This is a genomic window from Parafrankia sp. FMc2 (assembly GCF_041008525.1).
Lineage (GTDB): Bacteria > Actinomycetota > Actinomycetes > Frankiales > Frankiaceae > Parafrankia.
The window spans coordinates 1-57671 of sequence record NZ_JBFLUG010000025.1 but is presented as its reverse complement, the minus strand read 5'-3'; the positions used below and the strand labels follow the sequence as shown (position 1 = coordinate 57671).

At 71.0% G+C, this 57671-nt stretch carries 48 protein-coding genes and 1 pseudogene; 40 read left to right on the top strand and 9 right to left on the bottom strand.

Features of this window, described 5'->3' with window-relative positions:
- Positions 1 to 365 precede the first annotated feature (365 nt).
- Together AB1460_RS11800 and AB1460_RS11795 are read left to right on the top strand one after the other, a co-directional pair.
- A complete protein-coding gene (locus AB1460_RS11800; RefSeq protein ID WP_368961070.1) occupies positions 366 to 1064 on the top strand; it encodes a hypothetical protein in 699 nt (232 codons plus the stop codon).
- Positions 1065 to 1201: 137 nt separating this feature from the next.
- Complete coding sequence (locus AB1460_RS11795) at positions 1202 to 2719, top strand: MFS transporter (RefSeq protein WP_368961069.1); 1518 nt, start codon at positions 1202 to 1204, stop codon at positions 2717 to 2719.
- Positions 2720 to 2798: 79 nt separating this feature from the next.
- On the opposite strand, the gene AB1460_RS11790 is transcribed toward AB1460_RS11795, so the two are convergent.
- On the bottom strand, positions 2799 to 3140 hold the full coding sequence (locus tag AB1460_RS11790; protein ID WP_368961067.1) for a hypothetical protein: 342 nt from the start codon (positions 3138 to 3140) through the stop codon (positions 2799 to 2801).
- 233 nt (positions 3141 to 3373) lie between these two features.
- Between AB1460_RS11790 and mdlC the strand changes: the two genes are divergently transcribed.
- The gene (gene mdlC / locus AB1460_RS11785; RefSeq protein ID WP_368961066.1) at positions 3374 to 4984 is read left to right on the top strand and encodes a benzoylformate decarboxylase; all 1611 of its coding nucleotides are present in this window, start codon (positions 3374 to 3376) and stop codon (positions 4982 to 4984) included.
- A gap of 19 nt (positions 4985 to 5003) precedes the next feature.
- On the opposite strand, the gene AB1460_RS11780 is transcribed toward mdlC, so the two are convergent.
- Positions 5004 to 6269, bottom strand: a complete 1266-nt coding sequence (locus AB1460_RS11780; protein WP_368961065.1) for an ABC transporter substrate-binding protein — start codon at positions 6267 to 6269, stop codon at positions 5004 to 5006.
- A gap of 861 nt (positions 6270 to 7130) precedes the next feature.
- Between AB1460_RS11780 and AB1460_RS11775 the strand changes: the two genes are divergently transcribed.
- From AB1460_RS11775 to AB1460_RS11675, 21 genes and pseudogenes are all read left to right on the top strand, one after another.
- Complete coding sequence (locus tag AB1460_RS11775; protein ID WP_368961063.1) at positions 7131 to 7787, top strand: response regulator transcription factor; 657 nt, start codon at positions 7131 to 7133, stop codon at positions 7785 to 7787.
- Positions 7788 to 7810: 23 nt separating this feature from the next.
- The gene (locus AB1460_RS11770; RefSeq protein ID WP_368961062.1) at positions 7811 to 9043 is read left to right on the top strand and encodes a histidine kinase dimerization/phospho-acceptor domain-containing protein; all 1233 of its coding nucleotides are present in this window, start codon (positions 7811 to 7813) and stop codon (positions 9041 to 9043) included.
- A gap of 165 nt (positions 9044 to 9208) precedes the next feature.
- Positions 9209 to 11116, top strand: a complete 1908-nt coding sequence (locus AB1460_RS11765) for a TolB family protein (protein WP_368961060.1) — start codon at positions 9209 to 9211, stop codon at positions 11114 to 11116.
- Between the two features lie 158 nt (positions 11117 to 11274).
- Positions 11275 to 12090, top strand: coding sequence for a mycofactocin-coupled SDR family oxidoreductase (locus AB1460_RS11760; RefSeq protein WP_071083354.1), 816 nt, complete (start codon positions 11275 to 11277; stop codon positions 12088 to 12090).
- Positions 12091 to 12228: 138 nt separating this feature from the next.
- Complete coding sequence (gene mftA / locus AB1460_RS11755) at positions 12229 to 12456, top strand: mycofactocin precursor MftA (protein ID WP_368961058.1); 228 nt, start codon at positions 12229 to 12231, stop codon at positions 12454 to 12456.
- A 7-nt stretch (positions 12457 to 12463) separates the two neighbouring features.
- Entirely contained in the window at positions 12464 to 12778 is a 315-nt protein-coding gene (gene mftB / locus AB1460_RS11750) for a mycofactocin biosynthesis chaperone MftB (RefSeq protein ID WP_368961057.1), read from the top strand.
- Entirely contained in the window at positions 12775 to 14058 is a 1284-nt protein-coding gene (gene mftC, locus AB1460_RS11745; protein WP_368961055.1) for a mycofactocin radical SAM maturase, read from the top strand. Before mftB ends, mftC begins: the two co-directional genes overlap by 4 nt.
- A 49-nt stretch (positions 14059 to 14107) precedes the next feature.
- Positions 14108 to 15304 (top strand): pre-mycofactocin synthase MftD, encoded by a 1197-nt coding sequence (mftD, locus tag AB1460_RS11740; protein ID WP_368961054.1) that lies wholly within the window; start codon positions 14108 to 14110, stop codon positions 15302 to 15304.
- Positions 15301 to 16083 carry a mycofactocin biosynthesis peptidyl-dipeptidase MftE gene (mftE, locus tag AB1460_RS11735; protein WP_368961053.1) on the top strand — a complete coding sequence of 261 codons (783 nt, stop codon included), beginning with the start codon at positions 15301 to 15303 and terminating at the stop codon, positions 16081 to 16083. Before mftD ends, mftE begins: the two co-directional genes overlap by 4 nt.
- Positions 16080 to 16898: a mycofactocin-coupled SDR family oxidoreductase gene (locus tag AB1460_RS11730; protein ID WP_368961051.1), complete on the top strand. Its 819-nt coding sequence runs from the start codon at positions 16080 to 16082 to the stop codon at positions 16896 to 16898. Before mftE ends, AB1460_RS11730 begins: the two co-directional genes overlap by 4 nt.
- Complete coding sequence (gene mftF, locus AB1460_RS11725; RefSeq protein ID WP_368961050.1) at positions 16895 to 18406, top strand: mycofactocin biosynthesis glycosyltransferase MftF; 1512 nt, start codon at positions 16895 to 16897, stop codon at positions 18404 to 18406. Before AB1460_RS11730 ends, mftF begins: the two co-directional genes overlap by 4 nt.
- Before the next feature lie 39 nt (positions 18407 to 18445).
- Positions 18446 to 19048, top strand: coding sequence for a mycofactocin system transcriptional regulator (gene mftR / locus AB1460_RS11720; protein WP_368961049.1), 603 nt, complete (start codon positions 18446 to 18448; stop codon positions 19046 to 19048).
- A 297-nt stretch (positions 19049 to 19345) separates the two neighbouring features.
- Positions 19346 to 20221 (top strand): FAD binding domain-containing protein, encoded by an 876-nt coding sequence (locus tag AB1460_RS11715; protein ID WP_368961048.1) that lies wholly within the window; start codon positions 19346 to 19348, stop codon positions 20219 to 20221.
- Positions 20214 to 20684: a (2Fe-2S)-binding protein gene (locus AB1460_RS11710; RefSeq protein WP_018636437.1), complete on the top strand. Its 471-nt coding sequence runs from the start codon at positions 20214 to 20216 to the stop codon at positions 20682 to 20684. Before AB1460_RS11715 ends, AB1460_RS11710 begins: the two co-directional genes overlap by 8 nt.
- 181 nt (positions 20685 to 20865) lie before the next feature.
- A complete protein-coding gene (locus AB1460_RS11705; RefSeq protein ID WP_368961047.1) occupies positions 20866 to 21666 on the top strand; it encodes an SRPBCC family protein in 801 nt (266 codons plus the stop codon).
- A 53-nt stretch (positions 21667 to 21719) separates the two neighbouring features.
- A complete protein-coding gene (locus tag AB1460_RS11700) occupies positions 21720 to 22616 on the top strand; it encodes an AAA family ATPase (protein ID WP_368961091.1) in 897 nt (298 codons plus the stop codon).
- Between the two features lie 3 nt (positions 22617 to 22619).
- On the top strand, positions 22620 to 23753 hold the full coding sequence (locus AB1460_RS11695) for a vWA domain-containing protein (protein WP_368961045.1): 1134 nt from the start codon (positions 22620 to 22622) through the stop codon (positions 23751 to 23753).
- Positions 23746 to 24930 carry an XdhC family protein gene (locus AB1460_RS11690; protein ID WP_368961044.1) on the top strand — a complete coding sequence of 395 codons (1185 nt, stop codon included), beginning with the start codon at positions 23746 to 23748 and terminating at the stop codon, positions 24928 to 24930. Before AB1460_RS11695 ends, AB1460_RS11690 begins: the two co-directional genes overlap by 8 nt.
- Positions 24930 to 27263: a xanthine dehydrogenase family protein molybdopterin-binding subunit gene (locus AB1460_RS11685; RefSeq protein WP_368961090.1), complete on the top strand. Its 2334-nt coding sequence runs from the start codon at positions 24930 to 24932 to the stop codon at positions 27261 to 27263. The genes AB1460_RS11690 and AB1460_RS11685 overlap by 1 nt, the downstream gene beginning before the upstream one ends.
- A 31-nt stretch (positions 27264 to 27294) precedes the next feature.
- Positions 27295 to 28098 (top strand): annotated as a pseudogene (locus AB1460_RS11680) (nitroreductase family protein).
- A gap of 109 nt (positions 28099 to 28207) precedes the next feature.
- Positions 28208 to 28972: an SDR family NAD(P)-dependent oxidoreductase gene (locus AB1460_RS11675; protein ID WP_368961043.1), complete on the top strand. Its 765-nt coding sequence runs from the start codon at positions 28208 to 28210 to the stop codon at positions 28970 to 28972.
- A gap of 96 nt (positions 28973 to 29068) precedes the next feature.
- Here AB1460_RS11675 and AB1460_RS11670 read toward each other — a convergent pair whose 3' ends face one another.
- The 3 genes from AB1460_RS11670 to AB1460_RS11660 form a co-directional block, all read right to left on the bottom strand.
- A complete protein-coding gene (locus AB1460_RS11670) occupies positions 29069 to 29689 on the bottom strand; it encodes a YdeI/OmpD-associated family protein (protein ID WP_368961041.1) in 621 nt (206 codons plus the stop codon).
- Between the two features lie 126 nt (positions 29690 to 29815).
- Positions 29816 to 30439 (bottom strand): permease, encoded by a 624-nt coding sequence (locus AB1460_RS11665; protein WP_368961039.1) that lies wholly within the window; start codon positions 30437 to 30439, stop codon positions 29816 to 29818.
- A gap of 78 nt (positions 30440 to 30517) precedes the next feature.
- Positions 30518 to 31180, bottom strand: coding sequence for a TetR/AcrR family transcriptional regulator (locus tag AB1460_RS11660; RefSeq protein ID WP_368961038.1), 663 nt, complete (start codon positions 31178 to 31180; stop codon positions 30518 to 30520).
- Between the two features lie 323 nt (positions 31181 to 31503).
- Between AB1460_RS11660 and AB1460_RS11655 the strand changes: the two genes are divergently transcribed.
- The 5 genes from AB1460_RS11655 (at position 31504) to AB1460_RS11635 (ending at position 38860) form a co-directional block, all read left to right on the top strand.
- Positions 31504 to 33732, top strand: coding sequence for a hypothetical protein (locus AB1460_RS11655; protein ID WP_368961037.1), 2229 nt, complete (start codon positions 31504 to 31506; stop codon positions 33730 to 33732).
- A 307-nt stretch (positions 33733 to 34039) separates the two neighbouring features.
- Positions 34040 to 35086, top strand: a complete 1047-nt coding sequence (locus tag AB1460_RS11650; RefSeq protein WP_368961036.1) for a hypothetical protein — start codon at positions 34040 to 34042, stop codon at positions 35084 to 35086.
- A 114-nt stretch (positions 35087 to 35200) separates the two neighbouring features.
- The gene (locus AB1460_RS11645) at positions 35201 to 35467 is read left to right on the top strand and encodes a DUF6059 family protein (protein WP_368961034.1); all 267 of its coding nucleotides are present in this window, start codon (positions 35201 to 35203) and stop codon (positions 35465 to 35467) included.
- 227 nt (positions 35468 to 35694) lie between these two features.
- Positions 35695 to 37932 (top strand): WD40 repeat domain-containing serine/threonine protein kinase, encoded by a 2238-nt coding sequence (locus AB1460_RS11640; RefSeq protein ID WP_368961033.1) that lies wholly within the window; start codon positions 35695 to 35697, stop codon positions 37930 to 37932.
- A gap of 88 nt (positions 37933 to 38020) precedes the next feature.
- Complete coding sequence (locus AB1460_RS11635) at positions 38021 to 38860, top strand: NAD(P)H-binding protein (RefSeq protein WP_368961031.1); 840 nt, start codon at positions 38021 to 38023, stop codon at positions 38858 to 38860.
- Positions 38861 to 38881: 21 nt separating this feature from the next.
- Here AB1460_RS11635 and AB1460_RS11630 read toward each other — a convergent pair whose 3' ends face one another.
- Together AB1460_RS11630 and AB1460_RS11625 are read right to left on the bottom strand one after the other, a co-directional pair.
- Entirely contained in the window at positions 38882 to 40906 is a 2025-nt protein-coding gene (locus AB1460_RS11630; RefSeq protein ID WP_368961029.1) for a prolyl oligopeptidase family serine peptidase, read from the bottom strand.
- Between the two features lie 87 nt (positions 40907 to 40993).
- The gene (locus AB1460_RS11625; protein ID WP_368961028.1) at positions 40994 to 41932 is read right to left on the bottom strand and encodes an oxidoreductase; all 939 of its coding nucleotides are present in this window, start codon (positions 41930 to 41932) and stop codon (positions 40994 to 40996) included.
- A 231-nt stretch (positions 41933 to 42163) separates the two neighbouring features.
- On the opposite strand from AB1460_RS11625, the gene AB1460_RS11620 reads away from it, so the two are divergent.
- The 10 genes from AB1460_RS11620 to AB1460_RS11575 all read left to right on the top strand — a co-directional run bounded on the left by AB1460_RS11620 (position 42164) and on the right by AB1460_RS11575 (position 54171).
- Positions 42164 to 43051, top strand: a complete 888-nt coding sequence (locus AB1460_RS11620) for an SDR family oxidoreductase (protein ID WP_368961026.1) — start codon at positions 42164 to 42166, stop codon at positions 43049 to 43051.
- A gap of 760 nt (positions 43052 to 43811) precedes the next feature.
- The gene (locus AB1460_RS11615) at positions 43812 to 45395 is read left to right on the top strand and encodes an ABC transporter substrate-binding protein (RefSeq protein ID WP_368961024.1); all 1584 of its coding nucleotides are present in this window, start codon (positions 43812 to 43814) and stop codon (positions 45393 to 45395) included.
- 102 nt (positions 45396 to 45497) lie between these two features.
- The gene (locus tag AB1460_RS11610; RefSeq protein ID WP_368961022.1) at positions 45498 to 46658 is read left to right on the top strand and encodes a winged helix DNA-binding domain-containing protein; all 1161 of its coding nucleotides are present in this window, start codon (positions 45498 to 45500) and stop codon (positions 46656 to 46658) included.
- Between the two features lie 117 nt (positions 46659 to 46775).
- A complete protein-coding gene (locus tag AB1460_RS11605; protein ID WP_368961020.1) occupies positions 46776 to 47360 on the top strand; it encodes a hypothetical protein in 585 nt (194 codons plus the stop codon).
- A gap of 260 nt (positions 47361 to 47620) precedes the next feature.
- Entirely contained in the window at positions 47621 to 49156 is a 1536-nt protein-coding gene (locus tag AB1460_RS11600) for a TIR domain-containing protein (RefSeq protein ID WP_368961019.1), read from the top strand.
- Positions 49157 to 49618: 462 nt separating this feature from the next.
- Positions 49619 to 50683, top strand: a complete 1065-nt coding sequence (locus AB1460_RS11595; protein WP_368961017.1) for an aliphatic sulfonate ABC transporter substrate-binding protein — start codon at positions 49619 to 49621, stop codon at positions 50681 to 50683.
- Positions 50680 to 51606 (top strand): TauD/TfdA dioxygenase family protein, encoded by a 927-nt coding sequence (locus AB1460_RS11590; protein WP_368961016.1) that lies wholly within the window; start codon positions 50680 to 50682, stop codon positions 51604 to 51606. Before AB1460_RS11595 ends, AB1460_RS11590 begins: the two co-directional genes overlap by 4 nt.
- Positions 51603 to 52556 carry an ABC transporter permease gene (locus tag AB1460_RS11585; protein WP_368961014.1) on the top strand — a complete coding sequence of 318 codons (954 nt, stop codon included), beginning with the start codon at positions 51603 to 51605 and terminating at the stop codon, positions 52554 to 52556. Before AB1460_RS11590 ends, AB1460_RS11585 begins: the two co-directional genes overlap by 4 nt.
- Entirely contained in the window at positions 52553 to 53365 is an 813-nt protein-coding gene (locus AB1460_RS11580; RefSeq protein ID WP_368961013.1) for an ABC transporter ATP-binding protein, read from the top strand. The genes AB1460_RS11585 and AB1460_RS11580 overlap by 4 nt, the downstream gene beginning before the upstream one ends.
- A gap of 2 nt (positions 53366 to 53367) precedes the next feature.
- Complete coding sequence (locus tag AB1460_RS11575) at positions 53368 to 54171, top strand: TetR/AcrR family transcriptional regulator (protein WP_368961012.1); 804 nt, start codon at positions 53368 to 53370, stop codon at positions 54169 to 54171.
- Positions 54172 to 54296: 125 nt separating this feature from the next.
- Here AB1460_RS11575 and AB1460_RS11570 read toward each other — a convergent pair whose 3' ends face one another.
- Together AB1460_RS11570 and AB1460_RS11565 are read right to left on the bottom strand one after the other, a co-directional pair.
- Entirely contained in the window at positions 54297 to 55487 is a 1191-nt protein-coding gene (locus tag AB1460_RS11570) for a cytochrome P450 (protein WP_368961010.1), read from the bottom strand.
- A 281-nt stretch (positions 55488 to 55768) separates the two neighbouring features.
- Entirely contained in the window at positions 55769 to 56974 is a 1206-nt protein-coding gene (locus AB1460_RS11565; protein ID WP_368961008.1) for an ABC transporter substrate-binding protein, read from the bottom strand.
- 316 nt (positions 56975 to 57290) lie between these two features.
- On the opposite strand from AB1460_RS11565, the gene AB1460_RS11560 reads away from it, so the two are divergent.
- Positions 57291 to 57662 (top strand): hypothetical protein, encoded by a 372-nt coding sequence (locus AB1460_RS11560; protein ID WP_368961007.1) that lies wholly within the window; start codon positions 57291 to 57293, stop codon positions 57660 to 57662.
- The last annotated feature ends 9 nt before the right edge of the window (positions 57663 to 57671 follow it).

The following is a 57671-nucleotide window of genomic DNA, read 5'->3' as shown; positions in this document are numbered from 1 at the left end:
CCACAGCAACACGGTCGGGCATACCAGGTGACTCATACCCCCGGGCCTTCATCACCTGGATCCCGCCTTCACGCACAGCCCCGAAGCGTCGTTTCGAGAGGCTCGTTCTGGAATCGGGCGCGAACGTGTTCTCGACGGCGCCGGGGCCGCTGGCGCAGCAGCGGCGGCCTGGCAGGGGCGGGACGGGGCGGCGGAGAGATGGCGGAGGGATGGGGCGGATCCGGGTGCGTTCCTGGCAGATCCCATGGCGGCGATCGGCACACTACGATCCGACAGGTGGGGCTCGGGTCACTCCTGCGCCGGCGCGGGGCCCGCTTCCCGGTCGGCGGCTGCTCCGGCTGCGCCGCGGACTCGGGGGGCTGACAGTGGACGCGCTCAACTTCGCCTTCGGTGTGATCGGCGTGTTGTCCTTCGGGTACGCGGTCTGGGTGAACCGGCAGGCGGAGAGCACCCGGCGGCTGACGAACCGGCTGACCACGAGCATCCGCGACCTGGCGAAGTCGATCTACGACACCAACCGCGACACCACCACCGAGGGCTACGCCCGCAGCATCATGCAGATCTGCGACAGCCTGCTCCCCGACACACCTGATACCCCGCCCCTGGTCGGCCGGGTCATCGTCCGGTACTTCGGCGGTCAGATGCCGCCACTGGAGACCGCCGTCGGCCAGGTCATCGACCTGCCGGACATCGGGGTCGGGCGGGTGATCCGGGGCCGGTACATCTCGGAGAGCCGCAAGGCCCTCGTCTACGGGCCGCGCGAGACGCTGCCGGTGCGCGGTTCCTACCGCGCGTCGTTCCGGCTCGCGGCCGAGGCCGAGCCGGGCGTCGACCTCGCCGCCGAGGAGCCGATCGCGCGCATCGAGGTGTACGTGCATCTGCGACGCGAGAAGCTCGCTGCCCGCGACCTGCGGCCGGGCGAGCTGACGTCGTTGTTCGACTACCACGAGGTCGGTTTCACCTGCGACAGCGTCGACGACCTGTTCGAGTACCGGGTGATGCTGCTGCGGCCCGGTGCCATCGTCTCCTTCGAACGGGTCACCGTGTACCGCATCTCCGACTGACCACCCGGCCAGGGTCCCGACCGAGGTGAGCGGGCCCGCGGGCCGAGTGTGACCAGTACCGCCCCGGCTAGCACTGACGATGCGGAGATATGCATGATACATATATTTGTGTAGTACAACGAAGTAGAGGAGGAAGCATGGCTTCCGGCGAGGACACCGACCGCTCCGCTCCGGTCGCCACCCGTCGCGCGGGCGATGTGCCGCACGTCAACGCGATCGTCGCGGTCCTGGGTGCGGTGGGCGTCGTCGTCGCGATGATGCAGACCCTGATGGTGCCGCTGCTCCCCGTGCTGCCGTCGCTGCTGCACACGAGCCCGGCCGACGCCTCGTGGGCGATCACGGGCACCCTGCTGGCCGCGGCCGTCGCCAATCCGGTGTTCGGCCGCCTGGGCGACCTCTACGGCAAGCGGCGCATGATCTTCGTCTCCGGCTTCGTACTCGCCGCCGGCTCCGTGGTCTGTGCCCTGAGCGACACGCTGGTTCCGCTGGTCGTGGGTCGGTCGATGCAGGGCCTCGGGCTGGCGATCATCCCGCTGGGCATCAGCATCATGCGGGACCTGCTCCCCGCGAAGCGGCTCATCCCGGCGATGGCGCTGATGAGCTCGTCGCTCGGAATCGGCAGCGCCCTGGGTCTGCCGATCGCGGCGGCCGTCGCCCAGCAGGCCGACTGGCATGTGCTGTTCTGGACGTCCACTGTCGCCGTCGTACTTCTGATGGTGCTGGTGTGGCGGGTCGTGCCCGAATCACCGGTCCGGGGTTCGGGCCGATTCGACCTGCCCGGTGCGGCCCTGCTCTCCACGGGCCTCGTCGCCCTGTTGCTCGCCGTGTCGAAGGGAAGCACCTGGGGTTGGTCGAGTGGCATCACCCTGGGACTGTTCGCAGTGTCGGCTGCCGCCCTCGCCGGGTGGGGCTGGTGGGAGACCCGCGCCCCGGCTCCGCTCGTCGACCTGCGCACCACGATCCGGCGTCCGGTGCTGCTGACGAACATCGCCTCCGTCACGCTGGGCTTCGCGATGTACGCGAACTCGCTGATCAACCCGCAGTTGCTCCAGCTCCCGAAGGCCACCGGCCACGGCCTCGGCCAGTCGCTGCTCGCCACCGGGCTCTGGATGGCACCCGTGGGGCTGGTGATGATGGCCGTGTCGCCGCTGGCCGGCCGCCTGATCACCGCGCGTGGCCCGAAGATCTCTCTCGTCACCGGCTCGGCCGTCGTCGCGGGTGGTTACTGCCTCGCCATCGGATTCACCGGCAGCCCGCTGGGAGTCCTTCTCGTCAGCTGCGTCATCTGTGCCGGCGTCGCGCTGGCGTACGCGGCCCTGCCGACACTGATCATGCAGGCCGTTCCGGCCTCCGAGGGCGCCTCCGCCAACGGCCTCAACACCCTGATGCGCGCCATCGGAACCTCGGCAGCGAGCGCGGTGATCGGCGTGGTGCTGGCGAACATGACGATCCCCTTCGGCCCGACGCAGGTGCCGTCCCTCGCGGGTCTGCACCTCGGCTATCTGATCGGCGCCGCAGCCGCCCTCGCCGCCGGCCTTGTCGCCCTCGGCATCCCCGGTCGGGCAGCACCGACACCGAACCTCACCGTTCCGGAACAGACCCGCTCCACGCCCCAGGCCATCCAGCCGGCTGTGGCGATGGCCTCGAAGAACTGAGCCCCCGGCCCCGACGTCCCGCGATCAGGACCTCAGCACCTCAGCACCTCAGTACCCCAGGACACCCATGGCCAAAGCGTCAGGGACCATACCCGCGTGTCCATCGGGTACGTTCCAGTATTTCGTCGAGACTGCCCTTGCGGCTGTCCCAGGCGCGACGGTTGCGACCATCGATCAGCGGGCGGGCCGCCTCGACCGGATCGATCTGGAAAGGCGTGAGCTCGGCGTGCACGACACCGTCGAGATGCCAGCGCACACGCCTCACCGTGTTGTAGACATCGCCGTCAAGGCGTATCTCGTCACCGGTGCGCGGGGTGTGCAGGGTGTCCATGTCGTAATGCCAACGCATGGCAACGCGATTGAACTGGAATCCCGCACCGGCTTCCGGCGGGTAGATATCCAGCCACAGACGGACGGTCATTCGACCTCCTGGTAAGCCTGCGCCAACCATACCAACCGGCCGAATTCGAGGGCAATCGGTCCGGGCGGGAAGGCGGGATCCCGCCCCGACCTGAGGCTGGCACACAGGAGGCCTCACGCCGGTGTGCGGGCAGCTGCAACCGGTGACAACATTCGGCGACCGGCCTGCCACGGCCGGTCGCGCGGCGATCGACACAGCGCGGCGGCGTCCAACCAACGAGGCGGCTGCTACCGATGGCTCACGAACCAACCGTTCACGGCGTGACGTACGACCTGCTCCGAGCGCTGGGCATGACCACCGTCTTCGGTAACCCGGGGTCGACGGAGGAGCCGTTCCTGCGGAACTTCCCGGCCGACTTCACCTATGTCCTCGGCCTGCAGGAGGCATCCGTCATCGCCATGGCCGACGCGTTCGCGCAGGTCACCCGGCGACCCGCACTGGTGAACCTGCACTCCTCCGCGGGGGTCGGGAACGCTGTCGGGAACCTGGTCACGGCCTACCACGGACACACGCCGCTGATCGTCACCTCTGGCCAGCAGCACCGGGAGATGCTGGTCGGCGAGCCCTACCTCGCCAACCGCGACGCGACGACCCTGCCGATGCCGTGGGTCAAGTGGGCCTATGAGCCGGTCCGCGCCGAGGACGTCCCCGCGGCCCTGATGCGGGCCTACGCGATGGCGGTGCAGCCTCCGGCCGGCCCGGTCTATCTCTCGATCCCGCTCGACGACTGGAACGTCCCGCTGGCCGGCCCGGCAGTCGTGCGCGGCGTGAGCGCCGTCGTCGCGCCCGACGCCGAACGGCTGCGGGGCTTCGCCCAGCGCATCTCGGCGAGCCTGCGCCCGGCACTGGTGATCGGCCCGGACGTCGATCGGCGCGGTGGCTGGCACGCGGCCGTAGCCCTCGCCGAGAAGCTGCAGGCTGCCGTGTACGGCCCGCCGTTGCCGGACCGCATCTCCTTCCCGGAGGAGCACCCGCTCTACCAGGGACCCCTTGGCCTCTCGCTGAAAGCGGTGAGCGAGCGGCTGGCCGGGCATGATCTCGTGGTCGTGGCCGGAGCCGAGGTCTTCCGTTACTACCCCTATGTGGCCGGTGAGGTTCTACCCGCCGGCGCCGAGCTGCTGCAGCTCACGGACGACCCCGCGGTGGCCGCGTCGGCGCGCGTCGGCGACAGCCTGCTCGGCGACCCGCGGATCGCCCTGGAACTTCTCACGGAGCAGGTGGCGGAGGGCTCCCGGCGGACCCCTCCGCGACCGCTGCCCCGGGCCAGAACACTGCCGGACGGACCGAGCCGGCCACTGACGGCTGCGGAGGTCCACGCGGCACTGCACACGGCCCGCCCGGCGGACGCCGTCATCGTCTACGAGTCGACCTCGACGATGGCCCTGCGGGACGAGTGGCTACCGACGGTCGGACCCGACTCGTTCTTCGCGACGGCCAGCGGCGGCATCGGGTGGGCGGTGCCGGCCGCGGTCGGGGTGGCGCTCGGTGACCGGGCGCGCGGCAGGCGCCGCCCGGTGATCGGCGTCATCGGCGATGGTTCCTTCCAGTACTCCGTGCAGGCGGTCTGGACCGCCGCCCAGCACGCACTGCCCATCGCCTACGTCGTCCTGCGCAACCGGGAGTACTCGGTGCTGAAGTCCTTCGCCGAGCTGGAGAACACGCCCGGAGTTCCGGGACTCGACCTGCCGGGGCTGGACATCGCCTCACTCGCGCGCGGCTTCGGCTGTCGGGGCGTCCAGGTCGACACCACGGACGAACTCGAGAAGGAACTCACCGCGGCTCTCACGACCGACACCCCCACCGTCATTGTGGTCGAGACCCGGCCGCAGCACGCCGATCTCTGACCCGCACCGGTCCGGAACGTCAGCCGTCCTGTCTGGTACCGCACCACTGCTCCTTCCCGTCAGGTCCGGGAACGACCTCGTAGGCAGTGCCCGTGGCATTCACCTTCGCGAAGGTGAGGCAGGTCGCCGGCCGGCCGCGATTGGCGCTCAGGTCCACACCACCTGGCATGAGACCGGCCGCCGGGTAGTCGGTGACTGACCGAAGGCCGCGGTGGAATGCTTCTCGCGTCGGGCACTCACCCGCCATTTCCAGGCCACGCACCAGCATGTCGGCCGCCACGTAGGAGCTGAGCACGGTGATCTGGTCCGGGTCCGGGGTCTCGGCCGCGTAGCGGGCCATCGTTTCCCGGAAATTTCTCAGGTTGGGCGATGCGGAGTCCCAGGAAATATGGTCGAAGAAAGCCGTCGCGCCGGCCAGGTCCGTCCCCGCCTCTGCGAGCAGGCGCTTGTCGTAGGCGACCGCGGACAGAACCGTCCGGTAGGTGACGTTGGCTGCGCGGGAGGCCCGGAGCAGCTCGCGCAGCCCGTCGATCGGAGTCTGGACAACGAGCACGTCGGCCTGGCTCGCCGCGATCCTGGCCACCGTCTGTCCCGGAGAGCTCTGGCCCACCGTGTACGGGATGCGCGCCACCAGTGCCACACCCTGGCCACTCATGCTCGCGATCATCTGATCGCTGAGGGCCTGCGACGGTTCCGACAGGGACTCTTCCACCACAGCAACCCTGGTACCGCCCTGGGCGACCGCGAACTCGCCCAGAGTGCTCACGGCGCCGTTGGTCGAGTACAGGTAGTCAGGCGCGAACATGGTGTCGTAGTCGTTCCAGGCCGTCTCGGAGGCAAGGCCGACAACCGGGATACCGGCACCCGCCAGATAGCGGGCCGAACCCGACGCGGCTGTCGTGAGCTGCGCGATGCCGAACACGCCACTGCGCTCCACGATTCTGCGTGCTGCGACATCGTTCCTCGAAGGCTGACCAGCGTCGTCGGCCAGAACGATCTCCAACTCGCGGCCGTGCACGCCTCCGGATTCGTTCGCCAGGGAGACACGGGCCTCGAAACCACTGCGGGCGGCGCTGAAGACCGAGCTCAGTGGCCCGGTGGCCGGATAGATCAGGCCGATTCTCACCCGATCGACGCCGATGCCCGGCGTGGTACAGGGCGAGGCGGCGGGGGCTGGCGCGCTGTCAGCGCTGCACCCGGCGCCCGCCAACAGCATCATCGCGGCAGCGGACGCCGCCGCCACCACGGTGCGTCGCCGACGGCTCGCAGCCAGAATCCCAGTCATCCAGCTAAAGTCTCGGACAGCATGCTGCACGGGCACCCGGAAACCTGGGTCGGCAACAGCTCGGCGTACCGGCGACCTGTTTCCGGGCGATGCTGTAGTTCAGCACCGAGAACCTCGCAGGTTTTCTTCCGATACATGACGTCAGTGTCCTTACTGTTTGGGAGAATGGGTCCGTACAGTTCAGTTCGAGCTGCCCGACGCATTCACGGGCAGGCTCTGGCGGTCGGCAGGACCACAGCGAACACGCGGGCCTCGGGTGCGCACGTGCCGACATGCCCACGCCACGGCGCATCTCGTGGTACCCGATGACCGTCACCACGACGAGATGCGGCAGTGGCGACTGCAGGCCCATCGCGATACACCGCTCCCGATACAGGCACACAGGCGTCGAGGAGAGACGTCTCGCCGAAGGAATGGTCGTCTGCCAATCAGTGGCCTGCGCCCCTCCTGAGGGTGGTTCCGACGGCATGAAGCATATTAGGCGGTCGCCAAAGGCGATGCGAGACTTTCTAGCACAGAATCACGAGCATGGCAAGGCGCATCCAGGGAAACACCAACACCACCCACGTCGCAGAGTTTTTTGTCGCGAAGCCCCCGCTCCCGCGTCCGCGGACTGGGGAGCCGGGTGGACGGCCTATCCGTCAGAGAAGCCCCGAGTGACGCGTAAACGACCCAGCGCGACCCGACCTGGCAGTCCTCTCATCCGCCCCGCAGCACCGCCAGGCGCGGGTGCCGGCGCGCGGGAGGCGTCGATCGCTCCTGCGCGCCCGGATCACGCCCTACACTGACGAGCTCCCGGGCCGTGATGCGACACGTGTCGCGATGCGGTGGCGGGAGCGCCCTCGAAGGACGGGAGAACTAATGCGGGTGTTACTCGTCGAGGACGACGTGCCACTCGCCGACGCGGTGACCCGGGCCCTGCGCCGGGAACGCTTTGCCGTCGATGTGGCTCACGACGGTGATGCCGCACTCGCGAAGATCGACGTCGTCGACTACGAGATCGTCGTCCTGGACCGCGGTCTCCCCGGCCTGCACGGTGACGCCGTGTGTGAACGCATCGTGGGCGACCGGCGACCAACCCGCGTTCTCATGCTCACCGCCTCGAACAACGTCTCCGAACGGGTGGAGGGACTGATGCTCGGGGCCGACGACTATCTCCCGAAGCCCTTCGACATGCGGGAGCTGGTGGCACGGTTACGGGCCCTCGGCCGGCGAAGTCAGCGGGCGGTGCCACCGGTGCTGCGATGGCGGGACATCGTGTTGGACGCGAGCCGTCGAACGGCCCTACGCGGCGACCGCGACCTCCGTCTCACCAACCGCGAGTTCGCGCTGCTCGAAACGCTGATGCTCGCGGACGGAGCCGTACTCAGTGCGGAGCAGCTCATGGAGAGTGTGTGGGACGACCGGCTCGATCCGTTCAGCAACGCGGTCCGCGTCACCGTGCTGACCCTGCGCCGTAAACTTGGCGATCCGCCGGCCATCATGACCGTTCCCTCCGCCGGATACCATCTGAAATGAAGATCAGGACTCGGATCACCGCTATGATCTCCGCTGCGCTGGTCGTTGCCGGATCATCAACCCTGATAGTCAACACGTTCGCGCTCAGGAATGTCGAGTACCCGTCGGTCTACTCTTTCAACAGCGCGCTGCTGGATGAGCTGAGCATTTCGCAGTCGACCGTGGTCCAGCACATTCGGCAGCATCCGGAGGAGCTTTTCGGTTCGCAGTTCGCCGAGCAGCCACTGCCGGACGGCAGGACGGTCGGCGAGGTGGCGCGCACCCTCCAGCAACGTCCCATTGACGAGGCACTCGCGAACGCGCGGCGCTGGTCGTTCGTCGGTCTGGTCGCCGTGCTCGTGGGGGCGGTGGGGGCGGCCTGGGTGCTGGCTGGAAGCATCCTGCGGCCGATCCGGAGGATGACCGCCCGCGCACGATCGGCATCCGTGTCGGACCTCGGGGCGCGTGTGTCGGCCGGTGGCCCGAACGACGAGATCAGGGAACTCGCCGACACCTTCGACGCGATGCTCGATCGGCTCGCCTCGGCGTTCGACGCACAGCGCCGCTTCGCCTCCCAGGTCGCGCACGAACTTCGCACGCCGCTGGCCACCACCCGGACCGAGATCGCGATGCTGCTCGATGACACGACCGACCGTGACACCGCCTGCCGACTGGAGGCGGCCCGCGACGCCGTCGACCGCGGTGAGCGTCTCGTGGCACGGCTGCTCGTGCTCTCCCGCGTCGACCTGCGCGCGCTCGAGAAGTCGAGGTTCGCGTTCGACGAGCTTGTCGGCAACGTCCTGGGCCGGGTCGTCGAGGGGCCGGCGTTCTCCCGACTGCGCGTCGATGTGGACCTGCGAACCACCGAGGTGACCTGCGACCGCGCGCTGGTGGAGAGCCTCGTGCGGAACCTGCTGGACAACAGCGCCCGGCACAACCGGGCCGCCGACGGCTGGGTACGGGTCGAGGTCGCACCCGACCCGGAGAGCGGCATGGCACGGCTGGTCGTCGCCAACTCGGTCGCCGCCCCGACCGAATCCTTCAGCCGGCTACCCGGCCAGGACGTCGGCCCTGCGCCCTCCTCTCCCGGCGGACCCGGCGGGGCCGACAGCGACGTCCCCAGCAGGCCCGGGACAGGGCTGTCGATCGTGAACGCGGTGCTGCGCGCCCATGGCGGCGCCATCGCATGGACCCGCTGTCCCGACGGGGTCGCGGCCCACATCACGATTCCCGCTGTGCGGGTGACCGAGCAGCCAGGCGTTCCCACGGTCAGCTAACGCTCCGCTAACACGGCTTTCAGTAGCTTCCCCCCGGCATTCGTCGCCGTTGTCCGTGGGGAGCACGCCGTGCCGAGATCGACATCCGCACCATCCCGACCAGCACCATCACGAACGCGACCACGGAGGTCACGGTGGTTACTCGGCTGCCTGGCCGCGGTCCTGGTGGCGGTTCCGGCGTGTTCGGACTCGCAGCCGGACAGACCGGCCGACACCGGGAAGCCGGCCGGCGGGGTTCCCGCGCCGCCGGCGCCGGAGCCGATCTCCGTCCGCGAGCTGCCACTGCCACCGGTCGCACCCGGCACCGATCCGGGTGCGTGCACGGCTGCCGCCAACCCGCGCCGCACGGGGTGCATCAGCAGGAGCGGGGGCTTCCAGTCGGGCGGCTACCTGCCGGACGGCGCCCATGTCACAGCCCGGGTCTCCTTCGCCGGCGCACCCGCCGCGCCCGACCCCGCGAGCATCTACAGCGGCGACCAGTTGATCATCGTGCGAACCGATGGGAGGGCCTTTCCCAACGGCGACGCCTGGAAGTGCGTGACCTGCGGGGTGCCGGCCGCGAACGCGGTGGGCACCAACGAGGCGAGGGACTATCCCCAGCCTTTCCGGGACGGAAGGCGGGTGCTCCTCGGCACCAACATCGTCGACTGTGGGAACCATCAGCTCACCGACGCGGCCTGTACCCCGGCCGAGACGCACATCTATCCCATCCGGTGGAACAACACCGCGGACGGCTCCGGCAGGGGCGGGAGCATCCGCGAGCTGCGTATCCATCCGGACGACGTCCACCTCGGCTTCAGCAGCTTCACCATCGCGAACGGGCGGTTCGGCCAGTTCTCCTATCTCGGACGTCTGGAGTTCACCCCGACGCCGGAGACCGGCACACCCACGGCGCCGCGCTACGACGTGGTCACCGTGACCCGGTTGTTCGACCCGGCCGACACCCAGCCGATGTCCGTCGACCCGAAGGACCCGCGCAGGCTGGTTTACGACCGCGCGGCGCTGTCCGTCGGTGAGCTGCGCGGCTTCAGCGCGGACGGCCGGGAGGTCACCTACATCGGGTACCCCGAGGAGTCGTCCAACATCGACGTGTTCGCCGCCGACCTGAGCACGGGCAAGGTCCGCCGCCTGACCTCGAATCCGGAGTACGTCGATCCGGTCGACCTCTCCCCCGACGGCAGGTGGACCGTGGCCATGGACACCCGCGGCTCCGACCGCCAGATGTTCCTGGCCGGGATGCGCGGCGTCCCGCCGATCACGGACATGATCACCACCAGTGCGACCTCGTCGACCCGCAACAACGGGCAGCGGCGGTTCTTCCAACCGATCCTCATCGACAGCCACGGTGACCGCGGCGGTTATCAGGGCCAGCGGATCAACGCCGCCGGCGACGGCGGTCCGGGGAGCGTCAACGATCCGAACTGGAACGGCATGGCCGACCCGAAGTGGGCACCCGACGGCACCGCCATCGTCTACTGGCAGGCGCTGGCCTCCCCGCCCGCCTGCGGCGGCGAGAACCCGCTGCCCTGCGAGACCTCCACCGCGCAGGGTGGCCGGACCTACCGCCTGATGATCGCTGAACTCACCAGCCGCGCACCCGCACCAGCGCCGACGGTCGCGCCGATCCCGGACGACGTCCCGTGGGGGGTGAGGTACGAGCCCGGCAGCGCGATTCCGACCCGGCCGCACGTGCCCGCAGGCACGTACACGCTGGCCGGTGTCAGGGGCGGCGCGGCGACGGTGGTGGTCACCGAGAGCGCCGACAGCATCGCCGTCGAGACCGTCGCGGTCACCTACGCCGACTACACCGACGACGGCGTCAGCACTCTGAACGGCACCGAGAAGGTAACGGTGACCATCCCGGCGCTGACCACGTCCAAAGTCGACTGGTACTCCGACCTGACCCAGACAATCCGCGCCGCGGACGGGTCCACGACAACGAACACGAAGAAGACCAGTGCTGACGGATTCCATCTCACCATCGACGTCCTGACCAACATCTTCGACGCCACCGGCACGCTCACGACCACCCTTGACGGCAGGGCCTACCGGCAGCCGGCCAACCAGACGTGAGCAGATGTGACGTGACACACCCAGAACATTGAACTAGTGTTCAAACATCAGCTAACTGGGCGCTTCCGCCTTCGGCAGTGGCCGAGGCGGAGGCAGTCACGGCGTGGGGGGCGGTGATGCGCTCCTCCCGCATCACGGGCACCAGCCGAGGAGATCCAGTGGGAAAGCTTGACGGCAAGATCGCGTTCATCACCGGGGCGGCTCGCGGCCAGGGCCGCAGCCACGCGATTCGTTTAGCCCAGGAGGGCGCGGACATCATCGCGGTCGACATCTGCGCCCAGATTGCCTCGGTGCCCTACCCGATGTCCACCCCGGAGGACCTGGCGCAGACCGTGAAGGAGGTGGAGGGCCTGGGTCGGCGGATCGTCGCCAGGCAGGCCGACGTCCGAGACCTGCCCGCCCTGCAGCAGGCCTTCGACGACGGCACCGCCGAGCTGGGCCCGGTCGACATCGTCCTGGCGAACGCCGGCATCGGGCCCGGTGGAATGGCCACGGAGGACGACCAGTGGGCCGACGTCATCAGCGTCAACCTCACCGGCGTGTGGAACACCGGCCGGGTGGCGATCCCGTCGATGGTCGAGCGGAACCAGGGCGGCGCGATCGTGCTGACCAGCTCCACGGGCGGCCTGATCGGCGTGGGCCTTCCCTCCGCGGGGTTCCAGGGCTACACCGCCGCCAAGCACGGTGTCGTCGGGCTGATGCGGTCGTGGGCCAACTACCTGGCCCCGTACAGCATCCGGGTCAACAGCGTCGCCCCGACCACGGTCAAGACACCCATGGCCGCCAACGGAGACCTGTCGGTCATCACGGCGGGGTCGCCGGAGCTCGCGCGGGTGCTGGCCAACGCGATGCCGGTCGACGCGGTTGATCCGGTCGACGTCTCCAACGCCATCCTGTGGCTCGTGTCGGAGGACGCCCGGTACGTGACCGGCACGGTCGTTCCGGTGGACGCCGGTCAGCTGAACAAGCGCTGACCCACGCGGACGAGCCCGTACCGGCAGGCACAGGCCGCCGGTACGGGCTCGCCGCAGTACGGGACCGACAGCGGCGTCGAAGGGTCACTGACCGAGTTCGTCGCGACCTAACGCTTTATTTTGGCGCTCGGTGCCAATATGGTGATTCGCACGGTCCTCGGCTTCCCGACCGCGGCGGCCACGACGTCCGCGGCGGCGGGAGACGACGAAGGAGACATCGTGCAGACACCGATCACACCCGCGGTTGCAGGGCAGTCCGGCGGGGCCACCGACCTCGGGATCGACGACACGACCGCGCAGGCTCCGCTCGAGGAGGACGCGCTGATCGAGGAGGTCTCGATCGACGGCATGTGCGGCGTCTACTGACACCGCCGTGCTGCCGGGCGCTGCCGCCGACGAGGTGGACACGATCCTCGACGAGGCGTGGGAGCTGTCACGGGTGGTGGCGCTGCGCCCCGAGCCGTTCGGGGCACTCGCCTACCACTTCGACAACCGCCGACTGATCTTTCTCAAGCGCCCGGAACTGGTCGAGGTTGTGCGCGGTCTGGGCGCTGCGCCGGACGTCCGGACCGCGCTGACCAGGGCGGGTGTACCCGCCGGCCAGTGGGCCGCCTACGCCCGCGCGCTGCGCGGCCTCGCCGAGGCCGATGTGATCCGTCATCGCGAGACCCCGGGAGAGGCCCGATGACCACCCTGACCGACGCTCCGGCGGCCGGGACGTCCAGTCCCGCCGCCGTCTCCCTGGTGCAGCGGTTCGAGCGCGGACTGGACGCGCCGATCTGTCTGACCTGGGAGCTGACCTACGCCTGCAACCTGTCGTGTGTGCACTGCCTGTCGTCCTCCGGTCGTCGTGACCCACGCGAGCTGAGTACCGCGCAGTGCGAGGCGATCATCGACGAGCTCCAGGCGATGCAGGTCTTCTACGTCAACATCGGCGGCGGGGAACCGACCGTCCGCCCGGATTTCTGGCACCTGCTGCAGTACGCGGTCGACCGTCACGTGGGCGTGAAGTTCTCCACGAACGGCGTGCGCCTCGACCGGGCGCGGGCCCGGCAGCTGGCCCGCACCGACTACGTGGACGTCCAGGTGTCGCTGGACGGCGCCACCGCGGAGGTCAACGACCGGGTACGGGGCCGGGGGTCGTTCGCGATGGCCCTGCGGGCGCTGGACAACCTGGCCGAGGCCGGGTTCCGGGACGCGAAGGTGTCCGTCGTGGTGACCAGGGAGAACGCCGGCCAGCTCGACCAGTTCCAACGCATCGCCGACGACCACGGTGCGACGCTGCGGCTCACCCGGCTGCGCCCCTCCGGGCGCGGCGCGGACGTCTGGGACGAGCTGCACCCGACCGCGCAGCAGCAGCGGGACCTCTACGACTGGCTGGTGGGGGCGGGCGAGAAGGTCCTGACCGGGGACTCGTTCTTCCACCTGGCCGGCTTCGGCGAGAAGCTGCCCGGCCTGAACCTGTGCGGGGCGGGGCGGGTGGTCTGCCTCATCGACCCGGTGGGTGACGTCTACGCCTGCCCGTTCACCATTCACGAGACCTTCCGGGCCGGCAACGTCGTCGCCGACGGCGGCTTCGCCCCGGTGTGGCGCACCAGCGAGCTGTTCCGTGAGCTGCGCGAGCCGCAGAGCGGCGGTGCCTGCTCGTCCTGCGGGTTCTACGACGCCTGCCGGGGCGGCTGCATGGCGGCCAAGTTCTTCACCGGCCTGCCACTGGACGGCCCGGACCCGGAGTGTGTGCAGGGCTACGGGCAGCAGGCCCTGGCCGACCCCGGGCGAACCGTGCCGGCGGCGGACCACGACCACTCGCACCGCACCGGCCGCAGGGCGCGGTCCGCCGGCGAGCCGGTGCTGGTCCAGATCGGCCCCCCACCGACCGCGGTGGCGGCTGTGCCGATCGCAGTGACGGCACCGCCGGTCCCGGCGTGCGCCGAGAACCCGTTGGCGGGCTTCACACCCACGGGCTGAGACGTGATCGGACGCGGCTGCTCCCACAGCGGAGCGCCGCGAGAGGTGGATGATGAGCAACTCATGGTTCGAGTCGGTCGCCGAGGCACAGCGCCGGGCACGCCGAAGGCTGCCGACATCGGTGTACAGCGCGCTGCTGGCCGGCTCGGAGGCAGGTGTGTCCTACCGGGACAACACCGGGGCGTTCGACGAGCTCGGCTTCGCCCCGCATGTGGCGGGGCTGTCGCCCAAGCGTGACCTGCAGACCACGGTGCTGGGTCAGCCCATCTCCCTGCCGGTGGTCATCTCGCCGACCGGGGTCCAGGCGGTGCACCCCGACGGCGAGGTGGCGGTCGCCCGGGCGGCTGCCGCCCGCGGCACGGCGATGGGCCTGTCATCCTTCGCCAGCAAGCCCATCGACCAGGTCATCGCGGCCAACCCGCAGACCTTCTTCCAGATCTACTGGATGGGCTCCCGGGACTGGATGATCCGGCGGATGGAGCACGCCCGCCAGGCCGGCGCGGTCGGGCTGATCGTCACGCTGGACTGGTCCTTCTCCCACAGCCGGGACTGGGGCAGCCCGTGGATCCCCGAACGGCTCGACCTGAGGACCATGGCCAAGCTGGCGCCGCAGGGCATCACCCGGCCGCGCTGGCTGTTCGAGTACCTGCGCACCGGGCACCTTCCCGACCTGAGCGTGCCGAACCTGGCCGAACCCGGCGAGCAGGCCCCGGTCTTCTTCGGCGCGTACGGCGAGTGGATGCAGACACCGCCGGCGAGCTGGGAGGACATCGCCTGGCTGCGGGAGCAGTGGGACGGGCCGTTCATGCTCAAGGGCGTCTCCCGGGTCGACGACGCCCGCCGCGCGGTCGACGCCGGGGTCAGCGCGATCTCTGTCTCCAACCACGGCGGCAACAACCTCGACGGCACCCCCGCCCCGATCCGGGCGCTGCCGGCCATCGTGGGCGCGGTCGGCACCGACATCGAAGTGCTCATGGACGGCGGGATCCGCCGGGGCGGGGACGTCGTCAAGGCACTCGCCCTCGGCGCCCGGGCGGTCATGATCGGCCGCGCGTACCTGTGGGGGCTGGCCGCCGGCGGGCAGGCCGGCGTCGAGAACGTCCTGGACGTCCTGCGCAACGGCATCGACTCGACGCTGCTGGCGCTCGGGCGTTCCTCCATCCACGAGCTGACCCCGGACGACGTCCTGGTACCCGCGGGCTTCACCCGGGCACTCGGCTCGCTCGGCTCCGCGGCCGGGCGATGACCGCCAGGCCACCGGCGCCCCCGAGTCTGGCGGAACGCCCCTGGCCGCTCGTCCCCCGCGGGCCGCTGCTCCTCGTCCCGGTGGGGGCCGTCGAGCAGCACGGGCCCCACCTGCCCCTGACCACCGACACCACGCTCGCTGTCGCGGTGACCGAGGGCGCGGCACAGCGTCTGCAGGATCGGCGTCCCGACGAACCGGTACTGGTCGCGCCCGCGATCGCCTACACGGCCAGCGGGGAACACCAGTCGTTCCCGGGCACGATCTCCATCGGTGGCCAGGCCCTGCACCTGATGCTGGTGGAGCTGGTCCGTTCCGCGGCCACCTGGTGCGGACGGGTCGTGTTCGTCAACGCGCACGGCGGCAACCTGCGCTACCTCTCCGCGGCCGTCGCGCAGCTGCGCCGCGAGCAGCACGACGTCGCGTGGGTGCCGTGCGGAACCGGGTCCGGAACCGGGTCCGGGCACGGGATCGTCGACGCGCACGCGGGGTTCACCGAGACCTCACTGATGCTGCACCTGGCTCCGCACCAGGTGGACATGACCAGGGCGGCCGCGGGCAACACCGCGAGCCTCCCCGAGCTGCTGCCCGCCATCAGGACGGGCGGGGTGGCCGCCGTCTCGCCGTCCGGGGTGCTCGGCGACCCGACCACCGCCACCGCCCGCGACGGGGAACACCTCCTGAACGGCATGATCACAGAGGTCTGCGCGCTGGTGGAAGGTGGAGCCGTCGACACCGACGGCCGTCTCCGCGCGCCCCGGCCCGCGGTGGCGCCGGCGTGAGCCCGCCGGTCGAGCCGGGCCGCGTCGCGCTGGTGACCGGGGCGGCGCGCGGGATCGGCGCGGCGACCGTCCGCGCGCTGTGCCGGCAGGGGTACCGCGTCGTCGCCGTCGACAGCTGTGCGGGGGAGGCGGCGGAGGCGGACCTGCCGGGTGTCGCGTACCCGCTGGCCGACAAGGACCAGTTACAGGCGCTGTGCGACGACCATCCCGGCCAGGTGGTCGCGGTCGTGGCCGACGTGCGCGACCGCGCGGCGATCGATGCCGCCGCGGCCACCGCGGTCGAGCGCTTCGGCCGGCTGGACGCCGCCGTGGCCGCGGCGGCCGTCATCGTCGGGGGCCGTCCGCTCTGGGAGACACCGGCCGCCCACCTGCAGACACTGTGGGATGTCGACGTCCTGGGCGTCTGGAACACCGCCGCGGCCACCGTGCCCCTCATGCTCGGCGGGCCGAACCCCGCCAGCTGCCGGTTCGTCGCCGTCGCCTCGGCCGCCGGCACGCGCGGCCTGTTCCACCTGACCGCCTACTGCACGGCCAAGCACGCCGTGATCGGCCTGGTGCGGGGCTTGGCGGCGGACCTCGTCAACACCGGAGTCACCGCCGTGGCCGTCGCCCCCGGCTCGACCCGCACCTCGATGTTGGAGGCCACGGCGTCGCTGTACGAGCTGCCGGACGTCGAGACCTTCGCCTCCTCCCAGCTCACCGGCAGGCTGATCGAGCCGGCCGAGATCGCCGGGACCATCGCCTTCTGCTGCTCCCCCGCCGGGGGCGTCCTGACCGGTTCCGTGGTCAGTGCCGAGGGCGGTTTCCGCGGATGAGCGCCCACCAGCCTCCCGGCCCCGTCGTCGAGCCGAGCCCCGTCGTCGAGCCGAGCCTCGTCGTCGAGCTCGGCCGCGACGTCCGCGTGTACGACGGCGGCCGGACGCTGGTCGGCGGCGCACCGCCGCGGCTGCTGCGGCTGCAGGAAAGAGCCGCGCAGCGCCTGGTCGACCGCCAGCTCCACGTGGTCGACGACCTGTCCGGGAAGCTCGCCGACCGGTTGCTCGCCTGCGGTGCGGCCGGCCCGGTGCTGAGCGCGCTGCCGCCGGCCGACCCGTCCCAGCTGACGGTGGTGGTTCCCGTCCGCGATCGCGAGCAGGCTCTGGAGCGGTTGCTGGCAGGCCTCGGTGGCGGCCTGCGGGTGGTCGTCGTCGACGACCACTCGCGCGACCCTGCCGCCATCGCCCGGGTGGCGGCGCGGCACGGCGCCGAGCTGGTGGCGCTCCCTTACAACCGTGGCCCCGCCGGTGCCCGCAACGCGGGGCTGGCGGCGGTCGCCACCCCGTTCGTCGCCTTCGTGGACTCCGACGTCGTCGTCGCCGCGGACAGCCTGGTGATGCTGGCGCGGCACCTCCATCTCCCCCGCGTCGCCGCTGTCACGCCCCGGATCCTGGGTCTTCCGACCACCGGGAGACCCAGCTGGATCTCCCGGTACGAGAACGCCCGCTCGTCGCTCGACGCCGGCCCGGACGCCGCGCTGGTGCACCCGCACTCCCGCGTCGGCTGGGTTCCCGGCGCCTGCCTGGTGGCCCGGGCCGACGCCCTCGGCGACGGCTTCACCGACAGCATGCGCGTCGCCGAGGATGTCGACCTGGTCTGGCGCCTGGTCGCGCAGGAACAGCAGGTCCGGTACGAGCCCGCCGTCACCGCCTGGCACGACCACCGGACCCGGCCAGCGGCCTGGCTGAACCGCAAGGCCTTCTACGGGACGGGCGCGCATCAGCTGGCCCGCCGGCACGGCGCCGCCGTGGCACCCGCGGTGCTCAGCCCCCTGGCCGGAGCCACGGCCGCGGCGCTGCTGGCCCAGCGGCGGTGGTCGGTCCCCGCGGCCCTCACCCTGGTCGCGGTGATGTGTGCCCGGCTCACCCGCGTGCTGCCCCGCGACGGTGACCGCGCGCGGCTGACCGCCGACCTCGCCGGCCGGGGCCTGGCCGCCACCGCCAGCCAGACCAGCGCGCTCCTGCTCCGCCACTGGTGGCCGCTGAGCCTCCCCGGCGCCCTGGTCTCCCGCCGCCTGCGCCGTGCGGTCCTGACCGCGGCGGTCCTCGACGGCCTCCTCGACTACCGCCGCTCCGCTCCCTCGCTGGACCCGGCGCGCTTCGTCCTGGCCCGCCGCCTCGACGACCTCGCCTACGGAGCGGGCCTGTGGGCCGGCGCGCTCAGAGGCCGCTCGCCCCGCCCCCTGCTCCCCTCGTTCCCGCCGCGCCGCGACCGGGCGCCGGCACGCCGCGGCCGGCGACCGGGACGTGACGGGAGCGCTCCCGCGAGGGGAGGCACCGGACCCTGACGGCCCGCCGCCCGGCCGGGTCAGTAGATTTCGAGGTCTATGGCCGACCTGCCGAGGCGCCCGAAGGGCCGCCCACCCGTCACCGATCACGGCGCGATCGAGCGGGCGGCATTCGCGGCTTTCGCCGAACGCGGCTTCGACGCCACCACCCTGGATGCGATAGCCCAGGCCGCCGGTATCGGAAGGAGGACCCTACTCAGGTACTACCCGTCCAAGAATGATATTCCGTGGGGCCGGTTCGACGAGAGTCTCGCCGGGCTTCAGGCTTCCCTGGAGGCGATGCCGCATGACATCCCGGTGTTCGAGGCGGTACACCGGGCGGTGCTCGCGTTCAACCTGTTCCCGACCGAGGCCATTACCCAGCACCGGCAGCGAATGATCCTGCTGCTCAGGACGCCCGCCCTGCAGGCGCATTCGGCACTGAAATACCGGCAGTGGCGCGAGGTCATAGCCTCCTACGTCGCTGCGCGGCACGCCGTGGACCCCGGTGACCTGCTGCCGCGTACGGTGGGCCAGGTAACCCTGGCGCTGGCCCTCTCCGCCTACGAGCAGTGGCTCGACCACGAGGACGGAACGATCGGAGATTTTCTCGACGAGGCGCTGTCCGGGCTTCGGCTGTACTTCGCCGACCAGCGTCCGTGACGCGTGTACATACGGGCGGACCATCGATAGGCTGTGCGCGGATCATATGCTGACGCCCGTGCGGATCTGTGCTAAAACGAGTGTTCAGCAAGCCGGTTCGGACTTCCCGTCCACTGATAAACACGACGCCCGAGAGCGTCGGTACGAGCACGTTGATGCGAACACGAAGGGGCGCGGGCACGCGATGTTACGGTGGCCCAGACAGGACGCAGGTAATCACCTCGGGCGCACACACGTGCGGCTCGGGTGGAGTGGCGCGGGCGGCGCCGCTCCCGGTGTTCCGGAGAGGTCGCTCCCGTGAAACCGGCGCCGTTCGCCTACCACGCGCCATCCAGCCTCGACGAGGCTGTCGCGCTGCTCGCCGAGCACGGCGACGGTGCCAAGGTCCTCGCCGGCGGGCAGAGCCTCGTTCCCATGCTCGCCCTGCGCCTCGCGGTCTTTGATCATCTGATCGATCTCGGGCGCATACCGGAGCTGCGGGGTCTCGAGCGCCGGGGCGGCACGATCCGTCTCGGCGCCGGCACCACCCACGCGGCGGTCGGCTCGTCCGCCGAGGTCGCCGAGGCGGTCCCGCTGCTGAGCCGGGCGACACCCTTCATCGGTCATTTCCAGATCCGCAACCGCGGCACGATCGGCGGTGCGATCGCCCACGCGGACCCGGCTGCCGAGTATCCGGCGGTCGCGCTGGCGCTGGACGCGGAGCTGGAGACGGTGTCGCCCCGCGGGCAGCGCACCATCCCCGCGGCAGACTTCTTCACCGGCACGTGGACGACGGCGCTCGCCGACGACGAGATCCTGACCGGCGTCACCTTCCCGGTCTGGGGCGGCCGCAGCGGGCATGCGATCGAGGAGCTCGCCCGGCGCCACGGTGACTTCGCCGTCGCGGGCGCGACCGTCGCCCTGGAACTCGACGACGACGGGCGCGTCGGGCGGTGCGCGATCGGCCTGCTCGGCCTCGGCTCGACACCGGAACGCGCCACCACCGCGGAGGCGACTGTCACCGGCACAGCCATCGCCGACGTCGACGCCCAGGCCGTCGGCGAGGCGGCGATGGCCGCCCTCAGGTCCGTCCCGGCCGACCTCCACGGGTCGGCCGACTACCGCAGGCGCGTCGGCGCCGCGATGGTGGCCCGTGCCTGGCGGCGCGCGGCGCAGGAGGCTCTTCATGAATGAGATCGAGATCGAGACGCGCGTCAACGGCCTCGCGCGCCGCGGGCGGGTCGAACCACGTCTGACGCTGGCCGACTACCTGCGGGAGCACTGCCACCTCACCGGGACACACCTCGGGTGCGAGCACGGGGTGTGCGGCGCGTGCACGGTCCTGCTGGACGGCGCGGCGGTACGGGCCTGCCTCGTCCTCGCGGTGCAGGCCGACGGCGCCGAGGTCACCACGATCGAGGGGCTGGGTGAGCCTGACGCGCTGTCGCCCGTGCAGGAGGCGTTCCGCGATCACCACGGCCTCCAGTGCGGCTTCTGCACGCCTGGTTTCGTCGTCTCGGTGACCGCGTTCCTCCGCGACAACCCCGACCCGTCCGACGACGAGATCCGCGCCGGCCTGTCCGGCAACATCTGCCGCTGCACGGGCTATCAGGGGATCATGAAGGCCGTGCGGGCCGCGGCGCGCAGCACGCCGTGACCGCTGTCGGGCCGTCGGCGGCGCACCCGGGCCCGGGTGCGCCCGGGCTGGCACAGCTGCCCGCGGCCCGGGCCGCGTACCCCGGCCGCGGCCGTTCTCCCCACGACGACCTCTACCGGGCCCCGAGGCAGCGGCGGGCCCGCCGCGCCCGGGTTCGCATTTTCTAGGAGACGGATTTCCCATGGAACTGACCAACGAGTTCCGCGTCGCCGCCAGCCCCGCCACCACCTGGGCGGTTCTCACCGACCTCGAACGCATCGCACCCTGCATGCCGGGCGCCCAGCTCCTGGAGGTCGCCGGCGAGGAGTACCGCGGTGCCGTGAAGGTCAAGGTGGGTCCGATCACCGCCCAGTACAAGGGAACAGCGACCTTCCTCGAACGTGACGAGGCGGCGCACCGCGCGGTCCTCAAGGCCGACGGCAAGGAGACCCGCGGCCAGGGCAACGCGTCGGCCACCATCACCGTCACCCTCGCCCCCGACGGCGACGGCACGAAGGCGGTCGTGCTGACCGACCTGCACATCACCGGCAAGGTCGCCCAGTTCGGCCGCGGCGTGATCGCCGACGTCAGCGCCAGCCTGCTGGGCCGCTTCGTCGACTCCCTCGAGTCGACCGTGCTCAGGGGCGACGACGACACCGCTCCGCCCGCCCCCGAACCCGCGCCGGCGGCCGTGGCCACCTCCGCGGCGGCTCCGGCCGCGTCCGCTCCCGGCGTCGCCGCGGCTCCCTCGACCGGATCCGCTGCGGCTCCCGCCGCCGCTCCCGCTCCCGCCGCCGTCGACCCGGCCGGCGCCGCAGCGCCGGTGACACCGACGAAGCCGGTGACGCGTGTCATCAACCAGCCGGTGGCCGAGCCCGTCGACCTGCTCGGCACGGCCGGGGCGCCGGTGCTGAAGCACTCCGCCCCGCTGCTCGCCGCCTTCCTGGCGGGCTGGCTGCTGAACGCTCTGCTGCGCAGGGCACGGCAGCGGCTCTGCGGATAGAGGTCCCGCTCCGTCCGCGTTCCTGCACGAGTTGAGCGGTGGTAGCTCCCGTCATGTCGTTCCCCGACTTCGCCGACCCGACCGCCGTGGCGGACGCCCTCGAAGCGGCCGGTTATCTGCCGAGCCCGGGGATCGCCACCGCGGTGTTCCTCGCGATGAGGATGCACCGGCCGCTGTTCGTGGAGGGCGACCCGGGAGTCGGCAAGACCGCCCTGGCGCACGCGCTGACGGAGATCTGCGGCGTCCGGCTCCTGCGCCTGCAGTGCTACGAGGGCATCGACGCCAGTCAGGCGCTCTACGACTGGGACTTTCCGCGGCAGATCCTGCACCTGCGCGCCGCGGGCTCCGACCCCGCCGCCGGCGCTGGCGGCGCCGGTGACCGGGGGGATCTCGAGGCGTCCCTGTACGACCGGCGGTTCCTGATCGCCAGGCCGATCCTGCTCGCTCTCGAGCAGAGCCCCGCCGTCCTGCTCATCGACGAGATCGACCGCGCCGACGACGAGTTCGAGGCGTTCCTGCTGGAGGTGCTGGCCGAGAACGCCGTGACGGTGCCGGAGCTCGGCACGATCGCGGCGGACGTCCCCCCGCTGACCGTGATCACCTCGAACCGCACCCGCGAGGTGCACGACGCGCTCAAGCGTCGCTGCCTCTACCTGTGGCTCGCGCACCCCGACTTCGACCGGGAGGTCGCGATCGTGCGGTCACGGGTCCCCGACGCGGCGGTACGGCTCGTCGCCGACGTCGCCCGGACCGCGGGCCGGCTCCGCACAGCCGATCTCCTCAAGCCGCCCGGGGTGGCCGAGACGATCGACTGGGCGCACGCTCTGCACACCCTCGGTGCCAGCCGTCTGGACGAGGAGGCGGCGCGGGCCACCCTCGGCGCGGTGGTGAAGTACCGCGAGGACTTCGTCCGGGTGGAGCGCAGCCTCGGCGAGTTACTCGGAGGCTGAGCCATGGACCACGCCCCGATGCCACCCGACCCGGTGGTCGCCCTGACCGGCTTCGCCCGCATGCTGCGCGCCCAGGGTGTACCGGCCGACACCAGCCGGCTCGCCGCCGCGGTCGAGGCGGTCGCGCACCTCGACGCGACTGATCCCGAGGCGGTGTACTGGGCCGGCCGGCTGACCCTGTGCGCCGAGCCGGACGACCTGGCCAGGTACGACACCCTGTTCGAGGAGTGGTTCGGCCCAGCCGCGCACGCCGGCGGGCCCCCGGCCCCGCCACCACCGCCGCCGGCGCGGGCCGGTGCGGTCCGCGCGGCGCTCGCGTCGTCCCAGGCCCCGCCGGGCCACGACGCCCAGGGGGAGGAGGACGAGCTGGCGGTCGCCGCCAGCGCGGCCGAACGCCTGCGCCACAAGGACGTCACGCAGCTCACCACGGCGGAACGAGCCGAGGTGAACCGGCTCGTCGCGCTGCTCGCTCCCCGGGCGGGGGTGCGCCGCACCCACCGCTGGCAGCCCGGCCGCGGCCGGCGCCTCGACCTGCAGCGGACGGTGCGCGGCATGGTCCGCGGCGGCGAGCCCGCACGGCTGCCCACACTCCGCCGCCGGGTGCGTGCCCGCCGGCTGGTGCTGCTCATCGACATCAGCGGTTCGATGGCCCCGTACGCGGACCTGATGCTGCGCTTCGCCCACGCGGCGATGCGGGTGCGGCCCGCCGGCACCGAGGTGTTCACCGTCGGTACCCGGCTGACCCGGCTCACGCCGCACCTGCGCCTGCGCGATCCGCAGGAGGCGCTCGACGCGGCCGGCAGAGCCATCCCGGACTGGAGCGGCGGCACCAGGCTCGGCGAGTCCCTGCGGGCGATGCTGGACCTGTGGGGCCAGCGCGGCGCCACCCGACAGGCCGTCACCGTGCTCGTCTCGGACGGGTGGGAGCGTGGCGACGTGACCCTGCTCGGCGAGCAGACCGCCCGGCTCTCCCGGCTCTCCCACCGGGTCCTGTGGGTGAACCCGCACCGGGGGCGGGAAGGGTTCGCACCGGTCGCGGCCGGGATGGCGGCCGCCCTCCCCCATGTCGACGAGCTGCTGGCCGGGCACACCTTCGACGCACTCCAGGAACTGGCAGAGGTGATCCTCCATGCGTGATGTGCTCGAGGAGCTCCAGCGGTGGTGGTCCGCCGGCGAGACGGTCGGCCTGGCCACTGTCGTGGGCACCTGGAAGTCCGCGCCGCGCCAGCCGGGCGCCGCGATGCTCGTCGCCCCCGACGGCACGGCCGCGGGCAGTGTCTCCGGCGGATGCGTCGAGGGCGACGTCTACGAACTCGCCGGCGCGTGCCGGACGACCGCCACCCCGCAGCTGCGGCGCTACGGCGTCAGCGACGACGACGCGTTCTCCGTCGGTCTCACCTGCGGCGGGATCATCGACGTCTTCGTCGAACCCGTCAGCCAGCAGACCTTCCCCGAGCTGGGTGGGGTCGTCGACGACATCCGGGCCGGACGTCCGGTGGCGGTGGCGACCCTCGTCAGCGGGGTCGCCGACAGCCCGGTCGGGGCCCGGCTCGTGGTGCGGCCCGACACCGTCACGGGCTCGCTCGGCGGGTCCCGTCTCGACGACGCCGTCCGCGACGACGCCCGCGGCCTGCTGGAGCGAGGTACCACCGCGGTCCTGCGCTACGGCCCGCGCGGGGAACGGCGCGGCACCGACGTGGCCGTTTTCGTCGCCGCCTACGCACCGCGCCCGCGGATGATCGTGTTCGGCGCGATCGACTTCGCCGCTGCGGTGGCCCGCATCGGCACCTTCCTGGGCTACCGGGTCACCGTCTGCGACGCGCGGGCCACCTTCGCGACGCGGCAGCGGTTCCCCGATGCCGACGAGGTCGTCGTCGAGTGGCCGCACCGGTACCTCGCCCGCACCGAGGTCGACGAACGCACCGTCGTGTGCGTCCTCACCCACGACCCGAAGTTCGACGTCCCGCTGCTCGAGGTGGCGCTGAGAATGCCGCTGGCCTACCTCGGTGCGATGGGATCGCGGCGCACGAACAACGACCGCCTCGCCCGCCTGCGGGAACGCGGGTTCACCGCGGCGGACCTCGCCCGGCTACACGCCCCCATCGGCCTCGACATCGGCGGCCGGACCCCGGAGGAAACCGCCGTCTCCATCGCGGCGGAGATCATCGCGTCCCGCTGGGGCGGGTCAGGTGCGCAGCTGAGCTCCGTCTCGGGCCCCATCCACCACGACCCTGTGACCGGCTCCGACCCTGTGACCGGCTCCGATGCCGTGACCGACTCCGATCTCGAACTGATGCCACTGTGGAGGAAATGATGACGGATGTCGCCGTCACGACGGCCGCTGCCCGCTACACCGGTGCCCGGGTACGACGAGTCGAGGACCCGCGGCTGCTGACCGGGCAGGGCACGTTCGTCGACGACATCACGCGGCCCGGGATGCTGCACGCGTGCTTCGTGCGCAGCCCGTTCGCCCGGGCGCGCATCGTCAGCATCGACACGTCGGCGGCGCTCGCGCTCGACGGGGTGCACGCCGTGTTCGTCGCCTCGGACCTCAATCCCGGCGTCCACGAGCAGTGGCACGCCGTCGTCGGGCGCGACGTCCCGGACACCCCGCGGCCGGCTCTCGCCGAGGGCGAGGTGCGTTTCGTCGGCGATCCCGTCGCGCTGGTCGTCGCGGTGAACCGCTACGTCGCCGAGGACGCGATGGAACTCGTCGACGTCGACTACGACCCGCTGCCCGCCGTCGCGAACTACGTGCACGCGCAGGCCTCCAGCGAGCGCGTGCACGAGGCCTACGCCAACAACGTCGCCGGAGAACTGCGCGGGGCGCCGCCGGACGAGATCGACGAGGTCTGCCGGGCCGCCGCCCATGTCGAGACCGGGACCGTCTACCAGCAGGCCTACGCCCCGGTACCGATGGAGACCCGGGGCATCGTCGTGGAGTGGTCGGGCGGGGAGCTCACCATCTGGGCGACGTCACAGGCGCCGCACGAGCTGCGGGCGTTCGCCGGGCGGCTGCTCGGCGTGCCGGAGCACCGCGTCCGGGTCATCATGCGGGACGCCGGCGGCGGCTTCGGGCAGAAGGTCCAGGCGATGCGCGAGGACATGTGCATCCTGCTCGCCGCGAAGAAGGTGCCGGCGGCGCTGAAGTGGATCGAGGACCGGCGCGAGAACCTCATGGCCGGCAACATGGCCCGCCATGAACACGGCCTGGCACGCATGGCCTTCGACGCGGACGGCACCATTCTCGCCGCGCAGATCGATCATGTGCAGGACGTCGGTGCGTACCCGACGCCGTGGCCGGTGGGCACCTCGGTGGCGGTCTGCCTGATGTTTCCCGGCCCGTACCGCGTGCCGCTCGCGACCTGGTCGACGACGTCGGTGTTCTCGAACACGCTGGGCCGCAGCGCATACCGCGGGCCGTGGCAGTACGAGTCGGTCGCCCGCGAGCTGCTGCTCGACAACGCGGCCCGGCACATGGGGATCGACCCGATCGAGCTGCGTCGGCGCAACTTCCTCGCCCGCGCGGACATGCCGCACGTGAACCCCTGCGGGATGCCCTACGACCACATGTCGCCCCGGGAGGTGTTCGAGGAGGCGCTGACGCTGCTCGACTACGACGCCTTCCGCCGCGAGCAGGCCGAGGCCCTCGCGAACGGACGCTACATCGGCGTCGGCACCTGCAGCTACGTCGAGCCGACCACCGCCGGCATGCCGTACTACGCGACCGAGGGCGCGACCATCCGCATCGAGCCGACCGGCAGGGTCAACGTGTACGTCGCGGGCGGCTCGACCGGTAACAGCCTGGAGACCACCGCCGTCCAGGTCGCGGCCGACGTGCTCGGTGTGGACATCGACGACGTGAACAGCATCCAGGGCGACACCGCCGTCACGCCCTTCGGCGGCGGCACCGGCGGCAGCCGCAGCGGCTCGATGATCGTCGGCGCGGTCGGATCGACGGCGGAGATCCTGCGCGAGCGCATCATCGCGATCGCCGCGCACCGGCTGGAGGCCGCGGTCGACGACATCGAGCTCGGGAACGGCCGGGCGACCGTGCGTGGCACCCCGACGGTCGGCCTGTCGATCGCCGAGATCGCGAACATCGCGTACTTCGAGTCCGCCAGTCTGCCGCCCGGTGTGCAGCCGGGGCTGGAGGCGAGCGGCCGGCATCAGGCGCAGGCCCCGATGCTCTGGGCGAACGCCACGCATGTGTGCACCTGCGAGGTCGACACCGTGACCGGGGTCGTCACGTTCCTGCGCTACATCGTCAGTGAGGACTGCGGGCCGAGAATCAACCCGAACATCGTCGAGGGCCAGATCGACGGCGGCACCGTGCAGGGCATCGGCGGTGCCCTCTACGAGGACCTCGCCTACGACGACGACGGCAACCCGGTCGCGACCACCTTCATCGACTACCTGCTGCCCACGATCGCCGAGGTGCCCGAGATCGAGCACGTCCACCTGGAGACCCCGGGCCCGGGCCCGGGCGGGCACAAGGGCGTCGGTGAGGGCGGCGCGATCGGCGCGCCCCCCGCCGTCATCAACGCGGTGGCCGACGCGCTCGCCCCGTTCGGCGTCACCATCACCCACCTGCCACTCACCCCGGCCTCCATCGTCACGCTCCTCGACGGTCGGACGACCCCGTAGCCCGGCCCCGGCGAGCAGACAGGTCTGATCGATGACCAGGCAGGAGACGGATGCCGACCAGGGAAGCAGTGCCCTGGACGCGGGCGGGGCGGCTCCGCTTCAGGCGGCTCCACTTCCGGCGGACACGGTGGGCCTGCTGGAAGGGCTGACGACGACGCGGGCCATCCGCCGGTACACCGACGAACCGGTGCCGCGCCAGGCGTTACGGGACATGCTGTTCGCCGCCACCCGGGCGCCGAGCGGCTCCAACCGGCAGCCGTTCCGGTTCGTCGTGCTGACGGACGGGCCGAAGGCTGCCGCGGCGAAGGCGCTGATCGGGTAGGCCGCCCGGCGGGTCTGGAACGGAAAACGCCAGGCGGACGGATACGACAGCGGCTCAGGGACGCAGACCGACTCGCCCAAGGCCCGGACGGCCCGCGCGATGGCGCAGTTCGTCGACGAGTTCGAGCGGATCCCGGTGGTCATTCTCCCGTGCCTGGTCCGGTACCGCGACCCGACGCCGTCCGAGGGTGCCTCGGTGTATCCGGCCTGTCAGAACCTCCTGCTCGCCGCCCGCGCGCTCGGTTATGGCGGCGCGTTCACCGGCTGGAACTTCGCCGTCGACGCCGAGCTGAGAGACCTGCTGGGAGTGCCGGCCAACACGTTCATCGCCGGCACCATCACGCTGGGCAGGCCGGCGGGCCGGCACGGCCCGGTGCGCCGGCGCCCGATGGCGGAGCTCGTGTACGAGGACGAGTGGGGCGGGGTGGCGGACTGGGCGCTCGACCCGCCCGGAACGGAACACACCTCGGCGGGCCCGCCCCGGGCGGTGGTCAGAGATTCGACGCGCTCCTGATCCCGTCCACCACGCCAGAAGCTGCCGGTGCGATGCTGCCGGCGTTGTGCGCCCGCCCGCCCGGCTATAACTTGACTGAGTTCAAATCTCCTGACCTGCGGAGGCGGTCGTGGTTGATGTGGCAGCTCAGTTCGGGGGGCGCGTCGCCCTCATCACCGGCGGCGCGCGCGGCCTCGGGCGCGCGTTCGGTCGGGCACTCGCCGACCTCGGCGCGCATGCGGTCCTGACCGATGTCGATGAGGCCGCGGTCGACAGAGCCGCTCGCGAGATCACCGAGGCCGGCGGGCAGGCCTCGGCCTACCGCCTCGACGTGGTGGACGAAGCAGCCTGGGACGCGGTGCTCACCGACGTCGTCGCCGTGGATGGGGGCGTCGACATCCTCATCAACAACGCCGGTCTGCACTCGCTCGAGTACGGCACCGCGTGGGCGACGCTTCCGGTATCCAGGCTGCGCCGCCTCTTCGACGTGAACGTGATGGGCGTGATGATCGGAACGCTCGCCGTCCGCCCGCACATGCAGGGCCGGCCCGGCGCCAACGTCCTCAACATCTCCTCGTCGGCCGCGTTCAACGGCATGGGCGCCTACGGAGCGACGAAGGCAGCGGTGCGTGGCCTGACGCTCGCCTGGGCGCGCGAACTCGGGCCCGAGGGCATTCGTGTGAACGCACTGGCGCCGGGCCTGCACGTCACCGACACCATCCGCCAGGAGTTCACCCCGGAGATGATCGAGGGTCACCGGCACCACCAGTTCCTCGATCTCGAGGGCAACGAGCAGGACATCGTCGACGCGATGCTCTACCTCTGCTCAGCGAAGGCGCGTTTCGTCACCGGCGAGACGATGCGCGTCACCGCAGGTTATGCGAGCTCCCTCTGACCCGGCCTGTGTCCTCGAGCCCGCGAGCACGCAAGCCGAAGCACGCTCGCGTACGAGGGCCGTCAGCGACAAAGCCGAGAGCGGTGTTCGCCCCGGTCACTGCGGGTACAGCGGCTCCCCGCGTTCGAGCATCGCGACCAGTTTCGCCAGGCGGTTCGCCCGGCTGGACGGACTCGGCGCGGCCATGATCCGATGCAGGACGGCGTAGCGGTCGCGGCGGTTCAGCTCCGCGAACGCCGACCCCGCGACCGGTGACGCGGCCAGCGCGGCAGCCAGGTCGTCGGGCACCGTCGCCGTGGCCGCTCCGGCGTAGGCCCGATCCCATCGTCCGTCGGCCTTCGCACGGTCGATCTCGGCCTGCCCACGGGGACGCATCCGACCCTGCTCGATCAGGAGCGTCACGAGGCCGGTGTTCCGCTCGGACCACATCGACTTCCTGCGCCGTGGAGTGAACCGCAGGCGGAAGGTCGCCGCGTCGACACTTTTCTTCTGCCCGTCGATCCACCCGCTGCACAGCGCCTCGTGCAGGGCGAGCTCGTAACTCAGCGACGTCGGAGAGGTGGTGCCCTTCTTCGCCAGCAGCAGCCACACCCCGTCGGAGACGGCCTCGTTCACGTCCAGCCAGGCCCGCCACGCCGCGACATCGGCGACCACCAGCAGCTCGGGCTGGGCACCGGTGCGCGGTTCCGCCCCGGCCATCGCGTCACCTTCGCCCATGACCTCCAGCCTACAAAGCCCGATCTGAGCGGAGGAGAAGCGGCGCCACAGCACAGGCGGCGGATCGGGCCACAGCACAGGCGGCGGATCGGACAGTGCCCTGTCGGCCCGAACTCGGCTACGGGATCAGGGCAGGGGGTGGCCGTGCGCGGCGAGTTGCCCGCGGACGACGGCGCGAACGCGCCGCGCGCGACGCGCGAACCGCCCCCGCGGTACGTCGTCGAGCTGGGGTGGGGCGTTCGGGGTCGGCGGCCGGCGCTCGGGGAAGGTGATCGGCAGCCGGCGGGTCCGCAGGTTGGCCCGCCGCCATCGACGGTAGTCCCCGAACCGGGTCGGGGCGTCGTCCGGTGTGACGGGCGGGCCGCCGCGGCGCGGGCGCTGGACCACGACACCCGCCCACCGTTCCCGGCCGCCGGTTTCGGAGTCCGACGTGAAGGCCCACGTCGCGTGGACAACCTCGGACCAGGCGATGCGACGCCGGTGCCAGGGTCGGGTGACGACGAGCTGCCCGGGTTCGAAGCGGATCGACGTGCCCCACCACAGCAGTGGAGCGAGAAGCAGCCACCCGACCACCGCGATCCCCGCCCCGGCGTCGCCCGACAGGTCCAGGGTCAGCGCCAGTACCGTTCCGACCAGGACCGCGGGAACGAGAGCGACACCGAACGCCTCGGTGAACTGCCCGGGCAGCGCCCGCACCGTCACAGTGGGCGCCGGTGGGTCGTCGGATGACGGATCGTGCGCCGCGCTCACCGGCCCAGTGTGGCCGCGTCGGCCGCGCGGCCGCTGTCGAGCAGCGGACACCGCCGGTCGGCCACGTGCCGCCGAGGTTCAGATGCCGGTCGTCGGCTCCAGCATGGCCCGGGTCGCATCCATCCAGTTCTGGCCGGAGAGTCTGCGGAACGCGCTGACGAGGGTGGCTCCGAGATCGAAGTCCCGGGCGATGAGCCACTGGGCGGCAAGCCCGTCCCAGGTGGCGACGAACTGCCGGGCGACCTCGACCGGATCGAGGCCGGGATGGGCCTGCCCGCTGCGCTGGCGGTCGGCGACCAGCCGCGCGTAGGTCTCGACGGCGATCTGCCGGTGGCGGCCGAGGAAGTCCTCCGCGGGGTGGCCGGGACTCGCGGCGAGTCCGCCGAGCACGACGCGTAGCCGCATCACCGGCTCCCTCGCGAGCGTGGCCTGGACATGGGCGCCCAGCACGTCGAGGTCGAGCCCGGGCAGGCCGGCGTCGGGCGGCACTCCGTCGCGTTCGGCCTCGGCGACGGCCAGCTCGTTGTCCCGCTCGACGGCGGCGACGAGGAGATGATCCTTGCTCGGGTAGTGGTAGAGCACGGTGGCCTCGCTGGCGCCGGCGCGCCGGGCGACCTCGGCGATCGTCACCTGCGAGTGCCCCTTCTCCAGGACGAGGTCGAGGACCGCCTGCGCGATCTCGCGCCTGCGGCCGGTCGTCCGGGCGTAGCGACCACGGGCGCGGCCGGCTGTCGATGCCATGCAAGGAGCATCTCTCATGCCGAGTTCGAGTGAACACGAAGTACCGCGACCTTCTATGACCGAAATAGACCTTTTAGGCCACTTCTTCTCTCTTGCGACGCGCCAAATTATTATGGTTCACTCAGTTTTCGCATCAGACGAAGATCGCCAAGGGCAGCACTGCTCCGCCTCACAGCTGATCGCGGCCAACTGCACGGGCGGGCCACAAGTCGCGAGGCCGCCACTACCGGCAGCGGGTTGCCCGCCTGCCTGCCCTGCCGGGGGCCCGTCCGGACGTCACCGAGACGCGCCGAGAAGGCGCCCGAAACGAAGGAAGCATGCTGATGGCGCTGTTCGCTCCAGCACCCGGCGGCACGGAGCGGGGCACCGCCTCGCCACCAGAGAGGCGGAGGTCAGGGGGCGCCGTCGGCACCCGTCGCCGGCGCCAGCTGCTGGTCGGACCGGCGACCCTGCTCATCGCCGGAGTGCTCGCGACCGCCTGCACCTCGGGCGGGGAACCCGACGCGGGCGATCCGGCCGCGGCCGCTCAGCGGACCTGGAAGACCGACGTCGGCAGCCCCTTACAGATCGGCGCGACGCCCCTGGCCGGCAGGCCGTGTACAGCCCGGGAGGACGGAACTCCCGTGGTCACCGGATCGTGCATCGACCCGAAGCTGAACCAGCCCTACGTCGACAAGGACGAGCGCCGGTCGGTCACCGACCCGGACACGAAGGTCACGGTCGACTTTCGGTACGTGCACGGCGGATTCCGCGGAACGGAGGCGACGTTCGCCTTCTACTTCCCGCAACGGTACGCGGGCCGCTTCTTCCAGTACACCTATCCGACTCTGACCACCGACGAGGCCGGGGCCGGAACAATAGCCTTCGCCCTCTCCAGCGGCGCGTATCTCGTGCGCACGAACAACGCCGGCGGCCTGCCGAAGGCAGCGGAGCTGGGAGGCTACCGCGCCAACGCGGCGGCGGCGGCCTTCTCACGGGTCGTGGCGGCCCAGGTGTACGCCGACTCGACGCGCCCCCGCGGATACATCTACGGCGCAAGCGGTGGCGCCTATCAGACCATCGGCGCGCTGGAGAACACCGAGGGCGTGTGGGACGGCGGCGTTCCCATGGTGCCGGGCACGCCCAATGCCATTCCGAGCAGCATGACCGCGCAGCTGCTGGCGCTGCGCGTTCTGCGTGACAAGCTTCCCCAGATAGTGGACGCGCTGGAACCCGGCGGCAGCGGCGACCCCTATGCGGGCCTCGACGAGGAGCAGCGGTCGGTGCTCCGCGAGGTCACCCGCCTCGGGCTGCCGCTCCGCGGCTGGTGGGACCACGCCAAGATGGACGGTGGGGCCTTCTACGCGGTGGCCGGTGGCGTCCGGATCCTCGACCCCACCTATGTCGACGACTTCTGGACGAAGCCCGGCTACGCCGGCACCGATCCCACGTCGTCGGTCAGCGCCGCGCGGATCCGCCACGACGCGGAGGTCACCGGTCTCGTCGGGGACCCGCCGACGGGGCTGCGGCTCTCGGGTGTGCCGGCCAGCGACCTGACCGGGGCGGACCTTGTCGTCACCAGCGGCACGGCGGCCGGCGCCTACGTTCTGGTCGGCGGCGCGAACGGCACCGAGGTGACCTTCCGGAGCGACGCGGATCCTGACACGATCGGCTCGATCAGACCCGGCGACCACGTGCGCCTCGACAACTCCTGGCATCTCGCGCTGCAGTACTACCAGCGCCACCAGGTCCCGTCGCAGGACATGTACGGCTGGAACCAGTACCGCGGCGCCGACGCCACGCCGCTGTACCCCCAGCGGCCCATGCTGGCCGGGCCGACGTTCGCCCAGGCCGCGAGTGGTGCGGTACCGACCGGCACCTTCCACGGAAAAATGATCATGATCGCCTCCACGCTGGATGTCGAGGCGTTTCCCTGGCCCGCGGACTGGTATCACAGACAGGCCCAGAACACACTCGGCGCGGAGCTGAACAACAACTACCGCCTGTGGTACGTCGACAACGCGGTGCACAGCTCACCCCGTGATGCCGCCGCCGGGACGCATGTCGTCAGCTATGGCGGTGAGTCCCAGCAGGCGCTCCTCGATCTGGATTCCTGGGTCACCAACGGAACAGCGCCGCCCGCCAGCAGCGGTTACACCGTCGACGGCGATGCGCAGGTACATCTCGCACCCGACGCGGAAGGGCGCCGGGGTGTACAGCCGGTCGTGGACCTGACCGTCAGCCGGGTCGGAACCCGCGATGTCAGGCCGCCGGCGGCTCGCGTCGACGCGAAGGCCGGCGAGCCCGTTGTTCTCTCCGCGACGGCGACGGTACCCCCGGACGGGGGGAAGATCGTGCGGGTCGAATGGGACTTCGACGGCAGGGGTGGTTATCCGGAACAGTCCGCGGTCGACAGCGCCGCGGAATCGGTGCGGACGACCACGACACACACCTTCGCCGGAAGCGGCACCTATTTCCCGGTGGTTCGGGTGACCTCCGAACGCAACGGTGACGGAAAGGCACCCTACGGACTCGTCCAGAACATCGCCCGCGTCCGGGTGGTGGTCGAATAACCAACCTCTTCGGCTGCCACCCGCTGCCGGGACATCCGCCGACAGGCCTGTTGGGGGATGTCCCGGCGGGCCTGCCGGGGGCGGACCGCAGACGGATCGCAGCAGGACGAACCTCGGCGCATCCGCACGACCAGGCCGGACGCGCTCCCGGGGGTGCCGGCCCGCCCCGGAACGCACCGGCCCGCCGGCCGAGCCGCCAGTCAGCCAGTCAGGACCCAGGCTTCGCGGAACCCCTTCCCGACCTACGCCTCGCCGTTATACAACTGTTTAGCAGCAGGGTGCACCAGGCGAGAGGACGGGCAGGCGTATGGAAAAGCTCCGCGTCATCCAGTGGACCACCGGCAAGGTCGGCAAGCTTGCCTTACGGGCGATACTCGACGACCCGCGATTAGACCTCGTCGGTGTGTACGCCTGGTCACCGGACAAGGTCGGTACCGACGCGGGAACGCTGTGCGGCCGGCCGCCGTGCGGCGTCGCGGCGACCGATGATGTCGACGCCCTGATCGCACTCAAGGCGGACACCGTCATCTACACGCCTTTCATGGCCGATCTCGACCATGCCCTGCGGCTACTTGAAGCGGGTATGGACGTGGTCAGCACCAACCTCTTCTTCAACGTCGGCGGAGTCAAGGGCGAGACGAAGGAGCGGCTGGAGGCGGCCTGCGCAAGCGGGGGCAGCTCGCTCTACATCACGGGCATCAGCCCCGGGTGGATCAACACGATGGTGACGGCCATGACCGGCGTGTGCCGGGACGTCCGGAAGATCTCCATCCTGGAGTCGGCCGACTGCTCCGTCTACGAGTCGAAGGAGACCTGGGAGGCCATGGGCATCTCCCGCACCGGCACCACACCAGAGATCGCCGAGATGGCGAAGCTGTGGATGATGCCGGCGGAGGAGGCCGTGCAGCGCATGGCGCACGCCCTGGAGTACACGCTCGACGACATCGAGTTCTTCCTCGCCTACGCCACCGCCTCGCAGACGGTCGACCTGGGTTACATGACCATCGAGAAGGACACGAACGCCGCGGTGGAGGTCGGCTGGAACGGCAGGCTGGATGGCGACACCATCATTCAGATGAAGTTCCGCTGGTACCTGACCAAGCATCTGAACGAGGACTGGGAGTTCAGCGACGACCAGTACCGTGTGCTCATCGACGGCGAGCCCGGGATCGACACCCGGATCCGCTTCCTTCCGCCCGACCACTGGGGCAACCACGAGTGGGACACCATGACCGCCCTGCCCGCGGTCAACGCCGCCTTCAACGTCAGGGACGCGCGGCCCGGAATCCTGCACCTGGCCGACGTGGGCCTGCCCCGCGCACCAGCCGGGCAGTGGCACGCCGCGCGGGGGTGAAGCCCGGCGGGGCGGTGTGACAGATCATCGAGGCCGGGGGCCCGCCGGAGTGCCCCCGGCCGGCGTTCATCGCCGCGCAAGTCTCCCCTAAGCACCACCCCTGAGCATCTCTGCATGACCACTGGGATGCGGCGCCTGCTGGCAGCGATCGGCCGTGAGCTCGACGCCATCGGAGCGATGACGGCCTACGCCCACACCGGCGTCCGGTACGAACTGCCGGCGCGAGACCGGCCCACGCCTCGGACTCCTCCCCGTCATCACGAGCAGGTCCGTCCGGACCTGCCCGCGTCACCGATCGAACAGCTGCTCTGGCGCCAGCTCTCCGACCTTGCCGAGCCGCCCTCGTCTCCGGGCCCGGCGGTCGGCGGAGCGCCTCGATGAGCAGCAGGTCATCGACCTGACCATCAGCAGGGTCGGCACCTGCGATGTCAGGCCGGCGACGGTACGCGCGGATGTGAAGGCCGGCGAGCCCGTCGTTCGCCGCCCGCACCCGTGACAGCAGGAGACGGCGGCCTGGCTAGAGTTTGGCGCCATGCGCTGGCAGAGGGGCGGACCGGAACCGGTCACGCGCGATTGTCGCCCACGTCTTGGCGAGGAGACCCCGGGCCATGTTTCTTGACCGGGCAAGAGTGGCGGCGGCGCTGCCCGGCTACGACCTGGGCGACGAGATCGGGGCGGGATCCTTCGGGCTGGTCCTGGCGGGCTGGCACCGCAGCCTGCAACGCGAGGTAGCGATCAAGGTGCTGGCCGCCGGCGGGCCCCACCGGTCCTTCGGCCCCAGCGAGGCGCGAATCACCGCCAGCCTCAACCATCCGCACATCGTCCGTGTCCACGACTTCACCCGCACTCATGATCTTGACGTGATCGTCATGGAGATGCTCGCCGGCGGGAGTCTTTCCCACCGGCAGGCGGGCATGGGGCAGGAGGAGTTCTGCGCAGTCGGCCTCGCGGTCGCCGGGGCCCTGGCATACGCCCATGCGCGTGGAGTTCTGCACCGCGACATCAAGCCCGACAATGTGATGTTCGACTTTGCCGGCCAGGTGAAGGTGGTGGATTTCGGGATCGCGAAGCGGGTGTTCGGGTCGGCGGGCACCGCGAGCGCGGTCATCGGAACTCCGCTGTTCATGGCGCCTGAGCAGATCGCGCGCGGCCGGCTGGGATCGGCCACGGATCTGTACGCGTTGGGCATGATGCTCTACCTGTTGCTGGCCGGAAGGTCCCCCTTCGAGGGAAACATGGCCGAACCGGTACCCGGCGAACGCCACGCGCCTCCGTCCGATCGCGGCCTTCGACGCCCGGCTGGAGTTCCTCCGGCGGTCGCCGACGTGATTCTGCGAGCACTGGCGACAGACCCGAAGTCCCGGCCATCGTCCGCAAGAGCGTTCGCGGTCGATCTCGCCGAGGCGGCCGCGGACAGCTACGGAACGGGCTGGCTCGGCCAGTCGGGAATCCGCGTCCAGTTGGACGACGACGTCCGAGCAGCCGCAGAGGGCCGCTTCGTCCCCCCGATCGCCGTGGCGGCAGCCGCAGCCCCGGCCCCGGCCCCGGCCCCGGATCTTCCCGCAGCGATCGAGACCGACGACGGGCCGGCCCCGTCCCGGGTAGGACGGCGGCGGGCCACCCGGCCCGGGCAACCCGCGCGCTCACACCGCCGCTCCACCCGGCCACGCCTGCACCGGCGCGGCGTCGCCGCCACCACCGCGCTGCTGCTCCCACTCGCCGCCGCCTTTCTCATCGCCGCCGCTGATCAGGACGCACGGGGCCCCGCGTTCTGTCACGCAGGGGGCCCCGCACCCGGTCAGCGCACGGCGAGCACCACACCCAGTCAGGACACGGGGGACACCACACCCAGTCAGGACACGGCGAGCACCGCGTCCCGCCAGATAGGTCTTCTGACGGGCCACACCGACTGGGTGACGTCGGTGGCCTTCTCCCCGAACCAGCGCATACTTGCCAGCGGTGCTCTGGACAGCACAGTACGGCTGTGGGACGTGAGTGATCCGTCCCATGCGCATCAGATCGGCGACCCTCTGCGGGGACACAGCTGCGGGGTCACCGCGCTGGCGTTCTCCTCCGACGGGCTGACCGTGGCCTCAGTCTCCAAGGACGGCACAGTACGCCTGTGGGACGTCGGGGATCCGTCCCACGCTCGTCCTCTCGGCGCCCCGTTGAGGGGACGCGCGGACTCGCTGCATGCGGTGGGGTTCGTGAGGTTCGCCGGGCGCGCCACAGATAACCAGGTCTTCGCTGTCGGCGGCGCCGACGGCACGGTGCAGCTGTGGGATCTCACCGACCGGGAGGCCCCGCGTCTGCTCGGTCAGCCCCGCGCCGCGCATGAGGGCCCGGTGTTTTCGGTCGCGCTGTCCTCGGGGGGAACAACTCTGGCAAGCGCCAGTCTGGACGGCACCGCGCAACTGTGGGACGTGCGCGATCCAGCTCGTCCTCGCACACATGGCGCACCGCTGAAAGCTCATCCCGGCGCCGTCTACACCGTGGCGCTCGCAACGGATACCCGGACTCTCGTCACCGGGGGGATGGACACCCTCATCCGCATCTGGGATGTGACAGACCCCGCCGAGCCAAAGGTTCTGGGGAAGCCGTTGGAGGGCCACAACGGCATCGTCTGGGCGGTGGCCCTCTCTCCGGACGAGCACACCATGGCCAGCGCCGCCAGCGACCAGACTGTGCGGCTGTGGGACATCACCAACCGCGCTGATCCCCAGTCTCTTGGGCCGGCCCTGACCGGGCACACCTACTGGGTCACGTCGCTTGCGTTCTCCCCGGACGGACACACTCTTGCCAGCGGCAGCTGGGACAAGACCATCCGCCTGTGGAAGATGCCGTAGCTCCGCTCCGACCGGATGAACGCCGCGGTGACGCGTGGCTCCCCGGGGCCGGTGGCTCCCCGGAGGCCGGTCGGCGAGGATGACCGCCATGACCAACATCACGGGTTCGACAGGCGGAACTCTAGTGCTCGGCGGGACAGGGAAGACCGGCCGGCGGGTGGCGGCGAGGCTGAGCGCTCGTGGGTTACCGGTCCGGATCGGCTCCCGGTCCGGCACACCGCCGTTCGACTGGGCTGATCCGGCGACGTGGGCAGCCGCGGTGGCGGGGATCGAGGCGATGTACGTCGTCTACTCGCCGGATCTCTCGTTTCCCGCGGCGGCTCCGGCGGTCCGTTCCGTCTGCGAGACGGCCGCGCGGGCCGGGGTGCGCCGGATCGTGCTGCTGTCACAGCGCGGCGAGGAGGCGGTGCTGCCCAGCGAACGTGCCGTCCAGGAGTCGGGCGCGGCGTGGACGATCCTGCGGGTGAGCTGGTTCGACCAGAACTTCAGCGAGGACTACCTGGACGGCGCCGTCCGCCGCGGCGAGGTCGCCCTGCCCGCGGGCACGGTGGCCGAGCCGTTCATCGACGCCGGCGACATCGCCGACGTCGCGGTCGCCGCCCTCACCACGGACGAGCACTCAGGCCGGATCCACGACCTCACCGGACCCCGGCTGCTCACCTTCGCCGACGCCACGGCGGAGATCAGCCGCGCCGCGGGCCGGGAGATCATCTACCGCCCGCTCACCGCCGAGGCCTACGCGGCGGGCCTGGCGGCCGCGGGCATCCCGGCGGACTACGTCACCCTCGTCACCGAGCTGATCTGTCATGGCCTGGACGGGCGCAACTCCTACACCACCGACGACGTCCAGCGCGTTCTCGGACGTCCCGCGACGGACTTCACCGACTACGCCCGGACCACCGCGGCCACCGGCGTCTGGAGCACCTGAGCACCGCTGAGCACCTGACCGCTACTCGGCCCCGGCCGGGGCGGGGCCGAGGGTGCGCCAGAGGAACTCGTAGATCAGGGCCGACCGGTGGGCGGCCTGTTCGTTGTCGGCTGCGCCGCCGTGACCACCTTCGATGTTCTCGTAGTAGCGGACGTCGTGGCCGAACTCGCGAAGCCGCGCGACCATCTTGCGCGCGTGCCCGGGATGGACGCGGTCATCCCGGGTCGAGGTGGTGATGAACACCGGCGGGTAGGGCCGTCCGCGGTGGACGTTCTGGTACGGGGAGTACTCCCTGATGGACGCCCAGGCAGCCGGGTCGTCGGGGTCCCCGTACTCGGCGATCCACGAGGCTCCGGCGAGCAGCTGGTGGTAGCGGCGCATGTCGAGCAGCGGCACCGAGGAGACGACGGCGCCGAACAGTTCCGGGTAGCGGGTCAGCATCACGCCGGTGAGCAGGCCGCCGTTGGAGCCGCCCTCGATGCCGAGCATGGCCGGGGTGGTGACCCCACGGTCGACGAGGTCCCCGGCCACGGCGGCGAAATCCTCGTAGGCGCGCAGCCGGTTCTCCCGGAGGGCCGCCTGGTGCCACGTCGGCCCGTACTCGCCGCCACCGCGGATGTTGGCGACGACGTAGGTACCGCCGCGGGCCAGCCAGGCGCGCCCGACGGTGGCGCTGTAGCCGGGTGTGAGCGGCACCTCGAAACCGCCGTACCCGTAGAGCAGCGTCGGCCCGGGTTCGTTCCTGCCGACCACGAAGTAGGGGACGCGGGTTCCGTCGGCCGACACGGCGAAATGCTGGCTGACCGCAAGGCCCTCGGCCGGGAAGAAGGCCCTCGCCTGCCTGAGGATCTCGGGCTGGGCGCCGATGTCCCCGCGGTACAGCGACGCCGGCTGGAGATAGCCGCTGACGTTGAGGTAGTACTCGTCGTCGACGTCGGGGTTGGTGTCGAAGATGTCGGCGGAGCCGGTGTCCGGGAGGTCGGCCAGCGGCGCCGACCTCCATCCCTGCGCTGTCGGAGTGCGCACGGTCAGCCGGCTCTTCACGTCCTGCAGCGTGGCGACGATCAGATGGTGGCGGGTCCAGGCGTGACCGGCGAGCGAGGTGCACTCGTCCGGCTCGAAGAGGACCGTGAGATCCCGTCGCCCGGCGAGGAAGGCGTCGAAGTCGGCGGCGAGCAGGGCGCCCGCCGGGTAGGCCTTCTCGCCGACGACCCACTCCGACCGGGTGGCGATGAGCAGCCATTCCCGGTGGACCGAGGTGTACGCGTCGTCCGGGACGTCGAGACGGACCAGCCCGGTCGGGGTACGCAGGTACGTCTCGTCCCGGTAGAAGTCGACGCTGCGGTGGACGAAGTCGCGGGCGAAACCCTCGGTCGGGTCGTGGTAGGCGCCGACCGAGACGTCCTCCGGCTCGCCCTCGAACACGGTCACGGCATCCTCGAGCGGAGTGCCGCGCCGCCACTCCCGGACGACCCGCGGATAGCCGGACGACGTCAAGGAGCCCGCGCCGAAGTCGGTGCCGACGTAGATCCGGTCCTCGTCGATCCAGCCGACCATGCTCTTGGCCTCGGGCAGGAGGAAGCCGTCGTCCACAAACGCCTTGGCGACCAGGTCGAACTCGCGGATCACCCCGGCGTCGGCACCGCCGCGGGAAAGCTCGACCAGCGCCAGCCGGTGGTCGGGGCGCAGCACCTGCGCGCCGTGCCACACCCAGTTCTCGTCCTCGCGGGCGGCGAGCGCGTCGACGTCGAGCACGATCTCCCAGTCCGGGGCGGCCTCCCGGTAGGACGCCAGCGTCGTGCGACGCCAGAGGCCACGCGGATGGGCCGTGTCCCGCCAGAAGTTGTAGAGATACCTGCCCCGTGTGACCGGATAGGGAATCCGGTCGTCCGCGTCGAGCACCTCGCGGATCTCGTCGCGCAGCGCGGCGAAGATGCCGGAACAGGTCAGCTCGGCGAACGCCTCGGCGTTGCGCTCCCGCACCCAGGCGAGCGCGGCGTCCCCGCCGACGTCCTCGAGCCAGCGGTACGGATCATCGTCGGTCACCCGTCAAGTCTGCCTCATCGCGGATCCTGCCCCCGTCGCCGTGGCAGCGACGACGGGGGAAGCCCGAGGGCCGTGTCAGGGCGCTTCTCAGAGCGAGTAGGTCACCCCGGTCAGCCGCTCGGAGTGCTCCCACAGGCGCTCGGCTGTCTCGGTGCTGCGGGTGGCGGCACTCGGCCTGACCAGGACGGGTGGTCCCGTCATCGTGAGCAGGCCACGCGGGCCGTAGTACTCGCCGCCCTTCGACGCCGGGTCGGTCGCCGCGCGCAGGGTGGGCAGGGCGCCCATGTGCGCGGAGTGCACGATCGGGTTGGGGATGCGGTCGGCCACCCGCTTGAGTCGTCGCTTGACCGGGCCGACGGACGGCAGGATCTCCGTGTTCGCGCCGCCGGGGTGCGCGGCGAGGGAGCGGGCCGAGGAACCCGCCGCCTCCAGGCGGCGCTGCAGGTCGAACGCGAAGAGCAGGTTCGCGAGCTTCGAGCGTGCGTAACCCCGCAACGGCCGGTAGCCCTCAGCGAAGTGGAGATCGTCGAAATCGATCTTCCCCATGCGATGCGCGTTGCTGCCGACCGTGATGATCCGGCCGGCCTCCGCGGCCATAACGGCGTCCAGGACGATCCCGGTAAAGGCGAAGTGGCCGAGGTAGTTGACTCCGAAATGCAGCTCGAAGCCGTCCGCGGTCAGGCCGTAGGGCAGTAAGGTCACGCCCGCGTTGTTGACGAGCAGGTCGATGACCGGCCGCTCGGCGCGCAGCGCCTCGGCCGCCTTGCGCACCGAGGCGAGGGAGTTGAGATCCATCTCCAGCACGGAGACGTCCGCCTCGGGGGTGGCAACTCGGATGGTGTTCAGGGCGTCCTGTGCCTTGACCGGGTTACGGCAGGCCAGCACGACCGTCGCCCCGCGGGCGGCGAGCACCTTGGCGGCCTCGAATCCGATCCCGGAGTTCGCGCCGGTGATGACGGCCGTCCGCCCGCTCAGGTCCGGAACGTCGTCAGCACTCCAGCGCCGCCGTCTGGGTTCTTTCACCATGGGAACTCCCGATCCGTGACGGCGAGGACTCATCCTCCTCGACCGAGGTTGTACCAGTGTTCAGCGTCCCGGGTAGCCGGAGAGCGCATACCCCGGACAGTTTCTCTAGCGTGCACTCTGACCGAACCGGCGGTCACACGCACCAGGCCGTCGGACGTCTCGTGCCCGCGGGCCGGCGTGGGTCACCGGACGCCCGCCGCAGCAGCCGACAGCTGACCGAGGGAGTACACGATGGAGTTCCGGGATCTGGCCGCCGAGGTCGCGGTCGTGACAGGTGGAGCGTCGGGTTTCGGCCGGGCGCTGGGCGCGTGTCTCGCCGCCCGTGGCATGCGGGTCGCGCTGCTCGACCGGGATGGGGGGCGAGCCGAGGCCGAGGCGGCGGCGATCGCCGGGGAGCACGCGGTCGAGGCTCTTGGCATCGGCGTGGACGTCGCCAGCGGCGAGGCGGTGCGCGCGGCGGCCGGCGTGGTCGCCGACCGGTTCGGCCGCGCGGACATCGTCGTGTCCAACGTCGGTGTCCAGCTGTTCGGCGCGGTGGAGCGCCTCACGGAGGACGAATGGCGATGGGTGCTGGACGTCAACGTGCTCGGTGCGGCACGGACCGCCCAGGCGTTCGTGCCGCTGCTGCGTGCCGCGCCCCGCGGGCGGCTGGCCTTCACGGCCTCGTCCTCGGTGCTGTCGCCGGCAGCGAGGCTGGGTGCCTACCAGACCAGCAAGTTCGCCGTCTGGGGGCTGGCGGAGACGCTGCGCCTCGAGCTCGCCCCGGACGGGATCACCGTGTCCGTCATCTTCCCCTCCGGGATGGCCTCGCGACACCTGGAGACCAGTACTGCCGCCCAGCCCGAGCACCTGCGCCGGGCGATCGGCGAACAGGACGACTTCAGGGCCATGGCCGCGAGCAACCCGGGCATGGTGCGGGCCGTGGTGTCACCCCACGAGGCGGCCAGCGCCGTCATCGACGCACTGCTCGCCGGAGAGCGCTACATCATCACGCACGGCGACGTCGTCGACGCGGTCCGAGCAGTCGGCGCCGACCTCGCACGGGCAGCGGGCGCGGCGCGGCGCGCGGGTGCCGCTCCCCCGCCGTCATCCCCGGCGGAGCCGACTCCTTCGTCGTGACCGCCCCGGGTTCGTCCCTCCGAGAACCGACATGCGGGCAAATGCTCCCGTTTCGGGGAAAGAAAGACAGGAAGGCCGACCTGAGGATCATCAGGGCCGAATTCAGGATCATCCGCCATGCCACGGCCTTGTCGCACCCGTGGATCACATGAGGAGAGCCGACAAAACGGAGTAACAGCCGCGAAGGTAGCGCCGATCGTCGCGGCGAGCGGCTGGTGGGCCGAAGAGCCGCCCCTGGCCCGTCCCCGTGGCGGCCGGCCCACCGCCACGTGCGCCTCGCTGAGGACGCTCACCGAAGACGCGTCGCCGAGGGCGCTCCGGCCGAGAAGCAGCCACCGCCCGGCCGGAGGCGTGACCTGACCTGCCCGTTCCCGGCGCGGGACAGCACAGCCACCGGGACCGCCACCGCACGGAAGCCCTCAGTGCGCCTCGATGTAGAACGTCGCTCTCGTGTTTTGAGCTAGCTAGCCATACGTGAAAGTAGACTTTGACTTCACCAAAAGCGCGTGACACACTTCACCTCCCACGGCCCTGGAGGCGCATCCGACCGATCCACCCGTGCCCCGCGACTGGCGAAATCGCCACGGTGATCCGCGTTGCCCCGCCCCGGCCGAGGCGGGGCAACGCGGTCGCCAGGGGACATGGCGTGGATTGCGCGCGGGCGACCCCCGTGCCGGCTCATGGCGGTGGCTGCCCTCACACCGCCCGGAGGCGAGCGCCGTTTCGACAATCCGACATCCGCACACTGGAGAGGACGACAATGATCCGTACGAGGCGATTACTCGCCACCGCCGCCATGTGCTGCATGGCGCTGTTCCTGGGCGCGTGCGGTGGTGGTGGCGATGACGGCGGTGGTGATGGCGGCCCCGCCACCACCTCGGGCGCCGCCGGGGACCCGGTCGCGGGCGGGCACGGGCGGATCCTCATGCTGGCCGAGACGAGCAGCATGGACCCGGCCAAGCTCGGAAACGCCTACGCGGCGACGGCTGTCCTGGGTAACGCCCTGTACGGCACGCTGATGATTGACGACGAGAAGGGCGAGGTCGTCTACAAGATGGCCCAGTCCTTCACGACCAGCGACAACGGTTCGACCTTCGAGCTGCGGCTGCGTCCGGGGCTGGTCTTCTCCGACGGCAGCCCGTTCGACGCCGCCGCGGTCAAGGTCAACTGGGAACGCCACAAGGACCCCGCGGTCGGTTCGGTCTACCGCGGGGACGCCACGGCCATCGCCTCCACAGAGGTGGTTGACGCCACCACTCTGAAGGTCTCGATGACCGCCCCCATGCCGAACTTCGCCGATGTGGTCCTTGGAACGGGACTGAACTGGATCGCCTCTCCCGCGGCCCTGCAGGGCGGCCCGCAGGCATTCGAGGGGAATCCGATCGGCGCCGGGCCGTTCACACTGAAGAAATGGACCCGGCAGGCCGACATCGACCTGGCCAGGAACACCCGCTACTGGGACTCGCCGCGGCCCTACCTCGACAGCCTCACGATCCGGTCGGCTGTCGACGCGAGGCAGCGCTACAACACCCTCCTCACCGGAGGCGCGGACATCGCCATCGAATCCGACTGGGTCAACCTCCACAAGGCCGCCGACGACGGCCTGCCGAGCATCCTCAAGCCCGTCAACGGCGGCATCCTGATGACGCTGAACATGCGCCGGGCACCCTTCGACGACATCCGGGCCCGTCAGGCGGTCGCTGCGGCGATCGACCTGGAGTCGCTCAACCTCGCCGTCTACGAAGGTGACGGGCAGCCCGCCGAGACGCTGTTCGACGATTCCTCCCCCTTCTACTCGGACAAGCCGCTGCGACGCTTCGACCGAGAGCTCGCGCAGCGCCTGTTCGACGAACTCGCCGCCGAGGGCAAGCCGGTGTCCTTCACCTTCACCAGCTTCCCGAGCTCCGAGAACCGGGCGATCGCCGAGAACGTGCAGGCCCAGCTCAGCGGCTTCGAGAACGTCAAGGTGGAGGTCAAGGTCGTCCAGCTCGCCGAGATCGCCAAACTGCGCGTGACGAACGACTTCGACACCTATGTCACGGCGGCGTTCTTCCGGGACCCGGAACCGCGGCTGTGGTCGGCTTTCAGCGGCAGTTCGGCCGCCAACGTGCCGGGTGTCAACGACCCCGAACTCAACGAAGCTCTGATGACCGGCCGGACCTCGACGGCGGAGGCAGAGCGGCGGAGCGCCTACGAGACCGTCCAGCGGCGGCTGGGTGACGTGACGCCGGGGGTCTTCCTCCAGCGGGTCGCCCTCGGCGCCGTCTCGGGCGAGAAGGTCGGCGGCCTCGCCCAGTACGGCCTCGGCTCACTGCTCCCCGAGGAGCTGTGGATCCAGAAGTAGGTTCCCGTCCAGCTTCTCCACTGATCGTGTAGGTGCGAGGAGCCGGCAGGCGCCATGCCTGCCGGCTCCTCGTCCCCTGCGGTGGCATGGCAGCCTGGACGAATGACGGACGGCGACAGCCAGAGCGACGGCGGCCAGGCCGGCGACGGCAGCGGCGGCGGTTCGTCGGTCAGTTCCCCGGGTCGGCGGGTGGCGGCCCGTCGACTGCGGGCACAGGGCCTGACCGACCGCGGCGCGCCGCGGGTCGTCGACGTCGTCGACGTCGTCGAGCGGCTCCTCGCGGTGCAGGCGCAGGACGGGCGAGGGATGCGACTGGCCATCCGGTCGCGGACGGACGGGCTGCACGCCAGCGATGTCGACGACGCGCTGTCCGTCGACCGGTCGATCGTCGTCACCTGGCTCAACCGCGGCACTCTCCACCTGGTGCGCTCCCAGGACTACTGGTGGTTACACGCGTTGACCGCACCCCGGATGGCGGCCCAGATCAGACGGCGCCTGGCGCAGGAAGGTCTGACCGCGGCCGAGGCCGACCGCGGTGTCACCGTTGTCGAGCGGGCCCTGGCCGGCGAAGGGCCCCTGGTGCGCGCCCGGCTGAAGGAACACCTGGACGCGGCCGGTGTGCGGACCGAGCGGCAGGCTCTCGTCTACGTCATGGTTCTCGCGTCGAGTCGGGGTCTGGTGGTGCGGGGGCCGGTCGTCGACGGTGGCGAGCAGGCCTTCGTTCTGGTGCGGGACTGGCTGGGTGGTCCGCCCGCCGTGGACCGGGACACCGCTTTGGCCGAACTGGCACGGCGTTACCTGGTGGGCCACGGACCGGCCACGCCTGCCGACGCCGCCCGCTGGGCCGGCCTTCCGGTCGGCGACATCCGGCGCGGTCTCACCGCCGCCGGCGACCACCTGATCGACCTGGGGAACGGCCTCATCGACCTGCGCGAACGGTCGGAACCGGCAGGCAGGCTGAGGGCGGCGCCGGAGCCGGCTGCGGCTGCGGCGCCCGCCCTGCCGGCGCCGAGGTTGCTGGGCAGCTTTGATCCGGTCCTGCACGGCTGGATCTCGCGGGACTGGATCGTCGGTGGGCACCAGTCGGTCGTCACCACCAACGGCATCTTCCGGCCGATCGCGCTGGTCGACGGCAAGGCGGTCGCCACCTGGGCGATGCCGGGCGGCACCGTCGAACTCACCCCGTTCGCCCCGCTGTCCGACGAGGTCACCGCCTCGCTCCGCGCGGACGCCGCCGACGTCCGACGGTTCCTCGGCAGCTGACGCCCAGCCGAACGAGCCCCTTGCTCGGCGCCACATTTCTGGCAGCGCCGCGGCGGCGCATGCGCACGGCGGCGAAAACGGTTCGCCAGCCGGCGGGCGGGGCTTCAGGCTGACAGAATGCGCGTGAGTTTCTGCCGGCTGGACGGCCCGAAGGGCGGCGAAGGCGGCTCTGTCGCCACCGTCGAACGCCCGGACGGCGTGTCGCTGCGGATGCACTCCTACGACCGGACGTTCAGTGTGCCGCACGACCTGGCGCATTTCGTGGCCGAACACGAGTTCAGGCTGCGCCGGGGCGTCTGGGGCAGCATCGCCGCCGGAGCGATGTTCGGCAGCATGTCCGTCGTGGCCGGCCGGCTCCGCCACGACAGTCATCAGCGTTCCCGTGACCTGAAACGAGCCAACCAGCGCGAGATCCGGCTCGCGGAGATCGTCGCCGGCGCCGTGCACCGCGCGGTCGAGCAGAACGTGCCGCCGAACCCCGCCGACATCGCGTCAGCCTGGCGGGTCTACCGCACGGACGCCCCGTCCTTTCCGCCAGACCTGCCGGCACGCGCCGCCGCACGGCTGAACGTCCTGCGGGCGGCCTGGCAGGCTCTGCGCCCGGACGAGTCGATCGACCTGGTCTGGACGCTTCCCGTCGACCCGCCGGCGACAGCCGCTCGGCCCGGCGGGCGGGCGGCTCGCACCGCCCGGTCCCGCTGATCTCCGGGCATGCCTTCGACCTCACCTGTCGGCAAGGAAACACGGCCCGTTCTCCTCTCCCGCGGTGACCGTGCTGATCTGCGGCATCGTCACGTCGTGTTCCCGCTCGGGCCGGACAACGGGCAGGCGCCGGCCCTCCGGCTTCGCGCACCGGCGGTACGATCGCGCCGATCGCGACCGGTGCGTCACACAGCCGACCCGGCGGTGTGACACTGGCGGTGGGCAGCGGGCGCGTCGTCCTGGCACGCACGGGGGGTTCGATGACAGACGAGGTGAGGCGGCTTCGCCGGCTCCGGGTGGAGGATGTCGCGGAACTCGCGAACGTCTTCTACGAACCGCGGACCGCCGACCAGTTGCTCGCGCAGGCCGGTTTCAGCAGGGGCGCCCTGCCGGCCGGTTACACCGCGGCCGCTCGGTGGGAGGCGGTGAACGACGCCCTGGGTGATGGCCAGGTGGAGGGCGGCCGGCTACGGATTCTCGAGCTGGCGCAGCGGTCCTACCCGGCGAACACCGTTTTCGGGGCTGGCCTGGCCGAGGCCCGGCGCGCCGCGGTCCGACTGGCGGCCGGCGAGACCGAAGCGGATGCCGAGACGGATGCCGAGGCCGAGACCGAGGCCGGCGCCCGGCCCACGAGGCCCGGGAGCCGCCACGGCACCCGCGGCCGGCTGCCCCTGCCCGGCACCGTCATCGTGCTCGACGCCGTCGGCTACAGCCGCAACGGTGTCATGGTGCAGCTGGGAATCCGCGACGGCCTTCGCGACATCGTCAACGACGCATTTGCCGACGCCCGGATCCCCGCGGCGGCCGTCACCCGTCAGGACACCGGCGACGGCCTGGTAGCCGTGGTCTCCGGCGACGTTCCGAAGGCGCTGATCGCGGCGGACTTCGTCGAGGAGATACGCCGTGGCCTGCGCAGCTACAACCGGACTCGCACCGCGTCCGGCCGCATCCGGCTGCGGCTGTCCCTTCATCACGGTGACGTCGTCAAGGACGGGACCGGCTGGGGCGGGGACGCGGTCATCGTCGGCAACCGACTGATCGACTCGCCGCCCATCCGCGCCGTGTTCACCGCCAACCCCTCGGTGAATCTCGCGGTCATCATGTCGTCCGAGTTCTACGGTGACACCACGGCCCAGGAACTGCTCGGGCTGGATCCGGGCGCCTATCGCGAGGTGGACATCCGGGTGCCCAAGTTCAGCGGAACAGCATGGCTCACCGTTCCCGGCGAGAACGGCTGGACGCTCGAGGCGCCCGAGGACGGAGCCAACGTCCCCACCCCTGCCCCGGTGACGAGTTCCGCCGGGGCAGGCAGCGGCGACCCCCTCCCCGACGACGCGGTCCGATGGGACTTCCTGATCGCGGCGGCCGAGGAGGACGAGGGCTGGGGCGCGTGGATCGCCCACGCACTGGAGAAGGACAAGGCCTACACGGTCCACATCGAGACCTGGGACATCCAGGCGGCGAACAACGTCACCTGGCAGCTCCAGGAGGCCATGGCGGTCGCGGAGCGGACCATCGTCATCGTCTCGACGAACCTCGAGGCCCACCCGAGGGCCCAGGCCGTCTGGATGGAGGCCTGGCGCAACGACCCCGCCGGGCAGGGCCGCTCGGTGGTCCCGGTCATCGTCGGCGACTACCAGCCGGCGGGCTTCCTCGCCGGAATCAAACCGATAAGGCTCAGCGGCACGGATTCCGGCACGGACGAGCAGGAACTCCGCAAGCAGATCCAGCGGGTCGTCGACGGCCACTACCGGCCGCCCACGCAGCCCCCCTACCCCGGCGTGACCAACACCTGACGCGACCCACCCGGCCTGCGGCGAGCCGTCCTGCCTGAACGCGGCACGGCGAACGGAGGCGTCCGGGGGGCGGGCCCGGACGACTGTCCCCCGGTTGCCCCTGTGTCGCCGGTTGGCGAGGAAGCACCAAGCGCCCCCACCGTCGCCGGCGCGCGCACGGCCCTGCCTGGCCGCGTTGTCCACGCCCGCCGGCAGTCGGTCACCAGGCAGGCTTCTCGACGCCGGCCCAGCTGACGGTGGCCCCGTGGCCGAGCGCGTGCCGCATTCCGCCGCGCCCGCCGCACCCGCCGCACCCCGTTGAGATCACCCTGAAACATAAGGGCAGTATCTCGACCGACTAAGTTGACAAACGGCTGACTTAAATGCTTCAGTGAGCGGGTCAAGGCGCCAGCCCCGTCCCCTCGGGTGCACCTCTTCACCGCGCAGGGCGCCGCGCGGCATCCCACCTCCACGAGGAGTCCTGTGTTCACGCCTGCCCTCCGGGCCGGCCGGGGTCGGCCGCGCCGCACGGTTGCCCTGGCAGCCCTGTCCGCTCTTCTCACCGTCGGCGCACTGGCCGCCTGCGGCTCGGACGCCGGCTCAGGTTCCGGCGGTACGGCGGCCACACCGGCAACCAGCTTCCCGACGGCGATCCCGGCCGACACGGAGCTACGCGTCGGTGACCAGGGAACGCTCAAGCCCGCCCTCGACCTGTCCGGTCAGGGCACCGGGACGCCGTACACCGTCGACTGGTCGACGTTCGCCTCCGGCCCGCTGCTGCTGGAGGCGTTCCGGGCGAACGCGGTGGACGTCGGCTACGTCGCCGACACCCCGCCGGTGATCGCCGCCGCCTCCGGCCAGGACCTCGCGGTGATCGCCGCCTGGCACAACCCACCGGGGCAGCTGGTCCTCGCCACCAGGCCGGGCAGCACCATCCGCTCGGTCGCGGACCTGAAGGGCAAGAAGGTCGCCATCACGACCGGCACCATTCTGCAGGCCTATCTGCTGCGTTCGCTGGAGTCCGTGGACCTGCAGCAGAAGGACGTCGACGTCGTCAGTCTGGCGGTGACCGACATTCCCAACGCGCTCGCCCGCGGTGACGTCGACGCCGGTGTGACGGCCGAGCCGCTCGCCACGACCTACCTGCAGGCCAATCCGACCGCCCGCAGGGTGGAGGGCGCCGACGCCTCTCCGGTCGTGCAGTACCTGATCACGACGCAGAAAGTGCTGTCGGACCCGGCGAAGCAGGCCGCTCTCGGTGACTTCGTGGGGCGCTGGGTGAAGGCCGTCTCCTGGCGGAACGGCCACGCCGACGAGTACATCGACAGGTACTACGTCGAGCAGCAGAACGTTCCGCGCGGCACCGCCCGGCTGCTGGTGGACACGAGTGTCCCGTCGACCTTCGTCCCCATCGACCCGACCAGCATCGGCGGCGCGCAGAAACTGGCCGATCTCTTCTTCAGCAGCGGTGTCCTTCCCCGGAAGGTCGACATCTCCAAGGTTTTCGACGTCCGTTACAACTCTGCCGTACAGGAGGCCCAGCAGTGACCATCACGAACGAGACCGAAACCGCATCCGCCGTCGGCCTTGATGTCCGCCCGCTGTCCGGCTACATCGGTGCCGAGATCTTCGGCGTCGACCTCAGGGAGCCGCTCGAGCCCGCGGTCGTCGCGGAGATCCGGGCAACACTGCTGAAGTGGAAGGTCGTGTTCTTCCGCGACCAGCATGTCACCCCGGCCCAGCAGATCGCGTTCGGTCGGCAGTTCGGCGAGGTCACCCCGGGGCACCCGACGCTGCCGACACTCGAGGGCCACCCGGAGATCTTCCCGCTGGACTCGCAGGCCTACTCGGCCGGTCTGAAGAGCGGGTTCCAGGTCCGCAGCCTGTGGCACACGGACGTCACGTTCGTCCACAACCCACCGATGGGCTCGATCCTGCGCGGCGTGGTCATTCCGCCCTACGGCGGCGACACCCAGTGGACGAATCTGGCCGTCGCCTACGAGACGCTTTCCGAGCCGCTGCGGAGCTTCATCGACGGTCTGCACGCGGTGCACGTGAACCAGATCCACCTGGAGCGTGGCGACAGCAGCCAGCTGCAGAAGCTGTTCACCAGCACGCGCTACGAGACGGTCCACCCGGTGGTGCGCGTGCATCCGGAAACGGGCGAGCGTGTTCTCTTCGTCAGCCCGAACTTCACCGAGCGAATCGTCGAGCTGTCCAACACCGAGAGCCAGCAGGTCCTCAGCCTGCTCTTCAACCACCTGGCAACCCCGGCGTACACGGTCCGGTTCCGGTGGCAGCCCGACAGCATCGCGTTCTGGGACAACCGGGCGACCGCCCACCTCGTCCCGACCGACTACGGCCACCTCGGCTTCGACCGGGTGATGCACCGGATCACCATCGCCGGTGACATCCCGGTCGGTGTCGACGGCGGTCAGTCCGAGGCCCGCGAGGGCGGGTCGTTCTCGTGACCTCGCTCGCGTTGGGCAACCGTGGCGGCGCCGACGATCTCGGCGCCGCCCCCGGCTCCACCGCTCCCACCGCCACCGCCGCTGCTCCCACCGCCGCGGGTCAGACCGTTTCCGCGGCGCCGGCGGCCGCCGCTCCGGCCACGGGCGGGCCGGGCAGCGTCACGCTGGCGCTCGCCGACCCGGACCGGCCACGCCGGCGGCCGATACCGAAGTGGCTGCGCCGGCTGCTCGGCCCGGCGCTGCTGGTGGCGATCTGGCAGGTCGGCTCGTCCACGGGATGGATCCGGGAGGACGTCCTCGCCGGGCCGTGGACGGTGCTGCACACCGGCTACTCCCTGGCAGCCGACGGCACACTGGGCGACAACCTGGTGATCTCGCTGCGTCGGGTCGCGCTGGGACTCGCGCTCGGTGTCACCGTCGCGCTGGTGTCCGGGCTGTTCCAGCTCGGCGAGGACCTGGTCGACGCGCCCGTGCAGATCCTGCGCGCGGTTCCCATCCTCGGCCTGGTGCCGCTGGCGATCGTGTGGTTCGGCATCGGCGAGGAGGTGAAGGTGTTCCTGGTCGCGCTGGGTACCGCGTTCCCGGTGTACATCAACACCTTCGCGGCGATCCGCGGCGTCGACGGGCGCTTCGTGGAGCTGGCCCACACCGTCCGGCTCGGCCGCCTCGGGCTGATCCGCAGGGTGGTCCTGCCCGGCGCCCTGCCGGGGTTCCTCGTCGGCCTGCGGTTCGCGCTCACGATCTCGTGGCTGATCCTCGTGGTGAGCGAGCAGATCAACGCCTCCAGCGGGATCGGCTATCTCATGGACCAGGCCCGCACGTTCGGCCAGACCGACATCATCGTTGTCGGCCTCGCCGTCTACGGCGTCCTCGGCCTGCTCTCCGACGCTCTCGTCCGCCTGCTCGAACGCCGCACCCTGGTGTGGCGTCGCGGCCTGGAGGCCAGATGACCGCCGCCCCCGCCCCGACGGTGCCCAGCCCGACCGCGACCGCTCCGCAGGCGCATGCGGGCGGCGGCGCCTCCCAGCCTGCCGTGCGCGTCCGCGGCGTGCGCCGCGAGTTCGCCGGGCGCGAGGTACTGGCCGGCATCGATCTGGACATCGCCGCAGGCGAGTTCGTCGCGCTGCTCGGACGGTCCGGCTCGGGCAAGAGCACGCTGCTGCGCATCCTCGCGGGTCTCGACTCCGACGCCACCGGGCAGGCGACCGTTCCCGAACGCGACGCGGTCGTCTTCCAGGACCCACGGCTGCTGCCCTGGGCCAGAGTGCTGGACAACGTGCAACTGGGCCTGCGGCACCGGGACGCCCGTGCCAGGGCTACCGCGGCGCTGGCCGAGGTCGGGCTCGGCGGCAGGGAACGGGCCTGGCCCGCGACACTGTCCGGCGGGGAGGCCCAGCGGGCGGCACTCGCCCGGGCCCTGGTCCGCTCCCCCGGCCTGCTCCTGCTCGACGAACCGTTCGGCGCACTCGACGCGCTCACCCGGATCCGTATGCACAGCCTGTTGCGTGACCTGTGCCGGCGCCACCGGCCGGCCGTGCTGCTCGTGACGCACGATGTCGACGAGGCGATCCTGCTGGCCGACCGGGTCGCCGTCCTCACCGACGGCCGGCTCTCCCTGGACGAGCCGGTCCGGATCGGCGGTGCGCGCCACCGCTCCGACCCGACCTTCACCGCCCTGCGCGCCCGCCTGCTGACCGAGCTCGGAGTCGTCGACGACGAGGCAGGCGAGGGTGACGGGCACCAGGCCGAATACTGTTAGTCATGCTGCCAGCATCGCCGTCCGCCCCGTCGCCGTCCGCCCCTTCATCGTCCGCCCCGTCGCCGGAGCCGGAGCTGACCTCGGTCGAGGCGGGGCGGAAGACAGCTTCGGAGTGGGAGACCGCGGCCGCCGGACCGCGGTCCCAGGAGGCACGGCTGCGGCTCCTGCTGGCAGCGGAACGGCTTTACGCCGAGCACGGCCTGGAAGCTGTGTCGCTGCGGCACATCTGCCGGGCCGCCGGCAACGGCAACAACAACGCCGTGCAGTACCACTTCGGCAGCGAGCGCGGCCTGCTCGAGGCGATCGTCGCCCACCGGGTCCCGCCGCTCGACCGGCGGCGGGCCGAGCTGCTGGCCACGTTCCGCGCCCAGGACCAGGACAGGACCGTCCGTGGGCTGTTCGACGTCCTGATGCGCCCGCTGGCGGAGGAGGCCCGCCGGCCGGGCAGCCACTACGTGGGCTTCCTCGGCCGGTTCAGCTCCCATCCGCCGGCCCGTCACCCGTGGTGGGCCGGCGGCAGGCCGGCGGGCCCGGTCGGGCACGAGGTGTCCGTGGCGATCCTCGACCAGCTGGCAGAGGTTCCCGGCCCGCTGCGGGCGCTGCGGCTGGCGCATCTGGTCCGCCTCTGTCTGGCCGCGCTGGCCGGGTTCGGCGAGGTCCGCGCCGCAGGCACCGGGGAACCTGCGTTTCCAGGCACCGGCGGCGACGTCTCCTACGAGCCGTACGTCACCGACCTGTTCGACATGGCCGCCGCGGCGCTCACCGCACCCCCGTCAGCGCCGGCCCGGCCCGGTCCGGCTGACTGACTGACTGCCTGACTGACTGACTGACTACCTCACTGCCTGTCTGCCTGCCTGCCATCCAACTGATGGTTCAGGCGCCTGGTCACGAAGCCGGGTGATCTCGGTCTGGTGACCTCGACCTGGTGAGGTCAGGCGGATGAGCAGGTGACGACGGCGCCGCGCAGCTCGTAGCTCATGAGCCCGTCGCACCAGGTCATGTCCGGGGCGCGTTCGAGGCGGATGCCGGGCAGGCGCAGAAGCGCATCCAGGAACACCCGGGTCTCGGCGATCGCCACCTGCGCGCCGGGGCACCGGTGGCTGCCGTCGCCGAAGCTCATGTAGGAGCCGACCACCTTCTCCCGGCCGGCCCGATCGGGGTCGAGGGCGTGCGGGCAGGCACCCACTGTCTCCGGGTCGACGTTGGCGGCCCGGATGTTGACCGCGACCAGATCTCCCGCTCTGACGGCGCCCACTCCCAGGTCGGCGTCCTCGGTGGCGCGCCTGTGCAGCATCGCGGCGACCGGCTCGAGCCGGAGGATCTCCTCGAGGATCGCGACCTGGTCGGCTTCGTCACCGGCGACGAAGCGGGCGCGCAGGGCATCGTCGTCGAACAGGTGCCAGGCGCACATCACGATGAACTCACGGGTCGTCACCATGCCGGCCACGGCGTAGGTCATGCACTCGATGAGGATCGCCTTGTCCGGGTAGCCCTCCTCGATCAGATGGGAGATCACATCCTCCTGCCGCTGCTCCCGGCGGGCTCTGATCGCGGGGCGCACATCGTGGAGGAGGAAGCGGATCCCGTGCACGGCGGTCACGGCCTGCGCCCCGAAGCGGACGACGGGATGCATGCCGCGTAGCCGGGTGCCGAGCAGGGTCGCCTGGATGCGTTTCGCCATACCGGCCTGGTTGCTGTTCGTCAGGCCGACGATCTCCGCGGCGACCGCGACGGCCAGCTTGTAGCTCAGCTCGTCGAGCCGCCCCGTCCCGTCGGCCCGCACCCTGGTGAGCAGCTCGTCGGTGGTGCGCTCCATGACCAGGCGGTGGCGGGAGCTGATGGCCTTCGGGGTGAAGAAGCGGGCGATCGACGTACGCCGCCGGCGATGGGTGTCGCCGTCGAGGAAGAAGACCGGGCAGAACTCGTCATCCGGGTCCATCTGGTCGGAACCCGCACCGGCCTGGCGCACCTGGGAGCTGCGCAGGATCTCACGGCCCTCCCGGAAGTTGCCGACGACCCGCGCCCCGGCATCGGCGTGCACACGCTGGGCTGCCAGGGCCGCCGACTTGCGGTCGTCGCGCGTGGGGTCCATCGGACCCGCGGAGAGCTCCGAGGTCGTCACGCCGCCTCCAGAAGTGCCGAACCAGTGGATGTCACCGATGACAGTCGCACCGCCCGCCATTTCATGCAAGAGGTCTTGCATGAGATAGCGGGCGGGTGGAGGCCGCCTGGGACGGCTCGGACCGGTCCAGCTGCCCCGGCGGCGCCCTGCCAGATGTCGCCGACCCGCCGACCCGCCGCACCGACCCGCCACGCCACGGCTCGGCGCTCAGCTCGGCTCAACTCGGCTCGGCTCGGCTCGGCTCGGCAGCCCACCTCGCCGGTCCGACCCACGCCTGCCGGTCAGCCGGCGCCATCGCTGCAGATACGTTCCCGGGCCACATCGAAGGCGTCTCCGGCCGCGTTGATCTGGACGATCGCGGCGCAGGGGCTGGGCTCTCCGGCGTTGTCACGGAAGCTGACCGGGGAGATCAGACCGCCCGCGTCATAATGTGTGACGTTGCGCAGCGCACTGATGAAGACCTCACGGGTCGGGCAGGGGCCTGCCAGCTCCAGGCCCCGTAGAAAGATGTCGGTGTAGATGTAGCCGAACATCGCCATCTGTCGATCAGGCTGCCCGATCTCCGGAGCGAACCTGGCGACCGCCTCGCGATAACGGTCGATGGCGGCTCCACCAGCCTCGAAGGGGCGGAAGTACACGGGAAACGACAGCCCGGACATCGTCGGGCCGGTGGTGGCGAGCAACTGCCGGTCATAGCCACTCAGCGCCACACTGGCGGCGAGGTCCAGGTGTTCATCGCGAGCGGCCTGCATGATCGCGGCCAGATCATCCAGCGTCGACAGTCCGATCAGCGCGTTCACTCCCTTCTCCGCGAGTTCCCGCACCGTGCGCACGGGGCTGTCGCTCGCCGCGGAGAAAGGAACCAGATCCGAGGCGACACCGACCGCGCGTAGTGAGTCCGTGTACTTCGCCGCGAGCTCCAGCGTCGACGGTGCCGTGCCGGTGATGACGATGCCGACCCTGGTCCCGCCGGTTGACCCGACATAGCGGGCGACGGCCCCGGGTGAGTCCGTGTAGATGAAGCTGAACATGTTCTGATGCGCGGCCCAGGTGGCCTCGGCGGCCAGCCCGACCACCGGCACCTGCTGCTCGTCAAGCTGCACCATCGCGTCATTGAGCGTCACCGTCGCGGCGACGAGTCCGAACACGGACTTCTTCCCGACGAGCTCCTTGACAGCACGTGCGTTCCGAGAGAGCGAGGTCTCGTCATCACGCATGACGTACTCGATCCTCCGGCCGTGGATACCGCCCTCCTCGTTCGCCAGCCCGAGTCGTGCGTCGACGCCGGCGCGGGACGGAGACAGGGCGCCGCTGCCCGCACCGGAGTCCGAGAAAACAAAGCCGATCCTCACCTCGTCGGCAGACACACCGGGACTGTTACAGGCGACCGCCTCACTACCGGTGCTGACCGTGGAGCAAGCAGCAATCGCGATGGCGAAGATGACGGCCGCCATCACTAAAGAACCGATCGGACCGTTCGCACGCATGGTTCCTCCCGGGAGATTCCGGGCGGCTGTCAGGTTCGCTGGTCGCGAGGTTCCGCCCAGGCAAAACGCAGGCTATGGCGGCAAAGTACCACCTTTAACCCAAAATCCAGACGTGATGGGCGGACCCAGGCGGGCGACCAGCCACCGACTTTCACCCCGGTCATCCGCCGCCCGGAGGGCCGCGGCCAGGCCGCGGCCTGGCCGGCCAGCCGGGCGGAGCCCGCCGACGGGACCGGCCCGCCGGAGGCCCGGCACGGAGCTGTCTGCGCGCCGACGAACCGGACCATTTGTCCACCTGGGCCCATACGGTAGCGGTATGGGGGTCAGGCGCACGGTCCTGGCGAGCATGCTCGCCGCTGTACTCGGGAGCAGTCTGCTGGCGGGATGCGCCGGGCTGGAGTCGACGACCGCCGGAGACGGCGCCGCGTCCACGGACCAGCAGCCACCCGCCGGAAGCTGCGGAGGCCCCGTCGAGACGGTTCAGGACGTCGAGGTGATCATCTCCGAGCCGGCGGGCTGTCCCGGTTCGGTGAACACCTACTGGGCCGGCGAGCTGGGTGGGCAGTGGACCAGGGCTCCGTCAAAGTCCCTTTTCGCTGATCAGGCCGATGATCTGGAGGACGCGCTCGGGTCTGCGGGCGGTGGCCCGCAGGGCGGGGGCGATGCTCTTGTGCCCGGCCAGGCGTAGTGCGCTGAT

What these genes read in the sequence shown, in the direction of transcription:
- AB1460_RS11575 (WP_368961012.1), top strand. Translation starts at nt 53,368, where the DNA reads ATGCTGCCAGCATCGCCGTCCGCCCCGTCGCCGTCCGCCCCTTCATCG.
- AB1460_RS11775 (WP_368961063.1), top strand. Translation starts at nt 7,131, where the DNA reads ATGCGGGTGTTACTCGTCGAGGACGACGTGCCACTCGCCGACGCGGTG.
- AB1460_RS11770 (WP_368961062.1), top strand. Translation starts at nt 7,811, where the DNA reads ATGATCTCCGCTGCGCTGGTCGTTGCCGGATCATCAACCCTGATAGTC.
- AB1460_RS11700 (WP_368961091.1), top strand. Translation starts at nt 21,720, where the DNA reads ATGTCGTTCCCCGACTTCGCCGACCCGACCGCCGTGGCGGACGCCCTC.
- AB1460_RS11625 (WP_368961028.1), bottom strand. Translation starts at nt 41,932, where the DNA reads ATGGTGAAAGAACCCAGACGGCGGCGCTGGAGTGCTGACGACGTTCCG.
- AB1460_RS11560 (WP_368961007.1), top strand. Translation starts at nt 57,291, where the DNA reads ATGGGGGTCAGGCGCACGGTCCTGGCGAGCATGCTCGCCGCTGTACTC.
- AB1460_RS11795 (WP_368961069.1), top strand. Translation starts at nt 1,202, where the DNA reads ATGGCTTCCGGCGAGGACACCGACCGCTCCGCTCCGGTCGCCACCCGT.
- AB1460_RS11705 (WP_368961047.1), top strand. Translation starts at nt 20,866, where the DNA reads ATGGAACTGACCAACGAGTTCCGCGTCGCCGCCAGCCCCGCCACCACC.
- AB1460_RS11580 (WP_368961013.1), top strand. Translation starts at nt 52,553, where the DNA reads ATGACCGCCGCCCCCGCCCCGACGGTGCCCAGCCCGACCGCGACCGCT.
- AB1460_RS11640 (WP_368961033.1), top strand. Translation starts at nt 35,695, where the DNA reads ATGTTTCTTGACCGGGCAAGAGTGGCGGCGGCGCTGCCCGGCTACGAC.
- AB1460_RS11635 (WP_368961031.1), top strand. Translation starts at nt 38,021, where the DNA reads ATGACCAACATCACGGGTTCGACAGGCGGAACTCTAGTGCTCGGCGGG.
- AB1460_RS11690 (WP_368961044.1), top strand. Translation starts at nt 23,746, where the DNA reads ATGCGTGATGTGCTCGAGGAGCTCCAGCGGTGGTGGTCCGCCGGCGAG.
- AB1460_RS11790 (WP_368961067.1), bottom strand. Translation starts at nt 3,140, where the DNA reads ATGACCGTCCGTCTGTGGCTGGATATCTACCCGCCGGAAGCCGGTGCG.
- AB1460_RS11615 (WP_368961024.1), top strand. Translation starts at nt 43,812, where the DNA reads ATGATCCGTACGAGGCGATTACTCGCCACCGCCGCCATGTGCTGCATG.
- AB1460_RS11780 (WP_368961065.1), bottom strand. Translation starts at nt 6,269, where the DNA reads ATGACTGGGATTCTGGCTGCGAGCCGTCGGCGACGCACCGTGGTGGCG.
- AB1460_RS11600 (WP_368961019.1), top strand. Translation starts at nt 47,621, where the DNA reads ATGACAGACGAGGTGAGGCGGCTTCGCCGGCTCCGGGTGGAGGATGTC.
- AB1460_RS11685 (WP_368961090.1), top strand. Translation starts at nt 24,930, where the DNA reads ATGACGGATGTCGCCGTCACGACGGCCGCTGCCCGCTACACCGGTGCC.
- AB1460_RS11695 (WP_368961045.1), top strand. Translation starts at nt 22,620, where the DNA reads ATGGACCACGCCCCGATGCCACCCGACCCGGTGGTCGCCCTGACCGGC.
- mftC (WP_368961055.1), top strand. Translation starts at nt 12,775, where the DNA reads ATGACCACCCTGACCGACGCTCCGGCGGCCGGGACGTCCAGTCCCGCC.
- AB1460_RS11655 (WP_368961037.1), top strand. Translation starts at nt 31,504, where the DNA reads ATGGCGCTGTTCGCTCCAGCACCCGGCGGCACGGAGCGGGGCACCGCC.
- mftR (WP_368961049.1), top strand. Translation starts at nt 18,446, where the DNA reads ATGGCCGACCTGCCGAGGCGCCCGAAGGGCCGCCCACCCGTCACCGAT.
- AB1460_RS11660 (WP_368961038.1), bottom strand. Translation starts at nt 31,180, where the DNA reads ATGGCATCGACAGCCGGCCGCGCCCGTGGTCGCTACGCCCGGACGACC.
- AB1460_RS11710 (WP_018636437.1), top strand. Translation starts at nt 20,214, where the DNA reads ATGAATGAGATCGAGATCGAGACGCGCGTCAACGGCCTCGCGCGCCGC.
- mftF (WP_368961050.1), top strand. Translation starts at nt 16,895, where the DNA reads ATGAGCGCCCACCAGCCTCCCGGCCCCGTCGTCGAGCCGAGCCCCGTC.
- AB1460_RS11610 (WP_368961022.1), top strand. Translation starts at nt 45,498, where the DNA reads ATGACGGACGGCGACAGCCAGAGCGACGGCGGCCAGGCCGGCGACGGC.
- AB1460_RS11605 (WP_368961020.1), top strand. Translation starts at nt 46,776, where the DNA reads ATGCGCGTGAGTTTCTGCCGGCTGGACGGCCCGAAGGGCGGCGAAGGC.
- AB1460_RS11620 (WP_368961026.1), top strand. Translation starts at nt 42,164, where the DNA reads ATGGAGTTCCGGGATCTGGCCGCCGAGGTCGCGGTCGTGACAGGTGGA.
- AB1460_RS11565 (WP_368961008.1), bottom strand. Translation starts at nt 56,974, where the DNA reads ATGCGTGCGAACGGTCCGATCGGTTCTTTAGTGATGGCGGCCGTCATC.
- mdlC (WP_368961066.1), top strand. Translation starts at nt 3,374, where the DNA reads ATGGCTCACGAACCAACCGTTCACGGCGTGACGTACGACCTGCTCCGA.
- mftD (WP_368961054.1), top strand. Translation starts at nt 14,108, where the DNA reads ATGATGAGCAACTCATGGTTCGAGTCGGTCGCCGAGGCACAGCGCCGG.
- AB1460_RS11670 (WP_368961041.1), bottom strand. Translation starts at nt 29,689, where the DNA reads ATGGGCGAAGGTGACGCGATGGCCGGGGCGGAACCGCGCACCGGTGCC.
- mftE (WP_368961053.1), top strand. Translation starts at nt 15,301, where the DNA reads ATGACCGCCAGGCCACCGGCGCCCCCGAGTCTGGCGGAACGCCCCTGG.
- AB1460_RS11650 (WP_368961036.1), top strand. Translation starts at nt 34,040, where the DNA reads ATGGAAAAGCTCCGCGTCATCCAGTGGACCACCGGCAAGGTCGGCAAG.
- AB1460_RS11645 (WP_368961034.1), top strand. Translation starts at nt 35,201, where the DNA reads ATGACCACTGGGATGCGGCGCCTGCTGGCAGCGATCGGCCGTGAGCTC.
- mftA (WP_368961058.1), top strand. Translation starts at nt 12,229, where the DNA reads ATGGTGATTCGCACGGTCCTCGGCTTCCCGACCGCGGCGGCCACGACG.